Annotated in this window: 52 protein-coding genes and 6 pseudogenes; 13 read left to right on the top strand and 45 right to left on the bottom strand. The window is 34.3% G+C overall.

Going from position 1 to position 53,384, the window contains the following annotated elements; genetic code table 11:
- On the bottom strand, positions 1–643 hold a 643-nt coding region (locus KFD70_RS22660; protein WP_431613422.1), incomplete at its 3' end, for a helix-turn-helix domain-containing protein.
- 439 nt (positions 644–1,082) lie between these two features.
- Here KFD70_RS22660 and KFD70_RS22665 point away from each other — a divergent pair.
- Positions 1,083–1,434: pseudogene (locus tag KFD70_RS22665) on the top strand (helicase-related protein); the annotation flags it as partial.
- A gap of 360 nt (positions 1,435–1,794) precedes the next feature.
- On the opposite strand, the gene KFD70_RS22670 reads toward KFD70_RS22665, so the two are convergent.
- The 3 genes from KFD70_RS22670 to KFD70_RS22680 all read right to left on the bottom strand — a co-directional run bounded on the left by KFD70_RS22670 (position 1,795) and on the right by KFD70_RS22680 (position 4,066).
- Positions 1,795–2,259: a GNAT family N-acetyltransferase gene (locus tag KFD70_RS22670; protein ID WP_336453998.1), complete on the bottom strand. Its 465-nt coding sequence runs from the start codon at positions 2,257–2,259 to the stop codon at positions 1,795–1,797.
- Between the two features lie 133 nt (positions 2,260–2,392).
- Positions 2,393–2,923, bottom strand: coding sequence for an isochorismatase family protein (locus tag KFD70_RS22675; RefSeq protein ID WP_336453999.1), 531 nt, complete (start codon positions 2,921–2,923; stop codon positions 2,393–2,395).
- A 225-nt stretch (positions 2,924–3,148) separates the two neighbouring features.
- Positions 3,149–4,066, bottom strand: coding sequence for a DMT family transporter (locus KFD70_RS22680; RefSeq protein WP_336454000.1), 918 nt, complete (start codon positions 4,064–4,066; stop codon positions 3,149–3,151).
- 148 nt (positions 4,067–4,214) lie between these two features.
- Between KFD70_RS22680 and pdxR the strand changes: the two genes are divergently transcribed.
- Positions 4,215–5,654 (top strand): MocR-like pyridoxine biosynthesis transcription factor PdxR, encoded by a 1,440-nt coding sequence (gene pdxR, locus KFD70_RS22685; RefSeq protein ID WP_336454001.1) that lies wholly within the window; start codon positions 4,215–4,217, stop codon positions 5,652–5,654.
- Positions 5,655–5,853: 199 nt separating this feature from the next.
- Here the strand turns inward: pdxR and KFD70_RS22690 are convergent, their stop codons facing one another.
- Complete coding sequence (locus KFD70_RS22690) at positions 5,854–6,408, bottom strand: undecaprenyl-diphosphatase (RefSeq protein ID WP_336454002.1); 555 nt, start codon at positions 6,406–6,408, stop codon at positions 5,854–5,856.
- 349 nt (positions 6,409–6,757) lie between these two features.
- Entirely contained in the window at positions 6,758–7,162 is a 405-nt protein-coding gene (locus KFD70_RS22695; protein ID WP_420792378.1) for a CHRD domain-containing protein, read from the bottom strand.
- Positions 7,163–7,511: 349 nt separating this feature from the next.
- Between KFD70_RS22695 and KFD70_RS22700 the strand changes: the two genes are divergently transcribed.
- On the top strand, positions 7,512–7,727 hold the full coding sequence (locus tag KFD70_RS22700) for a spore germination protein (protein WP_336454004.1): 216 nt from the start codon (positions 7,512–7,514) through the stop codon (positions 7,725–7,727).
- 27 nt (positions 7,728–7,754) lie between these two features.
- Here the strand turns inward: KFD70_RS22700 and KFD70_RS22705 are convergent, their stop codons facing one another.
- From KFD70_RS22705 to KFD70_RS22720, 4 genes and pseudogenes are all read right to left on the bottom strand, one after another.
- Positions 7,755–7,988 carry a DUF3947 family protein gene (locus tag KFD70_RS22705; protein WP_336454005.1) on the bottom strand — a complete coding sequence of 78 codons (234 nt, stop codon included), beginning with the start codon at positions 7,986–7,988 and terminating at the stop codon, positions 7,755–7,757.
- Between the two features lie 195 nt (positions 7,989–8,183).
- Positions 8,184–9,062, bottom strand: coding sequence for an SDR family oxidoreductase (locus tag KFD70_RS22710; RefSeq protein ID WP_336454006.1), 879 nt, complete (start codon positions 9,060–9,062; stop codon positions 8,184–8,186).
- 18 nt (positions 9,063–9,080) lie between these two features.
- A pseudogene (locus KFD70_RS22715) lies at positions 9,081–9,263 on the bottom strand (hypothetical protein); the annotation flags it as partial.
- Positions 9,264–9,284: 21 nt separating this feature from the next.
- Complete coding sequence (locus tag KFD70_RS22720; protein ID WP_336454007.1) at positions 9,285–10,658, bottom strand: aminotransferase-like domain-containing protein; 1,374 nt, start codon at positions 10,656–10,658, stop codon at positions 9,285–9,287.
- Positions 10,659–10,782: 124 nt separating this feature from the next.
- On the opposite strand from KFD70_RS22720, the gene KFD70_RS22725 reads away from it, so the two are divergent.
- Positions 10,783–11,721 (top strand): DMT family transporter, encoded by a 939-nt coding sequence (locus KFD70_RS22725; protein WP_336454008.1) that lies wholly within the window; start codon positions 10,783–10,785, stop codon positions 11,719–11,721.
- A gap of 17 nt (positions 11,722–11,738) precedes the next feature.
- Entirely contained in the window at positions 11,739–13,424 is a 1,686-nt protein-coding gene (locus KFD70_RS22730) for a M3 family oligoendopeptidase (protein ID WP_336454009.1), read from the top strand.
- Positions 13,425–14,303: 879 nt separating this feature from the next.
- On the opposite strand, the gene KFD70_RS22735 is transcribed toward KFD70_RS22730, so the two are convergent.
- The 6 genes and pseudogenes from KFD70_RS22735 to yqeK all read right to left on the bottom strand — a co-directional run bounded on the left by KFD70_RS22735 (position 14,304) and on the right by yqeK (position 18,056).
- Positions 14,304–14,774 carry an SRPBCC family protein gene (locus tag KFD70_RS22735; protein WP_336454010.1) on the bottom strand — a complete coding sequence of 157 codons (471 nt, stop codon included), beginning with the start codon at positions 14,772–14,774 and terminating at the stop codon, positions 14,304–14,306.
- A 170-nt stretch (positions 14,775–14,944) separates the two neighbouring features.
- A pseudogene (locus KFD70_RS22740) lies at positions 14,945–15,793 on the bottom strand (GNAT family N-acetyltransferase).
- A gap of 26 nt (positions 15,794–15,819) precedes the next feature.
- Positions 15,820–16,455 carry an SDR family oxidoreductase gene (locus tag KFD70_RS22745; RefSeq protein WP_336454011.1) on the bottom strand — a complete coding sequence of 212 codons (636 nt, stop codon included), beginning with the start codon at positions 16,453–16,455 and terminating at the stop codon, positions 15,820–15,822.
- Positions 16,456–16,486: 31 nt separating this feature from the next.
- Entirely contained in the window at positions 16,487–17,191 is a 705-nt protein-coding gene (mtnN, locus tag KFD70_RS22750; RefSeq protein ID WP_336454012.1) for a 5'-methylthioadenosine/S-adenosylhomocysteine nucleosidase, read from the bottom strand.
- A 33-nt stretch (positions 17,192–17,224) separates the two neighbouring features.
- Positions 17,225–17,383: pseudogene (locus tag KFD70_RS22755) on the bottom strand (DUF3885 domain-containing protein); the annotation flags it as partial.
- A gap of 29 nt (positions 17,384–17,412) precedes the next feature.
- A pseudogene (yqeK, locus tag KFD70_RS22760) lies at positions 17,413–18,056 on the bottom strand (bis(5'-nucleosyl)-tetraphosphatase (symmetrical) YqeK).
- 169 nt (positions 18,057–18,225) lie between these two features.
- Here yqeK and KFD70_RS22765 point away from each other — a divergent pair.
- Together KFD70_RS22765 and KFD70_RS22770 are read left to right on the top strand one after the other, a co-directional pair.
- Positions 18,226–18,921, top strand: coding sequence for a response regulator transcription factor (locus KFD70_RS22765; protein WP_336454013.1), 696 nt, complete (start codon positions 18,226–18,228; stop codon positions 18,919–18,921).
- Positions 18,911–20,068 carry a sensor histidine kinase gene (locus KFD70_RS22770; RefSeq protein ID WP_336454014.1) on the top strand — a complete coding sequence of 386 codons (1,158 nt, stop codon included), beginning with the start codon at positions 18,911–18,913 and terminating at the stop codon, positions 20,066–20,068. The genes KFD70_RS22765 and KFD70_RS22770 overlap by 11 nt, the downstream gene beginning before the upstream one ends.
- 417 nt (positions 20,069–20,485) lie before the next feature.
- Here KFD70_RS22770 and KFD70_RS22775 read toward each other — a convergent pair whose 3' ends face one another.
- Complete coding sequence (locus KFD70_RS22775) at positions 20,486–21,367, bottom strand: LysR family transcriptional regulator (protein WP_336454015.1); 882 nt, start codon at positions 21,365–21,367, stop codon at positions 20,486–20,488.
- Positions 21,368–21,568: 201 nt separating this feature from the next.
- On the opposite strand from KFD70_RS22775, the gene KFD70_RS22780 reads away from it, so the two are divergent.
- From KFD70_RS22780 to tatC, 4 genes are all read left to right on the top strand, one after another.
- A complete protein-coding gene (locus KFD70_RS22780; protein WP_336454016.1) occupies positions 21,569–22,789 on the top strand; it encodes an amidohydrolase in 1,221 nt (406 codons plus the stop codon).
- Positions 22,790–22,900: 111 nt separating this feature from the next.
- On the top strand, positions 22,901–24,316 hold the full coding sequence (locus KFD70_RS22785; RefSeq protein WP_336454017.1) for an amidohydrolase family protein: 1,416 nt from the start codon (positions 22,901–22,903) through the stop codon (positions 24,314–24,316).
- Between the two features lie 184 nt (positions 24,317–24,500).
- Positions 24,501–24,704: a twin-arginine translocase TatA/TatE family subunit gene (locus tag KFD70_RS22790; protein WP_336454018.1), complete on the top strand. Its 204-nt coding sequence runs from the start codon at positions 24,501–24,503 to the stop codon at positions 24,702–24,704.
- A 71-nt stretch (positions 24,705–24,775) separates the two neighbouring features.
- Positions 24,776–25,504 (top strand): twin-arginine translocase subunit TatC, encoded by a 729-nt coding sequence (gene tatC, locus KFD70_RS22795; RefSeq protein ID WP_420792379.1) that lies wholly within the window; start codon positions 24,776–24,778, stop codon positions 25,502–25,504.
- Positions 25,505–25,655: 151 nt separating this feature from the next.
- On the opposite strand, the gene KFD70_RS22800 is transcribed toward tatC, so the two are convergent.
- Entirely contained in the window at positions 25,656–25,973 is a 318-nt protein-coding gene (locus tag KFD70_RS22800; protein WP_336454020.1) for an antibiotic biosynthesis monooxygenase family protein, read from the bottom strand.
- Positions 25,974–26,155: 182 nt separating this feature from the next.
- On the bottom strand, positions 26,156–27,523 hold the full coding sequence (locus KFD70_RS22805) for a short-chain fatty acid transporter (RefSeq protein ID WP_336454021.1): 1,368 nt from the start codon (positions 27,521–27,523) through the stop codon (positions 26,156–26,158).
- 339 nt (positions 27,524–27,862) lie between these two features.
- Between KFD70_RS22805 and KFD70_RS22810 the strand changes: the two genes are divergently transcribed.
- Positions 27,863–28,873: a D-alanyl-D-alanine carboxypeptidase family protein gene (locus KFD70_RS22810; protein WP_336454022.1), complete on the top strand. Its 1,011-nt coding sequence runs from the start codon at positions 27,863–27,865 to the stop codon at positions 28,871–28,873.
- A 60-nt stretch (positions 28,874–28,933) separates the two neighbouring features.
- Here the strand turns inward: KFD70_RS22810 and KFD70_RS22815 are convergent, their stop codons facing one another.
- From KFD70_RS22815 to KFD70_RS22830, 4 genes and pseudogenes are all read right to left on the bottom strand, one after another.
- On the bottom strand, positions 28,934–29,707 hold the full coding sequence (locus tag KFD70_RS22815; RefSeq protein ID WP_336454023.1) for a glycosyltransferase: 774 nt from the start codon (positions 29,705–29,707) through the stop codon (positions 28,934–28,936).
- Between the two features lie 170 nt (positions 29,708–29,877).
- Positions 29,878–30,408 carry an AAA family ATPase gene (locus KFD70_RS22820; RefSeq protein WP_336454024.1) on the bottom strand — a complete coding sequence of 177 codons (531 nt, stop codon included), beginning with the start codon at positions 30,406–30,408 and terminating at the stop codon, positions 29,878–29,880.
- Between the two features lie 45 nt (positions 30,409–30,453).
- Positions 30,454–30,552: pseudogene (locus KFD70_RS22825) on the bottom strand (DinB family protein); the annotation flags it as partial.
- Positions 30,553–30,644: 92 nt separating this feature from the next.
- The gene (locus KFD70_RS22830; RefSeq protein ID WP_336454025.1) at positions 30,645–31,265 is read right to left on the bottom strand and encodes a flavin reductase family protein; all 621 of its coding nucleotides are present in this window, start codon (positions 31,263–31,265) and stop codon (positions 30,645–30,647) included.
- Positions 31,266–31,360: 95 nt separating this feature from the next.
- On the opposite strand from KFD70_RS22830, the gene KFD70_RS22835 reads away from it, so the two are divergent.
- On the top strand, positions 31,361–32,038 hold the full coding sequence (locus tag KFD70_RS22835; RefSeq protein ID WP_336454026.1) for an ArsR/SmtB family transcription factor: 678 nt from the start codon (positions 31,361–31,363) through the stop codon (positions 32,036–32,038).
- A 378-nt stretch (positions 32,039–32,416) separates the two neighbouring features.
- Here KFD70_RS22835 and KFD70_RS22840 read toward each other — a convergent pair whose 3' ends face one another.
- The 22 genes from KFD70_RS22840 to KFD70_RS22945 all read right to left on the bottom strand — a co-directional run bounded on the left by KFD70_RS22840 (position 32,417) and on the right by KFD70_RS22945 (position 52,802).
- A complete protein-coding gene (locus tag KFD70_RS22840) occupies positions 32,417–32,824 on the bottom strand; it encodes a hypothetical protein (RefSeq protein WP_336454027.1) in 408 nt (135 codons plus the stop codon).
- 159 nt (positions 32,825–32,983) lie between these two features.
- Positions 32,984–34,924, bottom strand: coding sequence for an AMP-binding protein (locus KFD70_RS22845; RefSeq protein ID WP_431613423.1), 1,941 nt, complete (start codon positions 34,922–34,924; stop codon positions 32,984–32,986).
- A 48-nt stretch (positions 34,925–34,972) separates the two neighbouring features.
- Positions 34,973–36,514 (bottom strand): acyl-CoA carboxylase subunit beta, encoded by a 1,542-nt coding sequence (locus KFD70_RS22850; protein WP_336454029.1) that lies wholly within the window; start codon positions 36,512–36,514, stop codon positions 34,973–34,975.
- Between the two features lie 2 nt (positions 36,515–36,516).
- A complete protein-coding gene (locus KFD70_RS22855; RefSeq protein ID WP_336454030.1) occupies positions 36,517–37,305 on the bottom strand; it encodes an enoyl-CoA hydratase in 789 nt (262 codons plus the stop codon).
- Positions 37,306–37,309: 4 nt separating this feature from the next.
- Positions 37,310–38,221, bottom strand: coding sequence for a hydroxymethylglutaryl-CoA lyase (locus KFD70_RS22860; protein ID WP_336454031.1), 912 nt, complete (start codon positions 38,219–38,221; stop codon positions 37,310–37,312).
- Positions 38,222–38,243: 22 nt separating this feature from the next.
- A complete protein-coding gene (locus KFD70_RS22865; protein WP_002056745.1) occupies positions 38,244–38,459 on the bottom strand; it encodes an acetyl-CoA carboxylase biotin carboxyl carrier protein subunit in 216 nt (71 codons plus the stop codon).
- 27 nt (positions 38,460–38,486) lie between these two features.
- The gene (locus KFD70_RS22870; protein WP_336454032.1) at positions 38,487–39,824 is read right to left on the bottom strand and encodes an acetyl-CoA carboxylase biotin carboxylase subunit; all 1,338 of its coding nucleotides are present in this window, start codon (positions 39,822–39,824) and stop codon (positions 38,487–38,489) included.
- A gap of 14 nt (positions 39,825–39,838) precedes the next feature.
- On the bottom strand, positions 39,839–40,984 hold the full coding sequence (locus KFD70_RS22875; protein ID WP_336454033.1) for an acyl-CoA dehydrogenase: 1,146 nt from the start codon (positions 40,982–40,984) through the stop codon (positions 39,839–39,841).
- Between the two features lie 215 nt (positions 40,985–41,199).
- Positions 41,200–42,168, bottom strand: coding sequence for a YbgA family protein (locus KFD70_RS22880; protein WP_431613424.1), 969 nt, complete (start codon positions 42,166–42,168; stop codon positions 41,200–41,202).
- Between the two features lie 4 nt (positions 42,169–42,172).
- Complete coding sequence (locus tag KFD70_RS22885; RefSeq protein ID WP_336454034.1) at positions 42,173–42,826, bottom strand: TetR/AcrR family transcriptional regulator; 654 nt, start codon at positions 42,824–42,826, stop codon at positions 42,173–42,175.
- A gap of 24 nt (positions 42,827–42,850) precedes the next feature.
- Positions 42,851–43,870 (bottom strand): ABC transporter permease, encoded by a 1,020-nt coding sequence (locus tag KFD70_RS22890; RefSeq protein ID WP_336454035.1) that lies wholly within the window; start codon positions 43,868–43,870, stop codon positions 42,851–42,853.
- Positions 43,867–44,592, bottom strand: coding sequence for an ABC transporter ATP-binding protein (locus KFD70_RS22895; protein ID WP_336454036.1), 726 nt, complete (start codon positions 44,590–44,592; stop codon positions 43,867–43,869). Before KFD70_RS22895 ends, KFD70_RS22890 begins: the two co-directional genes overlap by 4 nt.
- 199 nt (positions 44,593–44,791) lie before the next feature.
- Positions 44,792–45,043 carry a hypothetical protein gene (locus KFD70_RS22900; protein WP_207994510.1) on the bottom strand — a complete coding sequence of 84 codons (252 nt, stop codon included), beginning with the start codon at positions 45,041–45,043 and terminating at the stop codon, positions 44,792–44,794.
- Between the two features lie 1,066 nt (positions 45,044–46,109).
- Positions 46,110–46,493, bottom strand: a complete 384-nt coding sequence (locus KFD70_RS22905; protein ID WP_336454037.1) for a VOC family protein — start codon at positions 46,491–46,493, stop codon at positions 46,110–46,112.
- A 111-nt stretch (positions 46,494–46,604) separates the two neighbouring features.
- The gene (locus KFD70_RS22910) at positions 46,605–46,883 is read right to left on the bottom strand and encodes an ArsR/SmtB family transcription factor (RefSeq protein WP_336454038.1); all 279 of its coding nucleotides are present in this window, start codon (positions 46,881–46,883) and stop codon (positions 46,605–46,607) included.
- Positions 46,884–47,078: 195 nt separating this feature from the next.
- Positions 47,079–48,545 (bottom strand): aminoacyl-histidine dipeptidase, encoded by a 1,467-nt coding sequence (locus KFD70_RS22915; protein ID WP_336454039.1) that lies wholly within the window; start codon positions 48,543–48,545, stop codon positions 47,079–47,081.
- 251 nt (positions 48,546–48,796) lie between these two features.
- Positions 48,797–49,732 (bottom strand): ATP-grasp domain-containing protein, encoded by a 936-nt coding sequence (locus KFD70_RS22920; RefSeq protein WP_336454040.1) that lies wholly within the window; start codon positions 49,730–49,732, stop codon positions 48,797–48,799.
- Between the two features lie 242 nt (positions 49,733–49,974).
- Positions 49,975–50,151 (bottom strand): stage II sporulation protein SB, encoded by a 177-nt coding sequence (gene spoIISB, locus KFD70_RS22925; RefSeq protein ID WP_174099725.1) that lies wholly within the window; start codon positions 50,149–50,151, stop codon positions 49,975–49,977.
- 70 nt (positions 50,152–50,221) lie between these two features.
- Complete coding sequence (locus KFD70_RS22930) at positions 50,222–50,350, bottom strand: hypothetical protein (protein ID WP_033671175.1); 129 nt, start codon at positions 50,348–50,350, stop codon at positions 50,222–50,224.
- Between the two features lie 122 nt (positions 50,351–50,472).
- Complete coding sequence (locus KFD70_RS22935; RefSeq protein WP_336454041.1) at positions 50,473–51,213, bottom strand: type II toxin-antitoxin system SpoIISA family toxin; 741 nt, start codon at positions 51,211–51,213, stop codon at positions 50,473–50,475.
- 193 nt (positions 51,214–51,406) lie between these two features.
- A complete protein-coding gene (gene gpmA / locus KFD70_RS22940; RefSeq protein WP_336454042.1) occupies positions 51,407–52,144 on the bottom strand; it encodes a 2,3-diphosphoglycerate-dependent phosphoglycerate mutase in 738 nt (245 codons plus the stop codon).
- Positions 52,145–52,319: 175 nt separating this feature from the next.
- The gene (locus KFD70_RS22945) at positions 52,320–52,802 is read right to left on the bottom strand and encodes a MarR family winged helix-turn-helix transcriptional regulator (protein WP_336454043.1); all 483 of its coding nucleotides are present in this window, start codon (positions 52,800–52,802) and stop codon (positions 52,320–52,322) included.
- Positions 52,803–53,384: the final 582 nt, after the last annotated feature.

A 53,384-nucleotide genomic window follows, 5' to 3' on the forward strand; every position in this document is an offset into this window, starting at 1 on the left:
AAAAAGCATTTTCAGCACGTAATCGTTCATTTTCTCGTTTTAAACGTTTCATTTCTAGTTTAAATTTTTCTTCCACTGTTAATTCATATTCCTCTTTCTTTCGACCTCGTTGATCTTGTAATGCCTCTTCACCATTTGCCTCAAACTTCTTGACCCATTGGTATACTTGTTGATAAGAAACACCATAGCCTTCGGCTGTAAGTTGATAGTTTTTCTGATGCTGTAGACAGTAGTTTACAATTTGAATTCGTTCTTCTAATGTTGTTTTTCTTGTATTTGTCATAGATTTTGTCATTCCTTTACCCGTATCATGTAATTCTCTATGACTATTATATTTTTTAATCCATTTTCCCAAAACGGCAGTACTAGATATATCGTATTTTTGAATGACCTCATGTAATGAATAACGTCCTGATAGATACTCATTAACGGCCGCCAATTTTAGTTCTTTTGAATACGACTTCCAAGAGATTGCGTCTGTTAAACCATCTTCACCATTCAATTCATACTTTCTTTTCCAGTCTCTAATCGTTCCAGGATCAATTGAAAATTTAGCAGTAATATCAGCTATTGAATGCTGACCATCTTTATAAAGAGCTAAAATAGCTAATTTTTCAGCTTTAGAATATTTTATTCGTGACATAAAAACGCCCTCTTAGATAAACAGATTTTTATTTTTTATCTGTCTACTTAAGGGGGAGCATATCAAAGACTGGTTAAATTGGATTCTTCTCTAACAAATCTGTGTTCGATTTTTATAAAAAAGTTTTTTCACTTTTATTATCCTCATTGTACTAAAACACTTACTCGCAATATAAACTTATTGATTAATTTTTTCCCATTCTTGTTCTAAAATACTGTATAAAAGAGAATCACGCCAGCCATCTTTTATTAATAAACTTTCACGAATTCTACCTTCTTTAGTCATTTCAATTTTTTCTAATACTTTTGATGAACCTATATTTCTTGGATCTTTTTTTGCATCTAGAATAACCTATTTTACGAAATCCTTTGTTTCTTTCTCAAAATTTGGACCCCATGGTTGGTATTGGCACACGATTGAGATGCGTATAAATGCACATCTATTCTTGAACGGGAGTACTCCACAAAAGGAACAGGCAAAGATGGTAGAAGATTTTTAAAGCAGACAAGCACCAATTTTTATTCTCTCTTTGAAAGCTGGAGGAACAGGTTTAAATCTTACGGCTGCTAACCATGTTATACATCTTGATCGTTGGTGGAATCCAGCAGACTGACCGGGTACACCGTATTGGCCAAGAAAACTTTGTACAAGTTCATAAACTCATCACAGTAAATACATTAGAGGAGAAGGTTGATAATGTTATAAGTCAAAAACAAGAATTAAGTGGCTTTATGTTATCCTCATCAAATACAAACTCGATATTTGATGAGGATATTGATAATTTAATTTGAGAACGAGGAGATTGTATTTTTATTACGAATTCATCTTTAGAGTTTTTGAAGAACAAATCAACGATACTATTTACATCTTGTACATGAAAGATGAGAAATCTAAAATGGTCTTTACTTTTTCTCACGAGGACCCTATGAAAATAACGGAAGAGCAGCATGGTATATCCTACAATGGCAAAGTTCATGGGATGCTATGCTGTAAATATAACTAAATACCTTTGTTACTGAAAAGCCCCCTTTAGATAATTTTATCCAAAGGGGGCTTTTCGGTACGTCTTTTTTATAAATAGTTGAAATTCATCTTAAACTAACACTTAATTTATATAACTTTGAAAAACAGATATATCTATTAAAAACTATTTAATTACATATCAATTCCATTGTCATAAACACACTATTTGGATCCTCTTTATATTCCGAGAACGGTTTGCAATATTGAAATCCCATACTTGTATACAAACTTCTAGCTGGTTTGAACACACCCATAGATCCTGTTTCTAAGCTTAGCCTCTGGTAACCACGTCGCTTTGTTTCCTCAATTATATGTTGAAGAAGCCGCTTGGCAACACCTTTTCTTAAATGCAATGAAGATGTTTTCATTGATTTTATTTCTCCATGTTGACTATTGAGTTCTTTAAGTGCGCAGCATCCAACTAAATCATTACCTTCCCATGCACTCCAAAATGTAATATCTTTTTTTCGCAATCCGTCTAAATCTAGAGCATGTCTGCTTTCTGGAGGAGAATGTAGTGCCATGCTTTGCAGATGATCCATCAATAATTTTTCTACTGCAGTACCGGTTAAATCATCTATTTTTATCTCCATAAAACTTCCCTTCCTATCCATATTTTCTTCGTGCTTATTTTAAAATTCACAAATATACTACCTTTTTAATTGATGCTGGTACTCTAATTTATTCCAATTGTTTAATGAAATTGGAAAAGCTTTATGATTCCTCTTATAACTTATATAAATCAAGCGGCTGTATTTGTACAAAACGGTTATTCCATACAGATTCATGATGTTCTATAATTTGCTTTGCGCTAAGTTGATTACTATTTAATGTACTATGTACGTCCTTTACTAGCAAATTATGTTGATATCCCTTACTATAGGCGATTCGTATAGTTGTATCTAAACAAAATTCAGTTTGAGCACCCACAAAAATTAATTGCTCTATACCTAATTTTTTTAAAGTTTGCTCTAAAGTAGTTTGATAGAAGGCGTCCCATGTGATTTTTTCTATAACAATATCATTACTTTCTCGGTGCAGTCCTTTATGTAATTCCCAGGCATGCTTTCCCTTTGCCATTTCATCTGATGAATTTTGATCTGTATGCTGAATGAAAACCACTGGTATCTCCTTTATTTTTGCCCAGTTAATGACTGTATTCACATTTTTAAGCAACTGTTCATGCTGATATAAGTAATTTTTTTCCTCTGAGAAAAAGATTTCTTGCAAATCGATAACGATTAATGCTTGTTTCAAGTGAACCACCCCTATTCGTCTACTAATTTAAGTTTTGCTTGTCCTTAATATGTATTATTTTCTACTGTACAACTTAAAAAAGCCCTTTGATATATAGGGCCATTTTACAAAAACGATATATAATTATAACATATAAAATATTCTAATTCTATCTAATAGTTTGTTTTTTTCGCTATTTACAAGTGCATTAAGATTCTTTTATCCCACAATCAAAATACAATCATGTCACATTTCTTTTTTCAATAATTTCCCCTGTTTAAAGTACATCTCAAGTGTAGAACGATTTGCTAAAAATACCCCAATCAAGATGAGACACGCTCCAATTCCCATTAGTGGATTAATTGGCTCCCCTAAAAATACGTATCCTGTAATAACAGCAATTAAAGGAGATACATATAGCCAAGTTGATGGAAATACCGGATTGGTCTTTGATAAGAGCCAATAATAGAGTCCGTGCCCACCAATTGAACCAACAAATATGAGATACAAAATAGGCCATTGTACACTCCAAGATGTTAATATAGCTGGATTGGGCTGTTCTGTAAAAATAGAAGTAATCAATAGAAAAATTCCACCGTAAAACATTTGGATACCATTAATGAGAAACGGGGATACTTTTGGCAAATCTGAAAGTATTTCTTTTGAATGGATGGAACCTAGACCATAAAAGAATTCGCCGACTAATATGATAACGCAAGCTATACTCCATATAAAAGTAAGTTGTTGGTGCATCCCTGGTAAAGAGATACAAATAACGCCTATAAGCGCTATGATGAAAGCAAGAAATTGTTCTCGTTGTAATTTTGTTTTATTTTTCTTTACTTGTAATAATAAAATCATCATTGGTCCTGTTGCCGAAAGAACAGCTGCTAATCCAGAAGAAATATACTGTTCTGCCCAATACAAAGTTGCAAATGTCATGAAGGTTAAACAAAAACCAGCGTACATAATTCTTTTTGATAACAAGTATGGCATGATATGTTTCCGTTTTAACATAAATATGATAATTAAAATAACACCTGCTAAAAAGAAACGGATTCCCGCTGAAAATAACGGTGGTGCTCCCGCTTCAATCCCAATTTTAATCGTTAAAAATGTTGTCCCGAAAATAATACAAATTAAAATATAATTAAAAATGACCATTACGTTTCCTCCTTTTGATTATTAAGGTGAGTATAAAGGAAGGAGTGTATAACAGTATATCAAGGTATATAACAGTTGGATAAATCTATAGTTGCTCCTACATATGTTTTTAGATTTAATTAAATTAAAAAGAAACTTAGGTGAGATAATGAAGATTATATTGCGGAAAGAATCTAACATACCATTCTATCAACAAATTTATATGCAAATCGTTGAACGGATTCAAAGTGGACTGCTATCAAATGGAGATTTTTTACCTTCATTACGCTCTATGGCGAACGATTTACAAATAAGTATATTAACCGTCCGTAAAGCTTATAAGAAGTTAGAAACGAAAGGATATGTATATATTGAGCAAGGGAAAGGCGTCTATATACATAAACACGAGCGTCGTAAATCTCAATCTCTACCGTATGATTGGCAACATACGAAATCAATCAATGTCATTCGATCTCAATATGTAATGAATCAACATAGAAAGTATTATGATTTTTCACAAGCTATTCTTTACCCTCGCCTATTACCGAATCCATTTCTTTCGGAGGAAATACAAAAAATAATAGATAAAGATCAAATGATATTAGCAACTTATGGACCAGTTCAAGGAGATGAAGGACTTCAATTAGAGATTGCAAAATATTTAAAGGACTATCAAAAACTATCTGTAGACCATTCTAATTTATTAATTACAAGTGGCGCCCAGCAAGGAATTGATTTAATCGCTCAAACATTATTAAAACCAGGTGATACAGTTATAATAGAGAGCCCGTGCTATGGTGCAGCAATTGATGTGTTTGTAAATAAAGGCGCTCAAATCATACCAATTGAGCTTGATGAACAAGGGATTCGTTCTGATTTAATCGATGAAGTTTGTCAAAAAAGGACGCCAACTTTACTATATGTAAATCCTACTTTTCAAAATCCTACAGGTACTGTTATGAGTAAACAAAGGCGAATGGAACTTATAGAACTGGCGGAGATATATCAGTTTTTTATAATTGAAGATGACTCGTTTGGAGAAATATATTTTGATGAGGCTACAATTCCGGCTCCACTTAAAATCTTTGATACAAACGGGTATGTCATATATTTAAAAGGATTCAGTAAAACATTAGCGCCAGGTCTGCGTATCGCAGCAGTAGCAGCGGAGGGGCCTGTCTTTGATTGGCTAAATGCTGTAAAAGCTTTGATGGATATAGGAAGCCTATTGTTAACTCAAAAAGCTATTCAACCTTTTTTACGAACTGAAAGAATGAAAAATCATTTAGCAAAGTTGCGAACTGCCTTACAAATACGACGCGATACTGCAGTAGAGATACTTTCCCCTCTAGCAGATACGATTCACTTCCAAAAACCACAAGGCGGTTTTAATTTATGGATTTCTCTTCCGGATTCAATGAATTCATTTGCATTATTAAAAAAGGCAAATGAATCTAACATTTCTTTTTTACCTGGAACTGCTTGTTTTGTTCATGAATCGAAACATGATTATTTACGTATCAGCTATTCTATGTTAAGTGAACAAGATACTCTGATTGGATTGAAAAAACTTCGTGAAGTAATTTACAATTTTCAAAATGAACATTGATCAAATTCTTTATTGTTCACATAGTACATAAAAATGAAAAGCAAGTATACACTAGTTCTTTCTAGCATATACTTGTTTTTCGTCATCCTAATCAATCTTACTTCTCTACTGGTTTTTTCAAATGCAAAAAAGATTTTCAATTTGCACCTTTCCTTGCTCTACTTCACCAAACAAAAGAAACGGATAGGTTTACCTTTTTTCATTTAAATAGTTTTGTAAACGGTGAATACGTCTTTATAATCCAAGTAATAAAAGATTGAAATGTATATGTATTTTTATCAATAATTACGCTTGTTAGACTGCCTATAACAGCACTCCCGATTATGTCAAATGGATAATGGTGCCCTACCCAAATACGTGAAAAACCTGTCAAAACCGCTAATAACCACATAATAGAACCAATGAAACGTTCACGAAGTAAAATGGAAGTTGCTACAGCAAAAACTAAAGCAGTATGTTTACTTGGGAACGAAGAATTATTCTTTGATGGGATAAGCAAATGAACGCGATGGACAATAAAAGGACGAGGTTTAAAATAAAAAAATTGGATGATACGGTTTATACATAAAGTGACTCCTGCTGAAATTCCTGCATACAAAATAATTTTTTTGTAGAAATTATTTCTAAACCACATACATATTAATATGAAAAGGTATAAATATCGAGTCTTCTGTGAGATAAAAACCATTATCGTATCCATAGTAGTTCCTCGTCCAGCAAGACGATTAATCGCTTTAAATAGCATATAATTCATTGCAACTGTTCTCCTTTATTTTCAGAAATATATAATGTCCTTTAACTTAACTAATAAAAAGCAAGTTATGACTAGATTACCTAGGGTCAGTTAGTCACAAATAAATTTAAAATGGCCCCCACAAACTATAAACCATCCCTCCAACAATGAATACTAAACCTAAAACTAACACGATAAAAGCGAGGATTGATTTTTTATTATCTTCCATGAATTTTACCTCCTATAAAATTAAAAATGTCGGTTCTGTATACATTTCCCCACAACAAAAACCTTTAGTCATAATTATGTCTAAAGGCTTTTATCAGCATACTTATAAGCAGAAACAAACTTTACATACGTCTAAGAAATTTTAAAACCTTTTTATTTGCCCTCGAATTTCTCCAGCTGGATGCTTTTCTGTATGAACGTTTACATAAGTATTACCGGTATCCATCTCTCTTGCAAGTCCTAATAAAGACATACCTTGTAAAGGACCAATAAGATCACTTTCTGTAATCACTCCTGTTACAACTCCTCTATTTACGCTAATTCCGTGTGTAACTGGTCCAAATAAAAAAACAACAGGTCTATTTTCTCCCCTTCTTCCTAAATGAATATGGGTAGCGGTTCCCTGTTCTATATCATGTACTACCAGTTTAAATTGAAGTCTCGTAAAATCACTGTTAAATCTAAATTGCGCTATTCCAAAAGCAGCTGTACAAACAGGAGGTATTTCCTCTCGACCTGTTAATTTAGCAATAAAACATTTGGACAAGACGTGGTTCACTTCCTTATTCATTTGATGCTATATATTATTCATTAGATAAAAAATCAGCTTGTTCATTTTCACTATAAAAGGAATGTGAACATACAAATCCTACACGTTTTCTTTCTAAATAACGCTTATAAAACTTTGCCATTGTTACTGCACCTCTAAAATCAAATCTAAAGCTTCTTAGCATCTTCCATTTTCAAAAGCAGCACACCATGATTGAATTAATTCTTCTTGATTTTTCAAAATGCGTAGAATGCTCTCCATTTAAACTCACTTGTACTATGATTCACTTTTAAAAAAATAAATCATATAGTTTTTTAAATAATCCCTAATAAAGTAGGTGAAGAATATGCCCTCCATTGTCGGAAATCTTGTCGTTCAAAATAGTAACGATCCTTTAAACTTAGGTGATTTTTATAACGTTTCTCCGAAAGAGAATACAAAAGCGTATAACGGCTCCGGATCATCTAATGTTGCTTTTGTTACTAGTACTTTTAACGGTGTAAGTACAACAAATACATTTGATTCTGATGTTGCAGAACAAAATCAAATTGGAACAGCTTAATCGTATGAAAAGGAATAAAATCAATTTTTATAAATTGTACACAGCACCAAATGGAATCGTTGAAAAATACATTCCATTTTGAATAATAATATACGTAGGATAATAATATGATATAACTGGGTAGTCAAAATGCATACCTTGCACCTGTAAGGTGTGTGCCTGCGCGTGTAGTGCTTGATGAACAGACTGAAGTGTACCTTGTGCTGCAGTATATGTTACAGCAGGGACCCGAATTTTATTATTAAAATATGGAACATTCATATTCATTTACCCCTTCTTATCTAATTATCCACATACTGTTTTATATACTATGGATATGCATTTCAAAAAGTTCCAAGTAATAACAAGATCTAACAGTCTTTTACCCACCACCGGAAGAAAATTCATAATAACAAAAAGAAGACTAAAAACCGATATATACAGAGTTTTTAGCCTTCTTTTCATTTTATATAATACTCATTGTTCTTTTAACACATTCCCTTCAAAATATTTTCCCCAATCAGGTTGTCTTCCATCAATATCTTTAAATCCATATTCTCTCGCTAACTCCCATGAGCTAAGTGCTTTTCCTGTTTTATTATGAACGTTCGTATCACTTGCTAAAGCGGCAATTGCTCTCCCTACAAAGAAAGGTGTTTCAGATGCGATAAAGTGAGGATCTTTCTTTGCACCTTCTTGCCAGTTTTCTTCTGTTACACCAAATAAATCTAACATTGCTTCAGAACGGAGAAAGCCAGGACTTACCGCAACAGCAGTAATACCATGTTGCTCTAAATCTTTCGCCATCGCTTCCGCTAAGTGAATTGTTGAGATTTTCGATAAACTATAATATAGGTTTCCACGATATTGATAATCTACACCATCTGTAATTTCAATTACGAGTCCCCTCTTGTTCTTCACCATAAGCGGTACACCATAATAACTCGTCATCATATGCGAATGGACAGCACGTTGTTGTATTAGTAATCCGTTATGTAAGTTATGTTCCCAAAACGGTTTTTCCCATTCAGTAAGCGGATCACCGCCCCAAACATCATTTACTAAAATATCAAGCTGCCCGCTTTGTTCTATTTGAATTCTTTCAAAGAGTTCTTTTATATCTTCTTCGACTGTATGATCAACTCGGACGGCAATCCCTTTTCCTCCTTGTTTTGTAACTAGTTCTGCTGTTTCTTCAATTGTTTCCGTTCTTCCCATTGATGATAAATTACCTTTTGTACTTCTTCCTGTTACATATACAGTTGCGCTCGCTTCACCAAGCATCATCGCAATGCCTCTTCCAGCACCACGTGTTGCCCCCGCTACGACTGCAACTTTTCCTTGTAATGGTTTCATATAAAATTCTCCTTAATGTTAATTTTTTAATTCAATCAATTTAGGTACATGCTCTCGATCATATTTTTTTGTATATTTTTCTCCATCTGAAGTAACAAATTGTAACGTAATCTTACCACAAACACCCGTGTAAAATTTGAACTCGCCTTGTGAATTTGAAATAGCACGTTCCTTATTTGTAATCGAATCTTCATAAATTTTTATATCTGTCTATATGAAGGATTAATCTTTCTTAAAATGGAAATCCACATCATTCACTTGTTTCATTTCCTCAATTACTCTATGAATTCCTACCTCAATTTTATCTTCTTTCACATTCGATACATTTAATTTTAAAAGTTTTTCTTTATGGAAAGAAGTCAAATAATTTTTATCAACAGTCTCTATAAATACTTGATTCTGCCTTAATTTTTTAATAAGCGTTTCCGTAACAATATTTTTTTGTAATGATAAACACGTATGTATTCCTATTTTGTTCCCTTTTTTATATGTAAATAGATGGTGATTTTCTTTATAAATTTCTTCAAGTATTTCAGATAATACCTTAGACCTAGCATAATAAGACAACCTAATTTTTTGCCGGTGTCGTTCAAACATCCCGCTTTTTATGTAAATTTCTAAAGCAGCCTGCGAAATCATTGAACTATCAATATCTAATAGTTTTTTATATGTATGAAACGCTTCTGCAATAGAAGGAGGAATAACTGCCACGCCTACACGTAAACCCGGGAAAATAATCTTTGAATAACTTTTTAGATATATTACATGTGAGGAATTATCGTAACTATATAGTGGATCTTCCTTTTGATTTTGTTCTAAATCTGCTAAATAATCATCTTCTACTATAAATACATTGTATTTCTTTGCAAGAGAAATAATCTTTTCTTTTTCTGTCTTAGAATATGAAGTGCCAAGTGGATGATGAAATCTTGGAATTGTATAAAAGAACTTAATTTTTTCCGTTTCGAATATCCTTTCTAACTCAATTAAATCAATACCTTCAGCAGTACGTTTTATACCCATTACAGGGATTCTATTTGTTTCTAGATATTCAATGTATAGATGATAACTAGGTTGTTCAATAAGTACTGCTTTATTTTGATTTGGAAATGGTATCGAAGTTAATATTGCTAGTGCTTGCTGGACTCCTGAAGTGATAAAGATGTTTTCTTCTTTTGTGAAAACTTGATAATTTGCTAGTTGTTTTTGTACAACTGAAATTAAAGATGGTAACCCTTTAGGTGTACCGTATATAAACAAATCATTCTTATACGTATCAATCGCCTTATTAATACAATGCTGAAAATCTAAGTAAGGAAATACATCAAGATCCGGAGCTGATGAAGCAAAATCAATTTTTTCCGTTTCATCTACTTCATAATTCGCCATTTTCTTCACTACATAATAGCCACTTTGAGGTACGGAATAAATAATATGACGCTTCTCTAATTCATGAAGCGCACGTATAATTGTTGCTTTATTGCACTGATATTGTGTCACAAGTGAGCGTATCGACGGTAATTTCTTTCCTTCTTTTATCTCTCCTTTTTGGATCATGCTTTCTAAATCATTTAATATATTTAAATATTTATACATGATTATCCCCCATGTCTATTTTGTACCGGTACAGTTTATATTTGTTCACATTGTAGCACTGACTCAGAAAGATTACCATGTACATATACTGGCCAGTAACAAATTGACTATATGAGGTGAAATTATGAAAAATATAACGAAAGCATATTTAGCCGCATTACTATATGCATTTATTATTGGTTTTTCATTTATGTTTGTGAAATTAGCATTAACAGTTACAAGCGTCCTTGATACACTTGCTCATCGTTTTACGGTTGCTTTTTTAATAGCGACTATTCCTGTCATATTTGGTTTTGTAAAGCTAAATATTTCATCCAAAACCATACTTGCAATTTTGCCAATAGCAATATTTTATCCAGCACTATTTTTCGCTTTTCAAGCTTTCGGTTTAGTATATACAAGCTCATCTGAAGCTGGAATTATACAAGCTGCTATACCTATATTTACAATGATTTTAGCTTCTTACTTTTTAAAAGAATATACAAATGTATGGCAAAAAATATCTGTACTCATTTCTGTAATGGGCATCATTTATATATTTGTAATGAATGGTATGGAAACGCATGAAACTAGCTTTATTGGAATTATCCTTATTCTGTTATCAGCATTATCCTCTGCTTGCTACAATGTATTAGCTAGGAAAATGACAAAAAAATTTAAGTTAATAGACTTAACATATATGATGACAATGATTGGTTTTCTTAGCTTCAATTTAATAGCTATCATTGAGCATATAAATAAAGGCACCGTAAATGTATACTTTAAACCATTTACAAACGGGACATTTCTTTTATCCATTTTATATTTAGGATTACTATCTTCCTTGCTAACAGCATTCTTACTCAATTATTCATTGTCTTATATTGAAGCAGCTAAGATGAGTGTCTTTAGTAATCTATCTACTCTTATCATGATTATTGCAGGGATATTATTCTTACACGAACAAATCGCATACTATCATATCGTTGGAGCTATGCTGATCATCCTTGGTATAGTCGGCACCAACTTTTGGGGTAAAAAAGGAATTTATAAGAAAGAAAAGAATACCTCTATTAGTAAATAAAAAGTGAGGGATATTTCATGCAGCAGACAATACCTATCAATATTAGTAATATAGATGAATTAATAAAAAAATTGGATATACTATTAGATATATCAATATCTTCTAGTCAAGAGCTTGAGAATTGGTTAATACAACAATCACAGACTTTAAATTCTATCAATGAACAACTTATGAAACATTATATCGCCTTTCAACGAAATACGAATGATATAGAGGCAAAAAACACTGTTGACTTTAATCAAAAGTACGTACAGCCTATATTAAAACGTTATAAAAATCTATTAGACCAAAAATATTATGACTCACCCTACCGCTCACAGTTAAATCCTTCTCAGTTTGAATTCTTAGATAAAAAAATTAAAAATACTAGAGAACTCTTTAACGAAGAAAATATTAGTTTAGAAATTACTGAAGATGAGTTGATAACAAGATATTTTGAAATCACTGGTAACCTCGCTTCCATGTGGAATGGTGAAGAAGTAAATCTGTCTGAATTAAATGTCTATCTACAAGATCCAGATCGAAGCATTCGTCAAAAAGCAATGACTGCTATCTCTGAAAAATTTCTATCCGTAGAAAATGAGATTCAAGAAATCTTAAATCGCTTAATTATTATTCGGACAATAAAAGCTAGAAATGTGGGTTTAACGAATTATCGTGACTACATGTTTAAAAAATATGAGCGTTTTGATTACACTGCTGAGCAATGTAATCAATTTGCTGAATCTATTCGTAAATACGTTGTACCGCTTCAAGAAAAAATTCATAAGGAATTACAGAAAAAGCTTCAGGTAGATACATTACGTCCGTGGGATATACGTGCTGTACCTGCAGACCATAAACTTTTACAACCTGTAAAAAATGAAAAGGAATTAATAGAGAAAAGTAAAGCGCTTTTTACTAAGCTTGATTCAAGCTTTTCAGCTCTTCTAGAAAAGATGCATAACCATCTAGATTTAGAAAGTAGAAAAGGAAAAGCACCAGGTGGATTCTGTGAATATTTGCCCCTATCTAAGTTATCATTTATTTTTATGAATTTAACAAAAACACAAGATGATACTGTTGTTTTCTTACATGAGATGGGTCACTGTATTCATCATGATTTAATGAAAGATATTTTAATACACCAATATCAACATTTACCAATGGAGACTGCTGAATTAGCAAGTATGACAATGGAATTATTCACAATGGATAACTGGGATGTTTTTTATAGTAATAAAGAAGATCTCAAGCAAGCTAAGCAAGAACAATTAACACAAATTATAGAGTATTTACCAATTACTCTAATCATTGATCAATTTCAACACTGGTTGTATGAGAATCCAAATCATACCGCTGAAGAAAGAAATGCTAAGTTTTTAGAGCTCTCTACAACATATAATTCAAGCACAGTAAATACAGATGGGTATGAAAGTTGGATAGTCGCACAATGGCTATCTGTACTGCATATTTTTGAAGTGCCTTTTTATTATATTGAGTATGCAATTGCACAAATTGGCGCTCTGCAAATGTATAAACAATATAAAGAAAATCCTCAGCAAGCATTACAAAACTATAAAAAAGCTTTATCTTTAGGTAGCTCTAAATCTGTAAAAGAAATATATGAAGCCGCTGGAATTCAATTTGATTTTTCTGGTGAAACAATAAAAGAAGTAATAAGTTTTGTAGAAGAAGAATTAGAATTACTAGAAAAAATATAAGTAATTAAGAATACGATGCATGTTCCTTTATCTTTAGACCCTAATTTTAAAATTAGGGTCTAAGTTTATTAATTTAAGTTTACATAAAAAAATTATAGAAACCTTATCTTTCATGAAGTAAATTTAATGCTCGGCAACAGTCTGTAAAGAAATACACTCTACTTATAATCAGTATCCGGTACACTTTTTTCTAATTGCTGAAATAGCGTTCCAAAAGAACAATTAGTAACTGTCTATACTTCTATCGGAACTGTTACAACAGGTACATTTGGCATAACCTCACTGTTAATGGGATTGCTCGGGTGGCTATGTCGGTGTTCGAGGAACTTTCATTGCGTGTGGAATAGCGCTTGCCATTACCAATTTAGTTGCATATAGAAACAAACATTTATTCACAAAATAGTATGTAGGTTAAGACTGAAAGATTATTAAAAAGGCACCCTCGGATCCATACTACTATTTGTCATTAAGGAACACCCCTCTTCAATTTTCCAATCAATTAACAGTCAAGAATGATCATTCTCAATGCCTCCAAAAGGTTGTGGACAGACTCATCCCTATGACCGCATTTCTTCTTACGACAATAGGTGATCGTTTCAATGGCTGGTTCGAGTGTTTCAGAATCACTTTCTTTCTCAGCTTCATTAAACAGTTCTAAAGCGAGTTGATTATCATGATTAAACAAAAAAATCACAATACATGTGCTGTTTCGTTTATCCCTTCATTTTTTTATCTGATAACAAACTTTCCCCACACCTTTTCTGTATTTTTATCATTATTAACACTTCTTCTAATATTTTTATTTATTGATAAACATATTTTTAACCTATAATTATTACATAATAATATAATTAATTTACGTCTTTATTTCTAATTTTATTAACTACTAACTTTATATCTTTCATACCATTTTTCCCACTCATCTTTTGGAAACTTCATATCATGTCCATCTAATACGGAAGAAAACATTTCTAAGCATATATGCCATCCAGATAAGTCTTTTGGGGTGTGATTGTTTATTTCATGAATGAACTCCCTTAAAATCAATAGACGACCTTCAGGATTTTTATGTATTTCAAATCGAACTCGGTCTTCTCCCCAAGTAAATTCCAATACGGAATTCATTTGACATTCCAAAATATCGATATCAATGCATTCTTCAGAACCATCCATCATATCAAACTTTATCATACCTCCCTTTCGCAAATCCTCTATGTGAAGGTTCGGCATCCATCTTGCTAGCTTCTCATTCTCTGTTAATACAGCCCAAACTTGTTCTACCGAATAATGTAATGGGCGACTAAATTGGGCTACATATTCATTATTTATTTTCTCTATTAGAGCTAACATTATCATACCTCCAATTAAATCCGCTTTAAAGAACATACGTTCGCTATATTTTAGTATCACATCAAACACATGAAAAAGCAAATAAAAAACATATGATTCTATAAAAATGCAAATCCTTCAGTTTCGCTTAAAGTATGAAACTGAAGGATTTTTCTATTTTCATTTAAACGTTACAATGTATAATACATTTCATACTGAGCCAACGAACTTTTTTCGAATCCACACTTTTTTACAAACCCTTCAAGTAAACCATTATTAGGAAATCCAATAGAAAGACTGGACAGCTGTAATTCTTTACTCACTGTTTGCAACAGACTTGTAGCTATTCCAACGCCTCTATATTCTTTATCAACAAACAAACAACTAATTTTACCATTAGCACTAGTACATATACATCCTTTTAAATCATTATTAATATAGGCTCCATAATATGTATTTTCAGTTTTCTCTATATAATCGATATCATTTTACCAATTTATATGGAAGTTTAACCATTTTTGTATTCCGTTTTGAAATTCGCTAAACTTAGTTTGCTTTATTTCAACATTTTGTAGAGTCTGACTTGTCAAATTAGAAAGTTCCTTTAAATTATAGTAAGACAGATCAGATACTTTTTCATACCCTAGCTTCTTATAAAATTGAATCGCTCTATCATTACCGACAATGACTTCAAGAAAAAGCTGCTGGCATCCGTTTTTTATCGCTTCTTCTTTATGAAGTTCAAATAATTTATGACTAATGCCAGTCCCGCGAAAATCAGGATGAACCGCTAATGTGCCGCATCTCATTGTTTGTATGCTTTCATAGTTTTTGATTCCGCCAAGTATAACACCGACTGGTTTATTTTCATCTAATGCAATATGAGAATGCTCAAGTTTATTTCCTTCTGGACCGAAAAATCTTTTTATGAAGTCTTCTTTTGAAACTTCCATCTTTATAAGATAATCAGAAAAACCATCTCGAAAAGCTTCGTATACGAAATCGATATTTACTTCGCTACACTTTTTATATTGAATCATATTAAAATTTCCATCTACCTTTCCTACTAATTTGAAATAAATGGACATTTCCCACTATACATTTCATCATGAATTTGTTTTATAATAAACGGCGCAATATCTCCGTTTTGAATCGTAATTCCTGGTAAATCTCTGAGACTCTCTTTTATTTTACCGATCCCTTCCCCGTCTACAACAAAAGGTAATCGTACAATCGTCCAATTCACATTACTATCTCGTATCAGTTGCAGTTCTTTATACTTATCTTTCATCATATCTGAAAGAAACAGACGAAATAACATTGCCCCTATTTTATTTAATACACTCTTAGCATCTCCTTGTACATCCATTGATCCTCCAGAAATAAGAATATATCGCTTGATCCTGTATTCTCTCATTACTTCTAAAATATGATTTGTAACTGTACTAAATATATATGACTCTTTTTTAGGCTGCCCCACTGCATTAATAACAGCATCGCAAGCTTGCAGTAACTGACGTATTGCAGACAGGTCGCGTGCATCTCCTTTTACAACTTCCAAATGTTTATGCGATATTTTAAACTTTTGTGGGTTTCGTGTAAGAATACGGACAAAGTACCCTTCTTGTAGTGCTTGAGTTACAAGGTATTTACCAGCCTTTCCATTTGCGCCGATAATTGCTATTTTATTTATTATTTGCATGACTAGGCTCCTTTAATAAAACATTAATGTATTAACGAACTGTCGTTACTTCGTATACACGTAAAAACGCAAGTAAATATTCACATGCCCTCTCACAAGCGAACATTTTAAAAATCTTTTGTTCTTCTACTGTTCTATCATTCGCTTGATCTGAAGCTGCTTTTAAACAAAGAAAAGGCTTTTTATTCACATGACATACGTATGCAAAAGCTGCTACTTCTTGATCGACAGCTATTGCACCATATACAGTATGTAATAAATATCTTGTTTCCGTACTTCGAATACGCTGATCTCCGGATATGAAGGTCCCGAAATGTACTGGGTCATAAGAGCGTACTTTTTTTATTTTCCTTACGAGATATTGCGTTGTTTCAATAGGAGCTGTTCTGCCAGTATATAAATCGAAACTATCTGTTCCTGTTCCCGCAGCTGTTACATCATGCTGTAGAGTATTAAGTGCAACAACAATATGACCATTTTTTACTTTTTCGGATAAACTTCCACAAATACCTGTCATAAATAACTGTTCAGGTTTAAATTCACTTATTAGTAACTGTACGCAACTCGCACAGTTTACTTTTCCAACGCCTGTAATTACAGATATTACTTCTAACTCATCTATAGAATGAAAATGAAATTCCCAAGCCGCTCGTTTTTCTACACGATGACTTGGATAATGTTGATGCAAATATGTAAGCTCTGGTTCCCATGCTGATACAATTGCAATACGTTTCATTACATTTTTCACTTCCTCCTATTTTCATTTGAATCATTCATCCATACTTTCTCTTTCATAACATGGAATCCACTCTCTGTATTTTATATATAAATCTCGTATCATTTCTTTATTCTTCGCAATCACCTCACATCCTCTATCATCGTAAATAAACATAATAATATCTTTAGTCACATTTATAAAAAATACATCTAAATTCATTCTTACATTCTTTCTAATTTTTAAGCCATTCTATTTATTTTATATTTCAAATCCCAATAAGCTTCCTCTAGCCATGGGTGTAAAACCTTAAGAGTCTCTCTTCTTTCCCATAAATATGAAATATACACAAAAGCCGCATGCTCAAGGGACTTTTCTAAAGCTGACTGAAGTTCTAAAATATAAGGTGGTGTCCCTTTTTGATCCCACTCTATTTTGTCTGCAACAAATAATACAAGATCAATTTGAGACGCATCTTTTTGTAGTGTTGTATGACAACCGATTGCTTTTAATATGGTTTCATTCTTAACTTTAAAAATCTCTGCTGCAATAACCTTTGAGATTTTTTGATGAATAATCATGGGAAATTCTCGTTCCTCTTGTAATATCTCTATCCCTAATTCCTCAGCAACTTTAATGCGTTCATTATTAGGGTATATTGCGCTAATATCATGCAAATAACCAGCAATAGCAGCTTGTTCTTCATTGAGTTGAAATCTTTTTGCTATTTTCCTTGCCTCATTTGCAACCCGCACTGAATGTTCATAAATAAACAAATGATTATATTCTAACAAAAAAATTTTATATCTTTTTCCCAATCTCCACTTGGCTCAAATGTAGCTAGTTTTTTATGTAACACGTTACTCTCTCCTAACAAAACTGACATTCTATATATGATAAGAAACAAAGCATCCTCTTATTTTTATTCGTGATATGTTTTTTAAATCCTTTCCCATACGTTACATGAAATTTTATATAATCTTAACTCCCAAACACCTAAATGTTTGTTATTATATTAATGATGATGAAATGTAGAGAGAGGAATTAAACATACGATGGAAAGAAATATATTAATTATTGATGATGATAAAGAGATTGTAGAATTGCTTGCCGTTTATTTACGAAATGAAGGTTATAACATTTATAAAGCCTATGATGGTGATGAAGCGTTACATATGCTCTCGCTTCATCAAATTGATCTTATGATTTTAGATATCATGATGCCGAAGCGTAATGGATTAGAAGTTTGTCAGCAAGTTAGAGAAGAAAATACGGTGCCTATTCTTATGCTAAGCGCAAAAGCCGAAGATATGGATAAAATCCTAGGTCTTATGACAGGTGCTGATGATTATATGATTAAACCTTTTAATCCATTAGAATTAATCGCTAGAGTTAAAGCGTTATTGCGTAGATCCTCCTTCCAGTACGCTGCGTCGCAAATACAAGAAGATGGGATTATTCGGATTCGTTCTGTGGAAATACATAAGCATAATCATACTGTTAAAGTAAATGGGGAGTATATTAAACTTACATCTATTGAATTTGATATCTTATATTTACTTGCTAGTAATACGGGTAGAGTATTTAGTTCAGAAGAAATATTTGAACGTGTTTGGAATGAAGATGGTTATGGTTCTAATAAAACTGTAATGGTTCATATTAGCAACTTAAGGGATAAACTTGAAACAGGAACAAATAGTGAAAAACTCATTCATACTGTTTGGGGAGTGGGTTATAAAATTGAAAAATGAAACGTTTGATATATTGAAGGTCATCCCAAAATGGAAAATTGCATTTTGGCTTTTAGTTTCTATTTTACTTACACCAATTACTGAGGTTGTCATATCCCGTCTTGTTACAAGTGTAATTGATAGTTCCCTTACATTAACAGCATTAAGTGGAGAATTTGTCAGGATTGTCGGATACGAAAAGTATAGGGGATTAAAAGAGTCTCTTTGGACAATGATGGGATCCTATCTGTTTTTATTCTCCATTTTTTCATTCTATGTTTATATTTTTTATCGCCACGAAAAAAAACTATATTATGAAGTGTGTATAAAGCAAATGATTGAAGAAATTCGTTATATTGCAGATGGTAATTTTAATCATAAAGTATCTATTTTACAACATGATTATTTAGAAGATTTAGCAACTGGTGTTAATCGCATTGTAGAACAGTTAAAAATTTCGATTGAAGAAGAGCGTCAAACCGAACAAGCAAAAAGTGAACTGATCACAAACGTATCACATGATTTACGGACACCGTTAACGTCCATAGTTGGTTATGTTAATCTCATTCATCATGATAATTACAGGGATGAAGTAGAATTACGTCATTATATTCAAGTTATTTATGATAAGGTAACCAGGTTAAACATGTTAATGAATGACTTATTTGAATATACCCGTGTTCAAAATAAAGAGTTACAACTAAATACTGTACCTATTGATATAATTGAATTGCTTGGTCAACTATCAGTTCAATTCCGTATGCAATTTCAAGAAGCGAATATTGAATGTAGACCTTCATTTCCGTCAGAAAAACTAATGGTACTTGCTGATGGAGATAAATTGGTACGTGTATTTGAAAATTTAATTATGAATGCGATGACTTATGGAAATGATGGGAAATTCATTGATATAACAGCGTATCAAAACGGTAAAATGATTGCAATCGATATTACCAATTACGGCCAGCCTATCCCAAGTACAGATTTACCACATATTTTTGAACGTTTCTATCGTGTTGAAAAATCCCGTTCTACATATACGGGAGGATCAGGCCTTGGTTTGGCCATCGCCAAAAGTATTGTAGAGATTCATAATGGAACGATTGAAGTATATAGCAATGATGAAAAAACAATATTTACTGTAAAGCTTCTACCATATAAACAATAAAAATATTTCGTCTCAATAACCAAATAAATTATCTACTAAAACAAAAAAAGTATTGTATTTTTTAATACAACAAAATAATGATACTATCTCAAAAAGAATCATTTCGAGATAGTATCATCCTAACTGGCATTTTAATACTCTGAGTCATCTAATATATATTGTTTCACGATTTCAAGGAAATGCTCTTTACTTTCCCTCCTCTCTATCATCCCCTCTGGTAGCTATTGGAGAAATGATAGTCCCTTCCCTTTGTTGTAAAATATTAAAATATGAATATGTAGGGTTATTGCCTCTGAACCATTATTTACTGTAATCAAAATGATTACCTAATAAGAATTGAAAATTTGCTTTATTGAGAAGTCTCTGCTTCAGTGATAATCGCTGCTTTATATAGTTTTTTCAAACTTTACACATATGTCATTTTTTCAATATAAACTTATATAAATTAACAAAGTTTTGAGCGATACTTGATAATTCATGATACTTCAACCAAATTAACCCTGTAGAGGCCGCTAAATCTGTATCAGCAATTTGAAAAGCTTGTATAGGATAATCTTTATATCGCTGAATTACGGTTTCCGGAACGATGGAGGCTCCAAAGTCAGACGCAACTAAATCTAATAGAACAGATATATCAGAACATTCAGCAATGATATTCGGGCATAACTGATATTTAGAAAATAAATCCAAAATCATATTGTATACCCCTAATCCCTCTGTACTAGGCAAGATTAATGGTAATTTTTTTATCTCCTCCAAAGTAACTTTATGATTAGCTAATTGCTGTTTTTTTGAAGTAATAAAATAGAACGGTTCTGTATGAAGATGGATAACAGAAAAGTCGTCCAACATCAGCGGCAAGCGAATGATCGCCAACTCTACTACTCTATCTCTCACTAGCTGACAAAGCTGAGCTGATTCATTTTGTTGAATTTTATACGTAACTCTAGGATACCTTTCATGAAATTGTTGCATCAAGTGAGGTAATTCGACTACTGATAAAGTATTGACACCAAGTGTCAGCCTACCTGTTATTCCATTCCCCACTTCTTTTACTTCCGATTTTGCTTCTTCTAATAACTGCGTCATTTTTAATGCATATTTATATAAAGCTTGACCTGCTTGCGTTACTTCTAAAAATTTTCCGGATCTCTCAACCAATTTAGTTCCTAGTTCCTGTTCCATCGCTTTTAAGTGTTGGCTGAGCGGAGGTTGCGAAATATGAAGCCTATGAGCAGCAGCCGAAATTTGTCTTTCCTCTACAATCGCAATAAAATAACGCAGTTGTCTTATATCCATAAATAGAAAACACTCCCTTGTGTATACGAAAAACTTAAGTGAAATTAATTTTTTTTATATTTTTCATATATTCTTCTTTAGTTTATCATAATCTTATGAATCTTTTTTAGATTTCTCTTGTAATATTCCCTGACTTATTGGAATTCCTCAAGGGAAAAAAGACCATTTTAATTATTTATAAAAGAAAGGACGGGATACTCTATGGACTCCGCTTTTTGGTTAATAAATGCCAAATTAGAAAACGGTCATCACGTTGAAAATGGTACCGTTATAGGAACAAAAACAGGCTCTTACCACCTTCTTATTGACAATGAAAAAATCGCAAAAATTGTTACGACTGATGAACCTTTTCAAGATCGTCTACCGAAAGTAGATGTGAAGCAGCTATTAATACTTCCATCGTTTATTGAAAAACACTGTCATTTGGATAAAACGATAGTGGGTGATCGTTGGAGAGCAGTAACACCTGTAAACAGTATTTTTGAACGACTTGAAATGGAAAAAGAGGTTCTTCCCTCTTTGTCTACTACTACTCAGGAGCGGGCGGAACATCTACTGGAGACTTTCTTAAAAGCTGGAGCTACCCATATTCGTACGCATGTAGATATTTATCCAGAAATCGGTTTGCAAAATTTAGAAGCTATTCAAAAGGTATTACAAACATTTGACGGCAAGTTATCTTATGAAATTGTTGCTTTCCCGCAGCACGGTTTATTGCGCACGCAATCAGGGAATCTAGTAAGAGAAGCAATTCGCCAAGGTGCCTCTCTTGTTGGTGGTGTTGACCCGGCGACTGTTGATGGGAATATCGAAGCATCATTACAAGAGATGATTGAGATTGCTGTTGAAGGAAATTCAGGTATCGATTTACATTTACATGATGCCAATGATCTTGGTATTTTAACGATGAAAAGGCTAGCTACCCTTACAAAAGAAGCCGGTCTGCAAGGAAAAGTCGCTATTAGCCACGCATTTGGTCTAGGAGATATTCCGCTACATCAAGCAAGTGAGATGGCAGAACTATTGGCTGATGCAGGAATTTCAATTATCACGAGCGTTCCAATTGACAGAAGTTTCCCTCCTGTAGGGTTATTACATAGTAGAGGCGTGGACGTTGCCGTCGGATGTGACAATATTTTTGATGTTTGGTCGCCATTTGGCAACGGTGATATTCTCGAACGCACCAGCCGTTTAGCGGAAATTTCAAATTGGGTAGATGAACAGTCCTTGGCACAAACTCTCGGATTTATTACGGGAGGAAAGACACCGCTCAATCATGAAGGGAAACAAGTTTGGCCGCAAGTCGGAGACGATGCAAATATCGTGTTTGTCGAAGCATCCTGCTCCGCTGAGGCTATTGCAAGAAGAGCAAAGCGCGCAGCCACTATGTTTAAAGGGAAAATCGTTACAGGTTTACTTTAACTGAGTGGGAAAAGCAAGAGCTTGATAGTTTATTTTAATGCAGCGATTAGGTGATAAAATGCATATCTTATTTAGGTTCCATGCAAAGCTTATAAAAGGAGGAAGTTCCAGATGGATCAAGAAAACAAAGGTTTTTCTCGCAGAAAGTTTCTAGGTAACGTCTGCAAAATTGGAGGGGCTACAGCAGTTCTCGGCGTCACGGACGCAATGGGATTATTTGTTCCTGAAACTGTAAGCGTAAGCGCAGACGCAAAAGAAAAGAAAGATGATCACAACATCAAAAACCCGAAAAAAAATAGCTCCTACATGCTGTTGAATGTGCGATTAGAAAGCGGATATAGATATGAAAATGGTCAGGTTGTCGCAACAGATACCGTACTCTGCAATATTCAAATCGATAAAGGTATTATTACAAAAATATTAGATACAAAAGTTCCTTATAAAAAGAATATCGATCGCTATGATGCAAAAGGCATGCTGCTGCTTCCTTCCTTTAAAGATATGCATATTCATTTGGATAAAACTTTTTTTGGTGGTCCTTGGAGAGCTGCAAGTCAAAGAAAAAGCATTTTTGACATGATTGAAGTTGAACAGACGCTGCTACTTGAATTGCTGCCAACTGCCCAAGAGCGTGCGGAAAAATTAATTGAATTGATTCTCAGCTACGGATCAACATTTGCCAGAAGTCACTGCAACATTGATCCCGTCGTTGGCCTCAAAAATCTCGAGAGTTTAAAGCGCGCCTTAGCGAACTATTCAGATAAGCTATCGTACGAAATTGTCGCCTTCCCTCAACACGGCTTACTTCGTTCCAATACAGAGGGATTGCTACGAGAAGCTATGCAACTCGGAGCGACACATGTTGGCGGATTAGATCCAACTTTGGTTGACGTAGATATGGAAAAATCGCTGCAAACTATGGTCCAAATTGCGGTGGACTACAAGGCAGGCATTGATATTCACCTTCATGAAGGCGGCGATACAGGCTTGAAAGCAATTCGTCGATTAGCAGATTTAACTGAAGAAGCCGGTCTGCAGGGCAAAGTGACAATCAGCCACGCCTTCTCTCTCGCCTCGCTGACAGCCGGCGCCGACATCGAAATGGCAAACCGCCTTGCTTCACTGGGCATCTCGATTGCGTCAACTGTTCCAATAGGCAAAAATACGATGCCGATTCCACTTCTTCAAAAGCAAAAGGTGAATGTCATGCTTGGCAATGACAGTATTACAGATCACTGGTCCCCGCTCGGGATTGGTGACACGCTGCAAAAAGCCCATCTTGCTGCAGAGCTGTATGGATGGTCCTACGAATACAACTTGTCTCGCGCACTTTCTCTTGCTACCGGTGGCATTACGCCATTAGATGAGTCCGGTAAGCAAGTTTGGCCAAAGGTTGGCGATGCTGCTACCGCCGTACTCGTTCCAGCAAGCTGTTCGGCCGAAGCAGTAGCCCGGCTGCCAAAGCGCGCTGCCGTGCTACATAAAGGTACTCTGTCTGCGGGTTCTCTTGATAAAGCAAAAAACTAATCGATGCGAATACGAATAAAATTGACAAAGCTTTGTTTGGTATGCAACCGAGTAAATGAAAATGAATGAAAGGCGGAAAAACTACACAATAATTTCCACCTAAAGATGCTTTTTCCGAAATGTTTCCTAACATTGCTATAAGCATGTAAAAGGAATTATAAAATTCAATACTAAGGAGGATCTTATGTTTCAGAATATTGGAATCCCAGGATTATTACTCGTCTTAATACTCGCCCTGATTATTTTTGGCCCTTCTAAGTTACCGGAACTAGGAAGAGCATTCGGATCAACATTAAGAGAATTTAAAAAATCTACTAGAGATCTTATCACAGATGACACAGATGAGTTACAAAAAAATCTTAATAAGAAAGAAAAACTAGACAAATAGATGAATAGGAGATGTAGAGTATGTCTTACATCTCCTATTTCATGGGGTGATTAATATTGGAAGATAAAAATATGAAAACCGTTCAGCACCTTGAAGAGTTACGTAAACGTATTATTATCACTTTAGTTGCTTTTTTGCTGTTTTTTATACTAACATTTATATATGTACAAGATATTTATCATACACTGGTCAAAGATTTGCCATTTAAGCTAGCTCTATTAGGACCAAGTGATATCTTACTCGTTTATTTAACAATTTCCGCAATCGCTGCCGGCACGGTTACTATACCAGTTGCTGCACATCAAACTTGGTTGTTTGTACGTCCAGCGTTAACACCAAAAGAACAAAAGGTTACAATCGCTTATATTCCAGCACTTTTGATTCTATTCCTATTGGGGATTAGTTTTGGTTATTATATTTTACTTCCTCTTGTATTAAATTTTTTAATATCACTATCAAATGATATGTTTACTACTTTCTTTACAGCGGAGAAGTATTTCCAATTTTTGCTTCATATGACTTTGCCCTTTGGATTTCTATTTGAATTACCAGTTGTTATTATGTTTTTAACAAGTTTGGGAATTATCAATCCATACCGTCTGCAAAAAATTAGAAAATACGCCTATTTTCTATTAATAGTCGTTGCAGTTTTAATTACGCCGCCAGATTTTCTATCAGATTTCCTTGTAGCTATACCGTTACTACTCTTATATGAGGGAAGCCTCAGCTTATCTAAATTTGTATACAAACGGCAGCTAAGTGCTAAAGAAAGGAACAAAAAAACATACGAATATGTTTAATTTTTCAACTTGATGAAGCCCATGGAGTTTTTCCATGGGCTTTTACAGTATATCGAATTTTCACTATCAAGGTGAAAAATAAAGATCTAGAATATAAAGTGAAACTTTAATCAGCCCTCACCAATTGGGCCGTTAGTGCGGGATAAATGGTTTACATATTTTCAATGTTTTCCACTAACGTATAGTACCCACCTTCTACTCCTTCAATTAGGTGCTTAATCTTGTTTAAATGTTCGGAGAAGTCATTTTTCTCTAACCAGTTTTTATGATATTCAATACTCTCAAAAGTAGTCATCATAATTGCCTTATTATTATCAACAGATCGATGCCAACGACTACTAATCCAACCAGGAATACCTTTCCTCTTAAAGTTAAGTAATTCTTCAGCTTGGATAGCAACTAATTCATCTAGTTTACCTGGTTTGGCAGTAAATACATTAATCCACACTATTACTTTATTAGATTTCATCTACATCCCCCTTGAAGTAAAAAATCACCTTTTCTACATGAAATATCATGTATATCCGGAAAATTGATACTGAAATCTAGGTTGTTCATAAATATCCCTCCCGTACTTTTAGATTAGTTTTACTTTCATTTTAAGGATATTTCAATACCTTAACTTGATAGCAATGCGTATTCCTATTCAAGCTAATATACAAATAACATCAATAAACTTGTAACAATCCCGACCCAAATGCAGAGAATAAAACAATAGCCCATGATATCTTTAATTTTCAACCCTAGCACTCCTAATAGAGGTAGTGCCCAGAACGGCTGAATCAGATTTGTCCATGCGTCCCCCCATCCTACCGCCATAGCGATAGTAGCTGGATCTACACCTAGCTTCAACCCTGCTGGGACCTGCAGTGGTCCTTGCAAAGCCCATTGCCCTCCGCCAGATGGCGCCAATAAGTTCACCAATCCCGCTGACCAATATGTAAAAATATCAAATGTATCCTTTGACGCAATGGATGCCATCCATTCGATGATAGAGCTTCCCAATCCTGAACTTCCTAAAACAGCAATAATTCCTGCATAAAACGGAAACTGTAGGATAATTGGAGAAATGGATTGCGCGGATTCTTTGAATCCTTGTGCAAAATTGCCAAGAGAACCATGTAGTAGTAAACCGAGTGATAAGAAAAACAAATTAATGATATTTAAATCTAAGCTACGACCATTCATGAATTCATACACACAATACAACGTGCCGATCATACCTAATACTATTCCTAAAACCGGTGTCCATTCCAATTTTTCCGCAGTAGTTAAATCCTTTTGAGGTGGTTTTACAAAAGAATTTGTATCTATTTCGGGTGCTTTATACCTAATAATTCCGCTTTTTGGAGCCATAAGTACGATAATAATTGGCATCGTGATGAATAGAGTGAAAAAAATAATTAGAGTAGAGTAGCTAAAGATTGTTTGTGAGGTAGGAATAATTCCAATCATATCTGCAAGAAAATGATCTTTTGTGGCAATTGTCAAGCCAATGGAACTGGAGAGGCCTGCGCTATATAAGGCTGTCGGAGCATAAGCGGCTGCAACGAGTAATGGAAAATGTGCATCTGGATTTTTTTTCGCTACTTCCTTCGCAATGATTGCTCCTACAACTACTGCTAATCCCCAATTGATATAGTATGCAATTGCACTGATCAAAAATGTCATCGTATAAGCCTTTTGAGGTGTGTCGGCTAACTTGGCAACAGACTGCAAACCTCTATTAATAAACGGGACGGAAGCTAACGTCATCCCCGTAACCATTAGCAATACCATTTGCATTGTAAAAGTTAAATAAGTCCAAAAACCATCCCCCCAAGATTTTACGATTGCGTATGGCTTTGTAGGGTTCATCAACAAGGCTACCATGAAAGTGAATAAAGTGAGCAGCACAGCGATAACAAAGGCATCCGGGACATATTTCTGAGACCACCTCGAAAATACATTTGCACACCTTGTAAGTAATGATTCTTTCTTTATTGGATTTGTATTCTTCTCCAACAGGGAATGCTTCATAAATATTCTCCTTTCCAAATTTTAATTAGGTAAATATGAATAACATTCCACAAAAGGAGATAAATTCCTTTATGCATACAGATTCTTTCCCCACTGGACTCAAAGGGATTTTTCATCTCTAACTGCTATTTCTATCTCATAATTTACTTCTGTCTTCTAATGCCTAATCTTCTTTATGTTTAAATATGAATGAAAGTACATTTCCTCCCTCATCATGACCATAATTATCCAATCTTTATATTTTCCTTATAATTCTTTAGAAATTCTTTAACTTTTCTTTCCCCCTAGTTAACTATTAATTTTTACACTAGTAATATCGATATACAAGGAGGATCGCTTATGCAACATTTCAAGAAATTGATGCTTCTTATCTTGTCTTTTCTTATTACTGCAATTCTTGTTTTTTATTTTTATTTCTATGTAAATGGACCTTCAATTCAAGCGCAATCAGCTATTTTAATAGATGCAAAATCAGGAGAAATTGTATATAAAAAAAATGAAGATACCCCTTTTCCTTCAGCTAGTTTATCAAAAATGATGACAGAGTATATTGTACTAGAACAAATACATAAAGGAACAATAAAATGGGATGATCATGTGAAAATAAGTAATCATTCTACTCAAACCGAAGGAAATAATATTGATATAACTACTAAAGATCAAATAACAGTTCTCGATTTATTTCATGCAATGGTTCTTGCATCTGACAATCGCGCGGCTGTATCTTTAGCAGAACATATTTCCAAAAACGAAAAAAACTTTACGCATTTAATGAATGAAAAAGCGGAACAATTGGGATTATCTAATAAAACTTATTTCGCCAATGCAACTGGCATAATGAATAAAGAAGAAAAATCTAAAATAACAGTCTTAGATGCCTCACAATTAGCCCAGCATTTAATAACAGATTATCCTATGATATTGGAAATCGCTCAATTAACCTCTTATCAATTCACTTTCAAAGATATACATGTTTTCAATACAAATAAAATGTTGTATTCACTTGATAGCAATGTGAAATTTAAAGGTGTCGATGGTTTACAAACTAGCTTTTCAAGTACCGCTGGATATAGTTTTGCGGGCACAGTAAAACAGGGAAACAAAAGATTTATTTCCATTGTAATAGAGGCAAATGGAGAAAATAGCGCATTTATCGAAACCAAAAAACTATTTACTTATGGTTCCGAGCCTGCTCATCTTCCATCTCTTCAATCCATTAAAGATTATGTGAAATCTTGGATATCTATGCTTCAGTTTGAAAATCTATTTTTACAAACACTAATAATTTTTCTTGTTATTGCTGTTTTACTATTAGTACATATACAAAAAAAAGATTCAGAGGATTTTTAATTTCAAAGCCTCTTTTACATAAAAAACCGACTTGCATTTTCAAAACAAGTCGGTTTATCTCTAGTTTTCTTTTTCTTTTTCTTTTTCATAATATAACTCATTTGCATATTTTCTATTTGTCCCCTTTAAGTATGCAAAAATAATTTGAGGTCTCTTTATCAATGCCCAATCACCGTGTTCATCAAATTTTCTACATGAAGTTGTCATATAAGCTTTCTTTATCGTAGTGAATTTTTTCCCACACGTCTTACCATGTTTTTTTAAACGCATCGCAAATTCTGCATCCTCAGCCATTAACAAACTTTCATTAAAACCACCAATTGCATTAAAGTCTTTCCTATAACACCAAAACATCCCAACTGATATGAACCCATATTTAAAAATGAGAGGAATAATTAAAAATAATCCCGATACTATAATTCCTAGTGAAATACGTTCAAACTTTCCTTTAACGCCCCCACCTATATATTTTCCAGTCATTAAATGCTTTTCTATTTCACTCAACATATTCTCACTCATCCAGCTATCTGCATCTATTGTAACAATGATTTCTCCTCTAGCTATTTTTGCACCAGCATTTCTTATTTTAGAAAGGTTTTTGTTTTCATCTTGTACAGTTATGCAATAATATGACTGTGCAATTTCTTCTGTTCGATCACTACAGCGATTTAGTACAACGATAACTTCAACCTGATCTTTATAAAGTTTTGATGCAGCCACAATGGAATCAAGACATCTAGCAATATACCTTTCTTCATTATGTGCGGGTATTATAATAGAAAACTTAATATCTTGTTCACTATCTCCCTGTGTAAAACAACTCCCTCTATCCATATCACATCTCTCCAGTACAAATTCCTTATATTAATTCATTCTCTTACTATAGAACAAATTTTTTATTCACATCGATTTATCAATGTGAATAAAAAACACCAAAATTCAAGATTTTCGCATAACGTCTCGGTGTTTTTGGCTTTATGACAACCATCATTATATAAAATCGTTCAATACAAAATTGGTATTCCTATTCTTGATAACTCAATCTCTGTATTATCTTTTAAAATAACTAACTTATCCTTATGTTGTCTCAACATATTTAGAATCTCTTTTTTACTATTTTTTTCAAAATCATTTGTCCACTTAAACATTTTCATAAACATTTCAAATGTAGGTGTATAGTTAGCCTTTTCTAAATTAAGTAACTGCAAAATAAATCTTTTTATTATTCTGGCTATCCTCTTAGCTACACTTACATCTAAAAATATAATTAATTCTGCACTTTGAAAGCTTTGTGATACCCATTGATGATGGGCACCTTCAACAATCCAAGCATCTGAATGTACAATAGTAGAAAGTTGTTCATCTCTTTCCTCAGGTGTATTTCTTACATCTCCATTTTTAGTCCTTCTCCAAACAATATTATCTAACTCATAATAAGAAATATTTAGTTGAGAAGACAATCCTCTTGCTAAGGTTGTTTTTCCACTTCCAACAGAACCAATGATATGAATTTTATTAGGTATAATACTTTTCAAGACAACCACCACTTTATAGATTTTTTACAAAATAGATTTCTCTGTTTACTCCATTAAACCTCTTCTAATTAAATTTGCTGAAACAGGCTGAAAATTCAACTCTCTTGCCCAAATAGATAATTGACCAATATGATGGATTTCATGTCAGGGCATCAATTAATTGTTTAAAATCGCTTCTTTCAAAATATTTAAGTTCAATCAATTTCTCTTACACCTCTACTTGAAAACACGTATTTTTAACTTTCTGCTCGATAATTCCTTCCTAACTCTTCTCCTATTGAAAAATAATGTCTAAAGTTATAAAATAACGGACTCCATTTTTGTGGATTAATATGATTTTCTCCTTTTATAATCTCTTCATGCGCGTGAACACGAATGACTTCCGCTTCAACAATTGCAAAGAAAGGATCATATTCAGGAATTCGAATTTCTTTTACCTTTACTTCAATTTGTAGTGGACATTCTTGAATACGCTTTGGCTTTACGAATTGTGAATCACATGGTGTAAAACCGGCTATTGTAAATTTATCTTTTTGATATGTAAATCCCATTTCTTGTTTATAAACCGGGATATTTTCCACCCCTGTATAAGGCGCAATTTTTTCTACTTGCTCCCACTGCAATGAAGAAGGTAAATTAATTACACACTCTCTATTTCTTTCAAGATTTTCAATTGATTTCCCTCCAAGTCCAACACCTAAAATAATATAGTTACCTAAAGCCCATGAAGAAGACATTGGACTTATATTTGTTGTTCCATCTTCATTTAATGTTGATAATAAATAAATTGGCATTCCGTAATATAAAATTTTTGGTTTAATTTCTTTACAGGAACCTTGTTGAAATGAGAAATCCATAAAATCACTCCTATTCTTATTTCTTCATTTACATTGTAAAACACAAATAATTCCATTATCATCGAAATATGGATGTAAAATAAGGAGTGATGCAAATGAATGTAAATGTAGCAAAAATAGCTTATCTTATTAGCGATACATCACGAGCAACAATTCTAGTTCAACTTTTGGATGGTCGTCCACATCCAGCTACTGAATTAGCAAATGCCGCAAAAATCCAACCACAAACAGCTAGTTTTCATCTTCAAAAACTATATGAAGCACAGATTATAGATGTTGAAAAACATGGTAGACACCGTTATTACAAAATAGCCAATCATGAAATAGCAGAATCATTAGAAAAAATACTATATCTAACTCCTCCAGAACCAATTCGATCCTTTAAGCAATCAAAGGAGTCTAAAGAAATTCAATATGCCAGAACTTGTTATGACCACTTAGCTGGAAAGTTAGGTGTTGAAATTACAAATTCGCTTTTAAATAACAACATATTAATTAAGGAAGATTTACAATTTAAAGTAACGAAAAAAGGACAAGAATTTTTCGTAAGTTTTGGTATTGATTTAGATTCGTTACATAAAAAAAGAAGGTTTTTTTCAAAGTGTTGCTTAGACTGGAGTGAACGGCAACATCATATAGCAGGATCCTTAGGAAATGCAATATTAGAAAGAATGATAGAACGCAAATGGATTACAAGAGCATTGGAAACGAGAGCTGTATATGTAACTCCTTTAGGCAAGCAACAAATATTTAGTACATTTCTTATAAAGTAAAGCTTCTATAAAAAAATCCATCCCCTCATATACAGAAGAAAACTCGCTTCCCTATATTACAAAGGTTACGAGTTTTACTTCTTACCAGTCATCATAAATGATAGAATCTAATATGATTATGGTAGCCGTGTTACTTGTTAGGGGGTGGAGCTGTCGTAGAATCCATGAAAATAATGAACTCTATTCAATACTATATGTAAGAGAATGAAAAGTGCTTGTACAATTGTAAAAATCATCAAAAACATATGTATTACTCATATATTAACTAATTAATATGAATTCCAATTTTATCTCATATAAGATCACTTTCAAAATTTAGAGAATGATATAAAAAGAGGCCATTTACAAAGTAAACAACCTCTTTTTAAACATAATAAGCTAGTTATTACCATTTAAAAGATTACGAAACTCTGCTGGAACTTCTGCAGCAGGAGTTGGTGGCACTTCAAGTACTGCAATTATCTCACAAAGAGATAGTGTGAGCGTTGCAACTGGAGGGCCTGCTATTGTTAGAGTAACAACATCACAATTTACCGATACAACAGTACCAGTAATTGTTGTTAATACACCTCTAAGTGCAATAACTACAGTTCTACCTCTTAATGCTCTTAGTGTCTGGAAGATACCAGTTGTGCAACAACAATCGCATTTTTCATTTCGATCTTTTTTGCACTCCTTAAATTCTTTCCAACAGTCATCATCATGATCATTCCAGCATTTAGAACGCCTTTTTGAATCACTACACTTAGAATATTTTTTTTCATACCAACCTTCACGACAACCCATAATTTCACCCCTTTATCCTTTTACTATAAATTATGTAAAAAGAAATAAAGTGATAGAGACAAACACATAGATACAAGAAAACAAACAACTGTCCTATATTTTGTTTAAAATAAAGACAATAAAAAAATGAGCTCTTTATAAAGAACTCATTTTTTATTATTATATTTGTTTAGCTTTTAATCCTTGAATATATGAAACAACCTCTGGATTTACTAAAGAAGATAAATCACCCAATTCCTTACCTAAATACGCCGCTTTAATTACTCGTCTCATCACTTTTGAATTGCGCGTTTTCGGCAAATCTTCTACAACGTGAATATCTTTTGGGCATAACGCCTTCCCAATATGTGAATTTACTAAATTCATCAATTCTTTTTTGAGTTCCGTTGTAAATATTGTTCCTTCCCGTAAAACAACGAAACAGTGACAAACCTCGCCTTTCACATCATCTGGTACACCTATTGCTGCTGCTTCGATTACATCATGGTGCTTTACAATAATCGATTCATATTCAGCTGGCCCAATACGCTTCCCAGCAATATTCAATGTATCATCAGAACGTCCTGTAATAATATATTGCTCTCCGTCATAGATTACCCAATCACCATGTACCCATTTGTTTTCAAAACGTGACCAATACGTATTGACGTAGCGCTCATCATCTTCCCAGAAACTTTTCGTCATTCCAACCCATGGTTTTTCTAAACATAATTCTCCAACTTCATCACGGATTGGACTACCTTGTTCATCTAATACAACCGCTGCCATTCCAGGTAAAGGTGCATTAAAACTAATCGGTGCAATTGGTTTAACTAGGACATTCCCAAATATTCCTCCAGAAATTTCTGTTCCACCTGAATAGTTACAAATTGGTACTTTCCCTTTTCCAACTGTTTCAAAAAGCCACATCCAAGGATCTGGATTCCAAGGTTCACCCGTTGATGCGAATACTTCTAAACTTTCTAGAGAATGTTTCTTTACATATTCATCACCTTTTGCCATCAATGCTCGAATTAATGTCGGTGAAATCCCAAGATGAGTAATTTGATATCGATCAACCGTTTCCCATAATTGATCTGCTTCTGGATAATCTGGAACACCTTCGTACATGACCATTGTTGCCCCATTAATAAGAGAGCCAAATAATAAAAACGGCCCCATCATCCAGCCCATATCAGTCACCCATAATACACGATCACCTTGCTTAATGTTCATACCAAACCCTGCATCAAATGCCGATTTCAGAGGAAACCCAGCGTGCGTGTGTACCGTTCCTTTCGGCTTGCCAGTCGTCCCAGATGTATAAATGAGCATAAGCGGGTCATCACTTTTCATTTCCTCAGCATGTGTAAATGGTTTTTCTTTTTCTAAAACACTCCATGAAACATCATAATTGTGAGGTATAAAATCATTTCCAGCATGACGAACAATAACAACCTTTTCAACAGATGGACAATGTTCGCACGCTTTATCGACCTCATCTTTTAAAGAAACAATTTTACCGCGACGTGAGAATCCATCGGCTGTAATAATCATTTTTGATCCTGCTGCTTGTACACGCGTCATAACTGCATCAGCTGCAAACCCAGAAAAAATCGGGGAAATAATCGCACCTATTTTCATTACTGCCAGCATGGCAACAACTGTCTCTGGAATCATTGGCATGTAAATTGTTACGCGATCACCTTTCTCAATACCCATATGTTTCAATCCATTGGCAACACGACTCACCCAACTATCAAGTTCTTCATATGTAAATGATTTTGTTGTGCCATCTTCGCCTTCGTACATGAGGGCAAGTTGTTGTTTTGTCTCTTCATCTGCAAGCCAACGAGATACCACAGATTCTACTACATTACATGTCCCATCTTTATACCACTGTGCAAACGGTGTACCGTTTGCTAAATCTAATACTTCTGTATACGGCTTCATCCATTGATAACCAACTGCACGTTCTGCTTCCCCCCAAAACCATGCAGTTTCTTCAATTGACTTATCATAAAATGCTTCATAATCTTCATAACCAAGCGATTTCATCCACCCGTATAAACGTGTTTTGTCTTTATATTCTTCTGTTGGAAACCAAACGGCTTGCTTCAATGTTTTCCCCTCCTCATTTTTCGAACAAGAAAGCCCTAAATAGGGCTTTTATACTGGATAAACTGGATGTTTTCGATCTGTAAACACTTGATATTTACTCATGTACATGTCAAAGCGTTTCTTTAACTCTTCACGTAAATCATTCGGATGAACAATACCATCAATTACCATTTCAGATGCTAGACGGTAAATATCAATATCTTGTTTATACTCTTCACGTTTTTCTGCAATAAAGCTCGCACGTTCTTCTTCTGGCAACGCTGCAATTTTGTTTGCATATACAGCATTAACGGCAGCTTCAGGTCCCATTACAGCAATAGAAGCCGTCGGCAAAGCAAGACAGCAATCAGGCTCGAAAGCTGGACCTGCCATTGCATATAGACCAGCACCATATGCTTTCCGAACAACGATTGAAATTTTCGGTACTGTCGCTTCACTCATTGCAGAAATCATTTTTGCACCGTGACGAATAATACCAGCTCTTTCAACTTTCGTTCCAATCATAAACCCAGGTACATCGGCAAGGAATAATAATGGAATATGATACGCATCACATAAATTAATAAACTTCGCTGCTTTATCGGCAGAATCGTGGAATAATACGCCACCTTTCATGCGTGGTTGGTTTGCAACAATACCAATAGGTTTCCCATCGATTCGTCCTAACCCTGTAATAAGTTCTTGTGCAAATAATTTTTTTACTTCAAAGAAAGAACCTTCATCGATAATACGATTAATAAGATCTTTCATATTAAAAGGTGCATTTTGATTTTCTGGGATGATTTGTTCTAACGTTTTTTCGAATTGCTTTGGTTCTTGAGGTGTTACCTTAGGAGCATTTTCTTGGTAATTACTTGGGAAGTAAGAAATATACTGTCTTGCCTGAGCAATTGCATCTTCTTCTGTCTTACATAAAACATCGCCGCATCCTGATACGGAACAATGCATACGAGCGCCGCCCATTTCCTCTAGTGTTACTTTTTCACCAATAACCATCTCAGCCATACGCGGAGAACCTAAATACATAGAAGCATTTCCCTCCACCATCATAACAACGTCACAGAAAGCTGGAATATAAGCACCGCCAGCTGCTGATGGACCAAATAGTAAACAAATTTGTGGCACCTTACCTGATAGCTTCACTTGGTTATAAAAAATGCGTCCTGCGCCGCGGCGGCCTGGGAACATTTCAACTTGGTCAGTAATACGTGCACCTGCAGAATCAACGAGATAGAAAAGTGGTACACGTAATTTTTCTGCTGTCTCCTGGATACGTAAAATCTTTTCAACAGTACGAGAACCCCAAGATCCTGCCTTAACTGTTGAATCATTTGCCATAACACATACAGTGCGGCCATGTATTTTCCCTGTTGCCGTTACAACACCATCCGCTGGTAAACCTGTTTGCTCACAATTTGCAAATAATGCATCTTCTACATACTCACCGTTATCAAATAGAAGAGCTAAACGATCTCGAACAAAGATTTTTCCTTTCGCTTTATTTTGCTCATGATATTTTGGTGCTCCGCCTTGTTTAATTGTTTCAACACGTTCTGCAAATGAATTCGATTGTTGTTTTTGTTCTAGCACAGTTACTCCCCCTTATACATCGGTTTACGTTTTTCCTTAAATGCTTGTAATCCTTCTAATCGATCTTTCGTATGAATTACGCCTTCATACGCTTGCTTTTCCATTTGTAATCCGGTATGCAAATCTACTTGTATACCATTTGAGATTGCTTGTTTTGCTAATCGAATAGCAATTGGGCCGTTACTAGCAATGCGTTCTGCTATTTCAATTGCTTTTTCTTCTAGTAAGTTAGCTGGTACAACGAACTCGACCATTCCATATTCCTTTGCTTCATGCGCTGAAATGCGTCTCGCCGTATAAATTAATTCCTTTGCCCTGCCGACACCAATTAATCTTGGCAGACGCTGCGTACCACCAGCTCCTGGGATAATAGCTAAAGATGTTTCAGTGAGTCCAAGGCTCGCTGTTTCTGCTGCAATTCTAAAATCACACGCTAAACTTAATTCGGTACCACCACCAAGTGCAATTCCATTTATTGCAGCAATAACAGGTTGTGATAATTGCTCAATCATATCCATTGTAGAACGAATCATCCCAACTGCATGACGTACTTGATCTTCATTCATATTGGCACGTTCTTTTAAATCTGCTCCAGCACAAAATGCTTTTTCACCATAGCCTGTTAAAATGACAACACGAACATTGGAATTCTCATTAATATGACTTAATGTAGATTGCAACTCTTCTAATAGTGCAAGAGATAATGAGTTTGCTTGTTGCTGGCGATTTAATGTTATTTTTACGATATGTGGTGTTACATACTCTACTGAAATGTTTTGTAATTGTAGCATTTGATCACCTACTTATTGTTTTATGTTGCAATGCTTTATACACATGACTTGGCAATTGAATATTTAGCTTGCTTTGAATAAATTGGCTAGCCCTTAATAATTTTTCTTCATTTATATTTGTTTGTACGCCCATTTTATGGAGCATATGTACTAAATCATCAGTCGCGATATTTCCTGATGCTCCTGGTGCATAAGGACAACCGCCAAGACCGCCACAAGAACTATCAAATGTTGTAATGCCGTACTCTAATGATTTAACAACATTCGCAAGCGCCATCCCGTACGTATTATGAAAATGCATTGCAAATTGAGAAGAATCATATTTTTTTAGTAAATGCTCTAACACACGCTCTACTTGCAATGGATTTGCTACACCAATCGTATCTCCAAGAGAAACTTCATAAATACCGTATGAAAAGAGTTGATTACATAGTTCATCTACAGCATCAATGCTCACGTCTCCTTCATAAGGACAACCAAAAACAGTAGAAACGTAACCTCTTACTCTTTTACCTGCGAACTGTGCTTGCTTTGTAATATCTTGCACGACAGATAATGCTTCTTTAATGGACTTATTGATATTGCTTTTATTATGTGACTCACTTGCTGATAAAAAAACATTCACCTCATCTACATTTTGCAAAAGAGCTCGTTCCAAACCATTTTGATTTGGAACAAGCGCAGCATATGTAACATCTGAATTCCGCTTTAACTCTGCGAATACATCACCCGCATCAGCTAAAGCAGGAATCCATTTTGGGTGAACGAAAGAGGAAACTTCAATATATGATAATCCAGCTTCTGAAAGTAATTGAATCCATTTCACTTTATCTTTTGTGCCAACAATTTGCTTTTCATTTTGCAAACCATCACGTGGTCCCACTTCTTTAATGACAGCAAAAGTAGGTAGCTTCAATACATTTCACCCCTTCTTCTCCCTATTCAATCTCTACTAATACATCTCCTTCATTTACAAAATCGCCCTCTTGCACATTAATTTTCATGACTGTGCCAGCTTCTTCTGAAACGATTGGAATTTCCATTTTCATAGATTCCAAAATGACGACATCCTGTTCTTCTTCTACTGTATCTCCTACTCCCACAACAATTTTCCAAACATTACCTGCCATCGATGCATACACTTTTGTCATCATTTTTTCCCCCTTTAATATTCATGAACCTTATTTTTTTACAAGTTGTTTTGTTACAAAACCTGTTGTATAAATACCACTTTGGAAGACTTCATCTTCTAGCACTTGGAGTAGCATGGATGTATTTGTCTTAATACCTGCTACTTTCAAGTTTTGAAGTGCATCCTGTAATTTTCGAATTGCTTCTTCACGCGTTTCACCATGAGCAATTACTTTTGCAATCATCGGATCATAAAACGGTGTAATTGTCACATTATTTTCTAAAAAGTGATCAATGCGCACTGTTTCTGGTAATGTTATATCCGTAATTTTCCCAGGTGATGGGAAGAATGTTTTTGGATCTTCCGCATAAATACGTGCTTCAATGGCATGACCACTAAGATTTATATCCTCCTGTGTAAAGGAGAGTTTTTCACCAGATGCAATAAGTAATTGTTGTTCTACAAGGTCTAGTCCAGTAATTTCTTCTGTAACAGGATGCTCCACTTGTAATCTTGTGTTCATTTCTAAGAAATAGAAGTTTTTCTTGTCATCTACAAGGAATTCAACAGTACCCGCATTCGTATAACCAAGAGCTTTTGCTGCTTGTATAGCAACTTCTCCCATTTCTTTACGTGTCTCTTCATCTAAAAATGGAGACGGTGCTTCTTCAATCACTTTTTGATTTCGACGCTGTACAGAGCACTCCCGTTCCCATAAATACACTGTATTTCCATGAGTATCAGCTAAAAGCTGAATTTCGATATGATGTGCGTCTGCAATATATCGTTCTAAGTACATTTCACCATTACCAAAGAAGTTTTGCGCACGCGTTTTATTACTTTCAAACGCCTTGGTGAGCGTTTGCTCAGTTTCCATCAACTGCATTCCAATGCCTCCGCCGCCCGCGGATGCCTTCAACATTAATGGATAACCAATTTGTTTTGCGATTTCAATTGCTTCTTCAGCAGTTTCAATATTTGTTGTAATGCCTGGTACAACTGGAACATTTGCCTCTTGCATTGCCAAACGTGATTCAATTTTGCTTCCCATTTTAGCAATAATTTCTTCAGAAGGACCGATAAATACAATCCCTTCTTCTTTACAGCGAATCGCGAAGGAAGGATTTTCTGACAATAATCCATATCCCGGATGAATCGCTTCCGCATTTGTTTTCTTAGCAATTTCAATTATCTTTTCAAGGTTTAAATAACTCTCTTGAACACGCGGGCCACCAACTAAATAAGCCTCATTTGCTAGTTTTACATGAAGTGCATTTTCATCTGCCTCGGAATAAATAGCAACGGTACGAATTCCAAGCTTTCGACAAGTTTTAATAATTCGAACTGCGATTTCCCCGCGATTAGCGATTAATATTTTTTGAAACATAGTGAGTCCTCCTTTTATCTACACCCTAAATGTCTTGCGATTACGAGACGTTGAATTTCAGAAGTTCCTTCACCAATTTCTAAAAGTTTTGCATCACGAATATGACGCTCAACTTCATATTCACGCATATAACCATATCCACCGTGAATTTGCACGGCTTGATTCGCAATACGACTTGCTGCTTCAGATGCAAATAACTTTGCCATAGCTGCTTCTTTACCGAAAGGTTTATCATGATCTTTTAACCAAGCTGCTTTATGTACTAAATTACGTGCCAATTCCACTTCAGTAGCCATATCTGCCAATTTAAATTGAATCGCTTGGAAATTAGAAATCGTTTTTCCGAATTGTTGGCGCTCTTTTGCATATTGAAGTGCACGCTCAAAAGCAGACTGTGCAATCCCTACAGCTAATGCTGCAATTGAAATACGCCCTCCATCAAGTGTATATAAGAATTGTTTAAATCCTTTATTTACATCACCAAGAATATTTTCTTTTGGCACACGAACGCTATCAAGTACGATTTCGCAAGTATTAGAAGCACGAACACCCATCTTATCGTATGGACTTGAAATCGTTAATCCTTCACTATTTGTTGGCACAATAAATGCAGAAATACGTTTTTTACCACTTTCTTCAACACCATTGACAGCGGTTACAATAATTGTATTTGCATACTCAGCATTTGTGATCCAACACTTCTCGCCACTAATCACATATTCATCGCCATCTAAAAATGCTTTTGTTTGTGTGCCACCTGCATCGGATCCAGCATTCGGTTCAGTTAAACCAAAAGCACCTAATGTTTTTCCGGATGCCATTGGTACTAAATACTTCTGCTTTTGTTCTTCTGTACCAAAGTAATAAATTGGAGAAGCACCTAATGAAATTGTTGCAGCATAACTTAAACCTGTACCGCCACAAGCACGGCCAATTTCTTCAACAGCTAACGCGTAAGATAGAGTATCACCGCCAGAACCTCCATACTCTTCTGGGAATGGGATTCCTAATAATCCTAGTTCGCCCATTTTTTGAAACGTTTCATATGGAAATTCAGCTGTTTTGTCATAGTACACAGCTTTTGGTGCGATTTCCTTTTCGGCAAAGTCACGTACCATTTCTTTAATCATTTGTTTTTCGCGAGTTAGAGTAAATTCCATTCCGCTACACACCCCTTATCGAATATTGAGTTTCGACAGCGTGCGAGTCTGTACTACAAACATTACTTTTTAAAAGACAAGAATAGTAGTTAGATAATTGTTATAATTCTGTCATAACTTAATTTTAAAACAGAATCTGTACTCATGCACAAAAAAATTCCTACATTGTTCTACAACAACATAGGAATAATTGTGTCGAATTATGCGATTTTTCTTTAATAATCTCTACCTTTACCTGAATCTGATATTTCCACTAACGCTTCTGGATACGGTTCAAAATATGTTTGTCGTAATAAATAATTTTCTTCGAATCGAATCGCCCATGATTTTAAGATTGTAAGCAAACTGCTAAGTGGAATTTTCTTTTCAGCATACTTGTGAAGCAATTCCAAAAAATGCTCTTTTTCTTGTCTCTTTAACTTCGTTTTAAAGTATCCAAAAATATGCTCACATACATTTATATTCGATGTATAGCGCGGTGTGCGCATTAACAATTCATGCAAAGTCTTCTCATAATTTTCAAAAACAACTTCAATCTTTTCCTTTTTCTGATTCGCGATAATACGCCCTAATTCTTTCTGTTTCACTTGATTATATGCCATAAATAAATATTTATAATCAGACTGAAAATGAATGAGATCTTTCAAGTCTCTATTTTGTTTTAATGTTTTAAAATTAGCGACTGTAAACAGCCGAGTAAAGAAGTGTTCGCGGATAATAAAATTCGACAATCTACCTTCTTCCTCTATTGCAATATGCGAAAATTTTTTTAATACAGCGCCACCAAACAAACCAGTACCCTTCTCTTTTACTGGTGATTTTTCATATCCTGTATAAATTTTCACATCTCTAGTTCCACAACTTGGAGAACGATTCTTTAAAATAAAACCATCAACATCTGGTAAAGAACTTAAAAATTGATCAGAAAAACTTTGCATTCTCTCTGTTATATCTTCTTTTGTTGAAGGTTGTACAAGTTTGTGAATTCCTCTATCTTCAACAACTCGAATCGTTTCACGAGGGATTCCTAATCCGATTTCTACTTCAGGGCATACTGGAATAAATGTAACAAACGGTTGTAAATTTCGAATTGTAATATCAGAAATCATTTCCCCATTATAACGACAAGCATCAAATTCTAGGCATTTACTTACAACAACTGTTGGTTTTGCAAATTGTCGCATTTTATTACCTCCGTGGGGTCAATCCGTATAATATAAATTGAATTGTATTTTCAATTTCTGCTTCATCATCCCAGTCTTCTTCAGGTAATAGTAAAAATCGAGTTAAAATTAACCCCATTATAGCTGATAAAGTAAATCGAATAACTGAAGGAGTTGGCATTTCAATAATTTGTCCTTGTTCCTGAAAATGTACAATTATTTTTTTAAAGCGAGAAAAAAGTTCTTTCTCTACTAATTGTTGTATTTCATTTTTTAATTCTGGTTGAAACGGTACTTCTTGTATTAAAATTTTTAACATCGGAAAATGTTTTCTAGCAAATTCAAATCGATTTTGAATTGCTTTTCTTAAAAATTTTTCATACGTTTCATACGTATTCTCCAGTATTTCTTTTGCAAAAGCTTGTACGAAAAATGGAGCAGCAAACTTTGTTAAAGTTGGCATGACAACCGCCAATAGTAAATCTTTTTTCGTCTTGTAGTAGCGGAAGATTGTTCCTTCCGCTACACCGGCACGCTTTGCAATCTCACTTGTTGAAGTGGATGCATATCCTTTTTGTCCAAACATATCAACCGCCGCTTCTAATATACGCATCTGTCGTTCATTACGCTTATCTGTATCTGCACCAGCGATTAACTCTTCCAACCAATCATTTTTCATTCATCATGCCCCTTTTTATAAAAATTATATTCTACGATGTTTCCTCAAAGCATATACATTCCCTATTGCAAATAATAGCGCAAAAAGAAGTAACACACCAAGATCGCTTGCAATTTCAGTAAATCCTTGATTACGAATCATCACTTGTTTCATCGCATCAGCACCATATGTGAGCGGGAATAACTTCCCAAGCATTTGTAGCCACTTATTCATTGATTCCATTGGGAACAATCCTGAAAAGAAAATTTGCGGCACAATGACAAGTGGGATAAACTGAATCATTTGAAATTCGTTATTGGCGTATGCCGATAAAAAAGTACCTAGTGTTAATGCTGTTAGTGACAGCATACACGTAATTAATAACGTAAGCCAAGGCGATCCTGCTACATATAAATCAAGAATATAAACAGAGAAACTTACAATAATAACGGATTGTATAAACGCAAAAATACCAAATCCAACTATATAACCAACAACAATTTCCCAGCGGCGAACTGGAGTAGATAGCAGTCTTTCCAACGTCCCACTTAAACGTTCTCGTACAAAGGAAACTCCTGATAAAATAAAGACAAAGAAGAATGTGAAAAAGCCAATTAATACCTGTCCTAGTCCATCAAAAATCGTAAAATCTGCGGAACCATGTAAAAAATCAATTTTTGGTTTCATACCAGGCATTTCATTTTTTTCTGTACCCTTTTGCAGTACTTGTAGTACGGCACGATTTTTTGAAGAATCACTACCTTCCAGTAATACATTTATTTTTCCATTTTCTAAAGTTATAATGGCATCTATCTGTTGATTTTCCAACTTAGAACGTGCGTCTTCTTTACTATACTCATAAATGGTAGCGTCTTGCTTTTTCATTGATTCCACTATAAGCGTTGGAATATCTACTAATGCAATATGAGGAGTGTAATCTTTTTGTGTAAACACAAGCGATAATAACCAAAGAAGTAACATAGGAGCTCCAAACATCATTGCAAGTGATCGTTTATCTCGTAGAAACTGGCGAATAATCCGAATAATTACACCACTGACTCTCATGATTCAACCGCTCCTTCCAATAGAAAGACATCTTCAATCCGTCCTGATGAAGTTCGATCTTTTAAATCATTTGGGGTTCCCGTTGCAATTAACTTCCCATCTCTAATTAATCCAAGACGTTCACAAAATTCAGCTTCGTCCATAATATGTGTTGTCACAATAATCGTTGTTCCTTGTTCTTTGAGCTCATAAAATTTCTCCCAAACAGATTTGCGAAGAACTGGATCAATTCCAACAGTTGGTTCATCTAAAATCAATAATTTAGGTTCATGTAGAAGTGCGATAGCAAGTGATAAACGCTTCTTCATTCCACCGGAAAAATGCTGTACTTGTTTTTTAGCATGCTGTGATAATTGAACTAATGTAAATACTTCTTCTATTCTCTCTTTCTTACTCTTTCCTTTTAATCCATACATCGTCGCAATAAAATCTGCATTTTCATAAGCTGATAACTCTTCATACAGGGCATCAGCTTGTGCCATATACCCAATATGCTTCATCTCATTTAAATTAGGCATTTTCGTTCCTAGAGCTGTTACATCACCAGTCGTTGATTCACTAATACCAGCAATCATTTTGATAAGTGTCGTTTTTCCAGAACCCGAGGGACCTACTAAACCAAAAATCTCTTTGTCTGATACAGATAGTGAAATATTGTGTAATACTTCTTTTTTACCAAAACTTTTTGATACATCTTGCAAAATCACAGAAGGTTGCTGCAATAAAATCTCCTCCCTTTTAAAATGAGTGAGTACTCACTTTAATTCTACTCTTGAAGTATTATATGTCAAACTTTATTTATAAGTATTATTTTTTGCTTATTTCCAACAACTAACTTCGGCATACAACAATGAAACAGAGTCGACGATAGAATGAATTTCTCATTGCCGACTCTGTTTCATTTTAAACATTATTTATAAGCTATGTTTCTAAATTTAAATACTTTCTAATCCTAGCAAGATCAAAAGAATACTCAATTACTAATTGCTGTATAGGCAAAATGACTTTTTCAGGATACAAGTGCGCATATTTCAATGTTTCTGTATACTTTTCTAATCTTTTTTCTAAATACTTTACAATTTGTTCAGGGTGATTCACCAATAAACACTGACTATAATAATGAATTTGTTCTTCAATTGCTGTGTATTCCTCAATTTCAAATTCTTTATGCATGTGTACACTCCTTTATAAAAAGTTTTTTATATGCACAAACCATAAACATTCTAATTCAATTAAAAACTGAGTATTTTAATTATTTACACTATATCAAAGAAAGAACGTCAAAATTTGTTATTTTATGTAGTGTAGAACAAATTTAACAAAATTGTAATGGATACTTGTACTTAAAAACACCTATTTTTCCTATAAAGTGAACCTTTAATCAGTGGGGATTTTCTTCATCCCCCACTGATTATTAGCCCTTACCAATCGGGCTTTTACGGGCAGTTGATCCCCCACCTCTCTTCCCCATTTCTCTCTGAATCTTGAGGTGGGGGTCTTACTACCCGTTAATGCGTGATAAACAGTTCCTTTTACTAATATATTTGGGTTTTTATTTTCTATCAAAATAGTTGCATTAGATAAATAAAAAAGTCGTGCAGCTTAATTTAATTGCACGACTACAATTTCTAGTCTGTTAAAAATCCTTATAAAAGTTCTATTAAATATATTTTTAGCACTTCTTATTAATTATGTTATTCATCTTTCAGCAAATGTTTTATTTTGTATTTTTTCAATACGGTATGTGAAATTACTAACTTTACACTTCCTTCCTCCTTAACTACAATTACAGATATCAACTGCATTGTCGCTCTGTAAAGTTTTCTTTATTTTATCTATACCGCAGCAACACATATTGCTTTAAAAGATAGTTTGATTAGAAATCACTCTTTAAATCTTGATTCAGTGCATATTAAAATCCATTATTTTGAATAAAGATTGATCAATCCAATAGCTTCCTTCTAGTTTAGGAACTACTTTTTATAAAAAAGTTTGATTATTTTGATGTTCCTTGTTCAACTAACAGAATCCTAAGTTGAAGTGAACATATTCACAATGTTACATTTCCATTGTGGAATGATAACAACCTCATTTAATTTTAGACCTTATAAACATATAACCCCATCCTAAAAGTAGGACAGGGTTAACATAAGGTTTTTTATTTTTTAATAAAAAACACTTCACCTAACTTAAAACTTGCCAATAAATTCGTTTAGTACTAGGTTACTTCGTCATGAAGTTACTTCTGCACTATCTGGATAAAGTTGCCGCATGTATCGTCGAAGACAGCTATTGTGACTTCGCCCATTTTTGTCGGCTCCATAGTAAACTTCACGCCTTTTTCCAATAATCGTTCGTACTCTTTATTAATATCTGTAACGCCAAACATTGTTGCTGGGATGCCTTCAGCAAATATTTTCTTTTGATACTCTTTTGCGGCAGGATGTTCATTCGGTTCGAGTAAAAGCTCAGTACCGCCCTGATCATCAGGAGAAACAAGCGTTATCCACCTAAATTTTCCTACGGGAACGTCCTCCTTTTTTACAAACCCTAGCTTTTTTGAATAAAACTCCAGTGCCTTGTCTTGATCTTGTACAAATATACTAGTAACAACGATTTTCATATTATTTTTGCCTCCTTTTTTATTTGTGACGCATGTACTGTACTAACAGTCTGGTTTTCCGCAAAAACAACCCACATATTCGTCAGCAAGTCCTGTTACGATATTATAAAATTACTCTATCCATCCTTTCAGTAAGTTTTTAAGTGGTTCGTTGTTAAACATAAGTACTCGATATTTTCCCTTTCGCATTGATTCTACGAGCCCCGCATCTTCCAATGTAGTAAGATGTTTAGCAATCGCCTGTCGCGAAATGGAAAGGTCGTGCTTCATAATAAGACGTGCCGTAAGTTCATACAACGTCAGCTCGTTACGTTCGGATAGTTCGTCTAATATAAGCCGCCGAGTCGAGTCGCCAAGTGCTTTGAATATAGCGTCTTTGTCCCAATTCATATATCAAGTATAAGCAACTATATGGTTGCCGTCAACAATAAGCAACTGTAAAGTTACATGATAAAGGAACCGTATTATGCAATCTTAACAAGTTAAAGTCACATAATTGTAATTTGGAACCATTACAGAAATATAAACTGATTTTCAACAAAAAACTGCCCAAGAACCTCCTTAGGCAGTTCAGCTCATTCTTATTTATGCTAAAGATTTCGTTTCTCTCATTACATCAACAAAGAATCCCCAGTTATTGATAACTGATGAAATACTAATGTGCTCATCTGGTGTATGAACGTTGAAAATATCTGGTCCAAATGAAATCGCATCTAATTCAGGCATTTTTTGAACAAATACACTACATTCAATACCAGCATGTACCGCAAAGATTTCAACGTCTTTATTGTATTTTTCTTTATGCACGTTTTCAAATAATTCACGAATTGGTGACTTCGGATTGTACGGCCATTCTGGGTACTCTGATTCCTTCTCGAACTTTGCTCCAACCAATTCTGCAATATGCTTAATCTCATTTGTAATGTGCTGTTTTAAACTACTTACAGAACTTCTTACTTCATTTCGTAATTTAATTTCATTATGTAATGTTTCAATAACACCTAAATTTGTTGAACTTTCTACAAGTCCTTTAATATCCATACTCATGCTTTGAATACCGTTTGGAATTAGGAATAAAGAAGAAATAAGCTGACTTTGTGTTGTTCTAGCAAATACTTTTTCTACTTTTTCTTCTAATTTTGTAAGAGAAACATGTACATCAGGATCTACAGCACGTAGCTCTTCTTGGAAAATACGTGTCCATTCTTCTACTTTCTCTTCTACCTTTTCTACGTCATTTACAGATAATAAAATTGTTGCAACACTTTCACGTGGAATCGCATTTGTTTTTAATCCACCATGAATGTCACTTATGTTAAATGAAATCTCATTTGATAAATCATGAAGAACGCGCCCTAACACTTTATTCGCATTTCCTCGTTGTTTATCAATTTCCATACCGGAATGACCGCCTTTTAGTCCTCCAACATATAAACGGTATGCTTCTAATTCAGCAGGTGCTTCTTCCCAATCAACAGAAATTGTTTCAACTGCTTTCGCTCCGCCTGCACTGCTCACTAATAATTTATGATCTTCTTCAGAATCGATATTAATAAATATTTTCCCATCAAAGTGCTTTGCATCAACAGCAAAGGCTCCACCCATCGTCGTTTCTTCTTCTGTTGTAATCACAACCTCAAGAGCTGGATGCGGAATATCAGCCGAATCTAATAGTGCTAATGCATAAGCAACCGCAATACCATTATCTGCACCTAAAGTCGTTTGATTTGCATACAGCATGTCCCCAACGATTCGTAGCTCAATTGCATCCTTTTCAAAATCATGAACAGTTGCTTGGTTTTTTTCACAAACCATATCCATATGACCTTGGATAATAATTGCTGGGACATTTTCATAACCGTCAGTTGCTGGCTTTTTAATAATTACGTTTAAAGCTTCATCTTGTACAACTTCTAAATTACGATCTTTTGCAAATTTCACTAGGAAATCACTAATTTCTTTTTCATTACCAGATCCTCTTGGAATCTTTGAAATTTCTGCAAAGTGGTAAAATACCGGGTGCTTTGTTAATTGTTCTAAATTAGAATACATTGTGAAGCTCCTCTCTTAAATACATCTTTGAATTTTAAATCATTCTATTCGTTATCATTATACCACGCTTCATCATGTTACTTTTTATTAAAGATGTAGAGCTATCGCTCCTACTAATCAAGACTCTCCTATACCAATTCAACAGAATAAGGAGAATGATTATGTATTTTACAGAAAACCTCTCATTACCAATTTACGCCCGAATGGAACTTACAAAAAAGCTGCTTCATCAGCAGCTTTCTTCCTAACTATTATATTTTCTCTAATTCACTACCAAGAAACTTCGCAATCTCTAGCATACCGTATTTTCCAACAACTGCTTCCGCGTCAGCATTGTAGTTTGTGTTTGTATTAATGTCATAAGTGAAAATTTCACCATCGGCATTTCGAATAAACTCAATGCCAGCAATTGCGATATCATTTGCAGCCAAAACGGCCTCATATTTTTGAATAATTGGGTCATCAAAGCCCTCAATAATTTGAAACTTCGGTTTTTCCGGGACTTTCTCTCCAACAGGACAGAACAAATCACCAATTTGGCAAGCATCAGCTGGGCATAATTCAAAGCCTTTTGATGTATCGACTTGAACTGCATATACAAATTTCCCACCTACAAACTCACAACGTGTAATGTAAGGCTCAGGAGATTGAATGTATTCTTGAATTAATGTAATACCATCTACTGGCTCTTCAAATGCTGCACTTTCTACGTATTCTTGTAAAGAAACAACAGACTGAAACAGTTGAACGCCTAATCCTTTTCCAGCACGGTTATGCTTCGTAATAAATGGACGTCCTTCAAATTGCGCTGCCGCTTCTATAATATGATCCTTACCAACAGCTGCAATTGTCTTAGGTGTCCGGATTCCTTGTGCATTCAGTGCCATATATTGCCCGACTTTACTTACTTCAAGCTGCAATGCTCTGCTTCCATTGAATATTTTTCGATTATACCTCTCTAACCAAGCAAGGGCAGCACCCGTAAACTCTGGTGCAAAGCGGTGATTTCTTGTATGAGAAGAAGCACTCATACGGTTATAAAATATGCCCTGCGGCGGAACAGACGAAAGATCCACATTCCCTTTGTCTAAATGCCATTCTTCATAAGGAAGACCGAGTTCTTCCAATCTTCTCGTTAGATGTCTTGTCCATTCTGCGTTTTCATGAATAACGTAAATCTTTTTCAAGGGAATACCTTCTTTCTAAAATGTGATTGTATTCATTATACTATTTTTAGTAATCTGCAAAATACTAATTTTAAGACAACTTAATCTTAATACAAAAAAGCGAAAAACAATACAAAGCGCCTTTCGTTTTTTACTAGATAACAAAGTCCATCAGATCAAAGCTCCTTTATGTACTTCGTAAGTTACTAGATTTTGAGGAATTCGGAGCAGGAATGAAAAAGAAATAAAAAAAGAAAATGCTTTTATACATTTTCTTTTAATTTTTTCCCTTGCATATATTTTGATGCATCATGATTCATGAGCTTTTCTAGTCGATTAATATTTTCTGTTAATGCACCTTTCACAAGAGAGAAATCTGTATTCGATGCTTCTTTTTTTTCTTTAAAAAAAGCAAGTTTTTGTTGTTTCATTTCTTGCATTTTTTCCTCCCCCTTTATAAAAAAGATACAATCTTTCTCTCTTCATTATATCTCAAATATAAATCAGACGTTATCCTTTTCTTTTTAATTCTTCTTCTAACTCTTCTACTTGTTGCATTGTATCTCCTTTTATTAAAGAGAAATCTGTTGTATCCTCTGTTTCTTCTTTGAAAAATTCATTGCTATATTCTTTTTCCACTACAATCACCTCTACCTGCTAGTGTTGGGATGATTGTCCAAATTTATTCAATTATGTTTCATTTTCACGAACTTTGTCCATATTTATGTATGAAAGAAAGGACAGAAACTTTTGCTTCTGTCCTATTTACTAAAATAACTATGCTGAATCGTTAAATTATATACATTTTCAAAATCTCGATCTTGAAGATTGTTCTTTTGACCATCAATAACAATACAAACATCTTTTACTATTTTCGCTGGTATGATACCGACATTTTCTACTTGAACAGCTTTTTGTTCATTTAATTGCGCTATATGTTCTAAAGGTACTGTGATACTAAACTGAGAGCGAATGCCACGGAAATTTGTATTTAATTCATCAGCTGTCACAAAGACAACGATTTTTGCTCCAATTTTTTCAGCATACGTATCAAGAAATACATTTAAACTTTGTGCATACTCAGCCTCTGCTCTCCACTCCATCGTACCAAATGCTGTGGGGTTTACATTTTGAATGATTGTCGTATAAATCTCTCCCCTTGCTTTTGAAGCGATTAATGATCGTTTAATGGACTGAACAGTCTTTCCGATATCACTAAACTTCGCTCCCCATATCTCCGAAATATTTGGAGTTAAAATAAAGGCAATATCGACAAATATAACCATCGCAACGAACATTAAAATGTTTTTCCAGAGGGTTAAATCAATTCCTTTCACCATGAAATAAATTGTGACTGAAGTAATAAACACACCATACCATGTTTTTCGAATAAGCTGCTTTTTTTCTTCATACACCTCTTCATTTTTCCAATAAAAGAAGATAAGAAATAAAAAAACTAGTACAAGAAAAAACAAACCAATTCGAATGTTAGAGACTGTCAATCACATCACCCTCCATTCAAAAACTTCTCACGATATCATTACATGCTCAACTTTCTCTCATTATGACAAAAGACATGGACAACCTTCTAAAGTAAGCAGCGCCGCATATACTAAAAAGAAATCCACGTCTTTTATAATGAATCTACATTGTATATGCAGACAAGCCTGCATTTCAAATTCCCAAAAATATTTTTTACAAAGATATATGTTTTGGAATTACACCTTCAGGTACTTCTCCATCCATGCTTAAATAATAATGACGAATAGGTTGTAAATTTTCATCTAATTCATACACAAGAGGGATACTCGTTGGAATATTTAATGATACTACCCCATCGTTCGATAAATTATCTAAATATTTTACAAGCGAACGAATTGTATTCCCATGCGATGAAATGATTACTTTTTGACTGGATTTTAATGTTGGTGCGATTTCCTTATGCCAAAAATCCAACACTCTTTTTTCTGTGTCTTCTAGACATTCTGTAAGGGGAAATTCTTCTTTTTTAAGCAGCTTATACATTGGGTCAGCAATTTCATACCTTGGATCATCTTCAGTAAGAGCCGGCGGTCTCACATCCGTACTTCGTCTCCATATATGAACTTGTTCATCTCCATATTTCTTTGCTGTCTCATCTTTATTTAATCCTTGCAACGCACCGTAATGTCTCTCATTTAACTTCCATGATTTATGTACGGGAACCCAAGCCAGATCCATTTCATGCAGAATAATCCAAAGTGTTCGAATTGCCCGTTTTAAAACAGAACTATACGCAACATCAAATATATATCCATTGTTTTTTAATATTGCACCTGCTTCTCGTGCTTCGTTTAATCCATTTTCTGATAAATCTACATCTGTCCATCCCGTAAATCTGTTTTCAAGATTCCATAAACTTTGTCCGTGACGAATAAGTACAAGTTTTATCATCATAATTCCCCTTTCGGAAATAACAATTTAAATTTTACAATACGTACACGTCATAAAGTATCTAGTAATGTTTATTTTTTATCCATGTATTCTATGATTCCCTCATAGTTGCCAAAATACATAGATAAAACCAATTCTTTTTCAAACTTTAAAAACAGAGGAATGAATCATTTCCTTATTTTTGATCAACGAGTTGTTCACGTTTGGAGAGCCATGCATCAAAGCCGAAACGACTATTTGCTAGTTCTGTCATCACTTGATGCCAATGTTCTTCACACGTTTCACCAAATTTTGAAAAAATACTTCCCATTTGTTTTCTTTGCACGTCGCTTAGTTTTCTCTCTAGCTCTGCTCCTTCTTTCGTGAGGACAAGTTGTTTCACACGACGATCATGTTCTGCTTCATTACTTTCGATAAGCCCCTTTTCAAGAAGCTGACGAAGTGGTCCGTGAAGAGCTTGTTTACTTATTTCTAACAGAGATAACAATTCATTTATACTGAGCCCTGGAAAGCGAGCAATAAAAAATAAAATTCGGTGATGTACGCGCTGTATACCATATTCTTTTATAATTTCATCTGGTTTTTCTGTAAATGTTTTATATGCAAAATAAAACAATGCAAGCGCCTGATTCATTTGTTCTTCTTTATGTTGTGTCATCTACTTTCCCCCTATATGTAAATTATACCACAATTTATCTTGGGAATATTAGATCGTCTATTCAACTTAAAAAGGAGAATCATTTAATGAAACAACTTAGGGATTGAACCCATCTTTGATGTATCAACAACGCACCTTCTTTCATGCTGCCGTAATTTCAATATACTTTTGTTTAACTTTCTTCTTTTCGCAAATTGAACTACCTTTCACATCACTTACCTTCAATTTTAGAATGCTCTATGCCAAATTCTCGATATTCCATGTGCTTAAACTTTTCTTTTTTACTTGATTGCTTTGCTTTTTCCATTCACCTAATTAACCTTTTCATACTTTCATTCCACACATGTCCTTTTATTAAAATAAAAAGAGCACTATCCATAGTTCATACCACTCTAATGATTTGGCGTCTTCTAATTTTCTACCCGGACTATATTCGTTGCGATAGGTAAGACTTTGAAGTTATCTCCATCTTTTCCCCCGCTTAGCACTGTACGTGCGACTTTCATCGCATACAGCGCCCCATCTTATCCTTTTATACTAAAGCAACTAGATTACAAACAATGTTGTACTCACCAACGTATT

Source organism: Bacillus pfraonensis (genome assembly GCF_050768835.1).
Classification (GTDB): domain Bacteria; phylum Bacillota; class Bacilli; order Bacillales; family Bacillaceae_G; genus Bacillus_A; species Bacillus_A pfraonensis.

Coding starts and splice junctions, on each gene's coding strand:
- KFD70_RS22670 (WP_336453998.1), bottom strand. CDS start 2,259: ATGGAGATAAAAATAGATGATTTAACCGGTACTGCAGTAGAAAAATTA.
- KFD70_RS22680 (WP_336454000.1), bottom strand. CDS start 4,066: ATGGTCATTTTTAATTATATTTTAATTTGTATTATTTTCGGGACAACA.
- pdxR (WP_336454001.1), top strand. CDS start 4,215: ATGAAGATTATATTGCGGAAAGAATCTAACATACCATTCTATCAACAA.
- KFD70_RS22690 (WP_336454002.1), bottom strand. CDS start 6,408: ATGAATTATATGCTATTTAAAGCGATTAATCGTCTTGCTGGACGAGGA.
- KFD70_RS22700 (WP_336454004.1), top strand. CDS start 7,512: ATGCCCTCCATTGTCGGAAATCTTGTCGTTCAAAATAGTAACGATCCT.
- KFD70_RS22705 (WP_336454005.1), bottom strand. CDS start 7,988: ATGAATGTTCCATATTTTAATAATAAAATTCGGGTCCCTGCTGTAACA.
- KFD70_RS22710 (WP_336454006.1), bottom strand. CDS start 9,062: ATGAAACCATTACAAGGAAAAGTTGCAGTCGTAGCGGGGGCAACACGT.
- KFD70_RS22720 (WP_336454007.1), bottom strand. CDS start 10,658: ATGTATAAATATTTAAATATATTAAATGATTTAGAAAGCATGATCCAA.
- KFD70_RS22725 (WP_336454008.1), top strand. CDS start 10,783: ATGAAAAATATAACGAAAGCATATTTAGCCGCATTACTATATGCATTT.
- KFD70_RS22730 (WP_336454009.1), top strand. CDS start 11,739: ATGCAGCAGACAATACCTATCAATATTAGTAATATAGATGAATTAATA.
- KFD70_RS22735 (WP_336454010.1), bottom strand. CDS start 14,774: ATGTTAGCTCTAATAGAGAAAATAAATAATGAATATGTAGCCCAATTT.
- KFD70_RS22745 (WP_336454011.1), bottom strand. CDS start 16,455: ATGCAAATAATAAATAAAATAGCAATTATCGGCGCAAATGGAAAGGCT.
- mtnN (WP_336454012.1), bottom strand. CDS start 17,191: ATGAAACGTATTGCAATTGTATCAGCATGGGAACCAGAGCTTACATAT.
- KFD70_RS22765 (WP_336454013.1), top strand. CDS start 18,226: ATGGAAAGAAATATATTAATTATTGATGATGATAAAGAGATTGTAGAA.
- KFD70_RS22775 (WP_336454015.1), bottom strand. CDS start 21,367: ATGGATATAAGACAACTGCGTTATTTTATTGCGATTGTAGAGGAAAGA.
- KFD70_RS22780 (WP_336454016.1), top strand. CDS start 21,569: ATGGACTCCGCTTTTTGGTTAATAAATGCCAAATTAGAAAACGGTCAT.
- KFD70_RS22785 (WP_336454017.1), top strand. CDS start 22,901: ATGGATCAAGAAAACAAAGGTTTTTCTCGCAGAAAGTTTCTAGGTAAC.
- KFD70_RS22790 (WP_336454018.1), top strand. CDS start 24,501: ATGTTTCAGAATATTGGAATCCCAGGATTATTACTCGTCTTAATACTC.
- tatC (WP_420792379.1), top strand. CDS start 24,776: ATGAAAACCGTTCAGCACCTTGAAGAGTTACGTAAACGTATTATTATC.
- KFD70_RS22800 (WP_336454020.1), bottom strand. CDS start 25,973: ATGAAATCTAATAAAGTAATAGTGTGGATTAATGTATTTACTGCCAAA.
- KFD70_RS22805 (WP_336454021.1), bottom strand. CDS start 27,523: ATGAAGCATTCCCTGTTGGAGAAGAATACAAATCCAATAAAGAAAGAA.
- KFD70_RS22810 (WP_336454022.1), top strand. CDS start 27,863: ATGCAACATTTCAAGAAATTGATGCTTCTTATCTTGTCTTTTCTTATT.
- KFD70_RS22815 (WP_336454023.1), bottom strand. CDS start 29,707: ATGGATAGAGGGAGTTGTTTTACACAGGGAGATAGTGAACAAGATATT.
- KFD70_RS22830 (WP_336454025.1), bottom strand. CDS start 31,265: ATGGATTTCTCATTTCAACAAGGTTCCTGTAAAGAAATTAAACCAAAA.
- KFD70_RS22835 (WP_336454026.1), top strand. CDS start 31,361: ATGAATGTAAATGTAGCAAAAATAGCTTATCTTATTAGCGATACATCA.
- KFD70_RS22840 (WP_336454027.1), bottom strand. CDS start 32,824: ATGGGTTGTCGTGAAGGTTGGTATGAAAAAAAATATTCTAAGTGTAGT.
- KFD70_RS22855 (WP_336454030.1), bottom strand. CDS start 37,305: ATGCTACAATTACAAAACATTTCAGTAGAGTATGTAACACCACATATC.
- KFD70_RS22865 (WP_002056745.1), bottom strand. CDS start 38,459: ATGATGACAAAAGTGTATGCATCGATGGCAGGTAATGTTTGGAAAATT.
- KFD70_RS22870 (WP_336454032.1), bottom strand. CDS start 39,824: ATGTTTCAAAAAATATTAATCGCTAATCGCGGGGAAATCGCAGTTCGA.
- KFD70_RS22875 (WP_336454033.1), bottom strand. CDS start 40,984: ATGGAATTTACTCTAACTCGCGAAAAACAAATGATTAAAGAAATGGTA.
- KFD70_RS22880 (WP_431613424.1), bottom strand. CDS start 42,168: ATGCGACAATTTGCAAAACCAACAGTTGTTGTAAGTAAATGCCTAGAA.
- KFD70_RS22885 (WP_336454034.1), bottom strand. CDS start 42,826: ATGAAAAATGATTGGTTGGAAGAGTTAATCGCTGGTGCAGATACAGAT.
- KFD70_RS22890 (WP_336454035.1), bottom strand. CDS start 43,870: ATGAGAGTCAGTGGTGTAATTATTCGGATTATTCGCCAGTTTCTACGA.
- KFD70_RS22900 (WP_207994510.1), bottom strand. CDS start 45,043: ATGCATAAAGAATTTGAAATTGAGGAATACACAGCAATTGAAGAACAA.
- KFD70_RS22905 (WP_336454037.1), bottom strand. CDS start 46,493: ATGAAAATCGTTGTTACTAGTATATTTGTACAAGATCAAGACAAGGCA.
- KFD70_RS22910 (WP_336454038.1), bottom strand. CDS start 46,883: ATGAATTGGGACAAAGACGCTATATTCAAAGCACTTGGCGACTCGACT.
- KFD70_RS22915 (WP_336454039.1), bottom strand. CDS start 48,545: ATGTATTCTAATTTAGAACAATTAACAAAGCACCCGGTATTTTACCAC.
- spoIISB (WP_174099725.1), bottom strand. CDS start 50,151: ATGCAAGAAATGAAACAACAAAAACTTGCTTTTTTTAAAGAAAAAAAA.
- gpmA (WP_336454042.1), bottom strand. CDS start 52,144: ATGATAAAACTTGTACTTATTCGTCACGGACAAAGTTTATGGAATCTT.
- KFD70_RS22945 (WP_336454043.1), bottom strand. CDS start 52,802: ATGACACAACATAAAGAAGAACAAATGAATCAGGCGCTTGCATTGTTT.